Genomic DNA, 56994 nt, shown 5'->3' with positions numbered 1-56994 from the left:
CGCCGCAGGCTGGCCAGGTGGGCACCACAGCCCAGCGCCTCGCCGATGTCTTCGCCCAGGGTCCGGATGTAGGTGCCCTTGCTGGCCTTGGCCGCGATGCGGATCAGCTTCGAAGCCTCGAAATCCGGCTCGAAACTGAGGTGCAGTTCGTGAATGACGACATCGCGTGGTGCACGCTCGACCTCGACGCCTTCACGGGCGTATTCGTAGAGCGCCTTGCCGTCCTTCTTGAGCGCGCTGTGCATCGGTGGCACCTGGCGGATCGGGCCGGTGAACTGCGCTGCCACACGGGCCAGGTCGGCCTCGCTGACTTGCACGGGACGCTCGGCGATCACTTCGCCTTCGGCGTCGGCCGTGCTGGTGCGCACGCCCAGCCGCGCCGTCGCGACATAGGTCTTGTCGGCATCCAGATGCAGCTGGCTGAACTTGGTGGCCGCGCCAAAGCACAGCGGCAGCACGCCTGTGGCCAGCGGATCGAGGGTGCCGGTATGGCCCGCCTTTTCGGCGCGCAGCAACCACTTGGCCTTCTGCAAGGCCTGGTTGCTCGAGAGGCCGAGCGGTTTGTCGAGCAGCAACACCCCATGCACAGGGCGCCGCTGCACCCTGGTGCGTGGCGCGTTCATGCCTACTCGTCTTTCGAGCGGGAAGCGACGGCCTGGGCGATCAGCGCGTTCATGTCGGCAGCGCGCTCGGTCGTCCGGTCGAAGTGGAAATGGAGCGTCGGCACCGTGTGGATGTGCAGACGCTTGAAGAGGCCGTTGCGCAGGAAGCCCGCCGCCTGGTTCAGCGCCTCGGTGGTTTCCACCGGGTCGCCGACCAGCAGGCTGAAATAGACCTGCGCATGCGCGTAGTCGGGCGTGACCTCGACGGCCTGGATGGTCACCATGCCCACGCGCGGGTCCTTCAACTCGCGCGCGATCAGCTCCGTCAGATCGCGCTGGATCTGATCGGCCACCTTGAACGCGCGGTTGGGGGTTGCGGCTTTTCTCTTAGGCATGGATCGCTCGGGCGACGCCTTACAGCGTACGCGCGATCTCCTTGATCTCGAAGAACTCCAGCTGATCACCTTCCTTGATGTCGTTGTAGTTCTTGAGCTTGATACCGCACTCGAAGCCTTCGCGCACTTCGCGGACATCGTCCTTCAGGCGCTTGAGCGATTCGACCTCGCCGGTGTAGACCACCACGTTGTCGCGCAGCAGGCGGAAATGCGAGCTGCGGTTGACATGGCCCGACGTGATGTAGGAGCCCGCCACCGTGCCGATCTTCGAAGCCACGAACACCGTGCGGATCTCGGCCGAGCCGATGATTTCCTCGCGGCGCTCCGGCGCCAGCATGCCCGACATGGCGACTTTCACTTCGTCCACCGCGTCGTAAATGATGCTGTAGTAGTTCAGCTGCACGCCGTTGCTGTCGGCCAGCTTGCGCGCACCGGCGTCGGCGCGCACGTTGAAGCCGATCACCACCGCCTTCGACGCGATCGCCAAGTTGATGTCGCTTTCGCTGATGCCACCGACACCCGCATAGACGATCTGCACCTTGACCTCTTCGGTCGCCAGCTTGAGCAGCGACTGGGCCAGCGCTTCCTGCGAACCCTGCACGTCGGCCTTGATGATGATGCGCAAGATCTGCACTTCACCCGCACTGAGGTCGCTGAACATGTTCTGCAGGTTCGCGGCCTGGGCCTTCGCCAGCTTGGTGTTGCGGAACTTGCCGGCACGGTAGGTGGCGATTTCGCGCGCACGGCGCTCGTCGCCCAGCACGATGAACTCATCGCCGGCCTGCGGCACTTCGGTCAGGCCCTGGATTTCCACCGGGATCGACGGACCCGCCGTCTTGATGGCCTTGCCGTCTTCGTCCAGCATGGCGCGCACACGGCCATAGGTCGAGCCGGCCAGCACCACGTCGCCGGTCTTGAGCGTGCCGGACTGCACCAGCACGGTCGCGACCGGGCCGCGGCCCTTGTCCAGCTGGGCTTCCACCACCAGGCCCTTGGCCGGGGCGTCCACCGGGGCCTTGAGCTCCAGCACTTCGGCCTGCAGCAGCACCTGCTCGAGGAGGTCGTCGACGCCCTGGCCGGTCTTGGCCGACACGGGCACGAAAGGCACGTCGCCGCCGTACTCTTCAGGCACCACGTCCTCGGTCACCAGCTCCTGCTTGACGCGGTCGGTGTTGGCGTCGGGCTTGTCGATCTTGTTGATCGCCACCACGATCGGCACGTTGGCCGCCTTGGCGTGCTTGATGGCTTCCTTGGTCTGGGGCATGACGCCGTCGTCGGCCGCCACCACCAGGATCACGATGTCGGTGGCCTGCGCACCACGGGCACGCATGGCCGTGAAGGCCTCGTGGCCCGGGGTGTCCAGGAAGGACACCATGCCGCGCTCGGTCTGCACATGGTAGGCACCGATGTGCTGCGTGATGCCGCCGGCTTCGCCCGCCGCCACCTTGGCGCGGCGGATGTAGTCCAGAAGCGAGGTCTTGCCGTGGTCGACGTGGCCCATCACGGTCACGACCGGCGCACGCGGCAGGGCTTCGACGCTCGTACCGCCGACGTCCTCGGTGATGAAGGCTTCCGGATCGTCCAGCGCCGCCACCACCGCGCTGTGGCCCATTTCTTCCACGATGATCATCGCGGTGTCCTGGTCCAGCGACTGGTTGATGGTGGCCATCTGGCCCAGCTTCATCAGTTGCTTGATCACTTCGCCGGCCTTGACCGACATCTTGTGGGCCAGCTCGGACACCGTGATGGTTTCGGGCACGTGCACTTCCAGCACGCGCGCTTCCACCGGCGCTGCCTGCACGTGATCTTCCTGGCCGCCACGGTCGCCGCCGCGGCGCCCGCGCGGGCCGCCGCGCCAGTTGCCACGGCCGACACCACCGCTGGCGTCACCGCGCGTCTTGATTTCCTTCTTCTTGGCCGGATCGCCAGCCCAGCTCGACGAGAGCTTGGAAGACTTGACGTCCTTGCTGCCGGGCGCGGCGGTACCCGGGGCGGCCGGCGCCGCGGCGCCAGCGCGCGCGGCAGGAGCCGCCGGTTTGTGCAACGTGCCCTTGACGGCCGGCTTGGGCACTTCCTTTTCGGGCGCCTTGTGCGGCACCAGCACGCGGGCCGGCGCGGCCAGCATGGCGCGGATCGCCTCAGCTTCGGCCAGCGCCTTGCGGCGGCGCTCGTCCAGATCGCGGGCGCGCGCAGCCTCTTCGTCGGCGCGAGCCTTCGATTCGGCTGCGGCCTTGGCCTTGGCATCTTCCTTGGCCTGCACGGCCGCGGCCTCGGCGACCGCCTTGTCGGCGGCAACCTTGTCGGCAGCAGCGCTTTCCGCCGCGGCCTTGTCGGCGGCGGCCTTGGACGGCGCAGGTGCGGGTGCAGCGGCCGGCGCTTCAGCGGTCTTCTTGCGGGCGGCTTCGGCAGCTTCCGCGGCCCGGGCCGCCTGCTCTGCCTTGGCAGCCTGTTCGGCTTGCTCGGCGCGCTCGGCCTGCTCGCGTTCGCGCGCTTCGGCTTCTTCGCGCACACGGCGCTTCTCGACCAGCTCTTCTTCCTGGCGGCGAATCAGCTCGGCCTGGCGGCGTGCTTCTTCTTCGCGGCGAGCCAGCTCGGCCTCGTCGATCCGCGGAGCGGCGGGCGCCGGCGCCTCGGCGGGCGCGGGTGCCTCGGCCACGGGGGCCGCATGGGGCTCGTCGCGCTGGATGAAGGTGCGCTTCTTGCGCACTTCCACCTGGATGGTGCGGGCTCGGCCGGTGGCGTCGGCCTGCTTGATCTCGCTGGTCGATTTCTTGACCAGGGTGATCTTCTTGCGCTCGGGCTCGGCCGTGCCGTGGCTGGCCTTCAGGTGGCCGAGCAGGCGCTGCTTGTCGGCCTCGGTGATCGCATCGGTCGGCGATGCCTTGGGCACGCCTGCGCTCCTGAACTGATCAAGCAGGAAATCGGGAGTCTTCTTGAGTTCGCTGGCGAACTCGGCAACGGTGGTGCTGGACATATGTGTTTCGGTGCTCCATCACGTCACTCTTGGCCGGCGAACCAATGTTCGCGGGCTTTCAAGATCAGGGCTTTGGCGTCATCGGCGCTTTGGCCGGTGATCTCGGTTAGTTCGTCGACGGCCAGGTCGGCCAGGTCATCGCGCGAATGCACGCCGGCATCGGCGAGCTTCGCAATCAGGTCGGCATCCAGGCCAGGCAGGTCGCGCAGGTCCTGGGAGACACTCTCGACGCCTTCTTCCTTGGCGATCTCCATGGTGAGCAGCGCATCCTTGGCGCGCGTGCGCAGCTCATTGACGGTGTCTTCGTCAAAGGCTTCGATGTCCAGCATTTCGGAGATTGGCACGTAGGCCACTTCTTCCAGGCTGGTGAAGCCCTCGGAGATCAGGATGTCGGCGATTTCCTCGTCCACATCCAGCTTTTCCATGAACAGCTTGCGGCTGACGTCGGTTTCGAGCGCCTGCTTCTGGGCCGATTCATTGGCATCCATGATGTTGATCTTCCAGCCGGTCAGCTCGGAAGCCAGGCGCACGTTCTGGCCGCCGCGGCCGATGGCGATGGCGAGGTTTTCCTCGTCGACCACCACGTCCATGGCGTGCTTTTCCTCGTCCACCACGATCGAGCTCACGTTGGCCGGAGCCAGTGCGCCGATCACGAACTGCGCCGGGTCTTCGCTCCACAGCACGATGTCGACGCGCTCGCCGGCCAGCTCGTTGGTGACCGCGTTGACGCGGGTGCCGCGCACACCGACACAGGTGCCGATCGGGTCGACCCGCTTGTCGTGGCTGAGCACGGCGATCTTGGCGCGCGAACCGGGATCGCGGGCGCAGCTCTTGATCTCCAGCAGGCCCTGCTCGATCTCGGGCACTTCCTGGCGGAACAGCTCGATCATGAATTCGGGGGCCGAGCGCGACAGGATGATCGGGGCGCCGCGCAGCGTGAGGTCGACTTCCATGATCATGGCGCGCACGCGGTCGCCATTGCGCAGGTTTTCCTTGGCGATCATCTCGCTGCGGCGCAGGCGCCCTTCGACGCGGCCGGCCTCGACGATGATGTCGCCCTTGTCCAGGCGCTTGACGGTGCCGGTGAAGATCTTCTCGCCGCGCGACATGAAGTCGTTGAGCAGCATCTCGCGCTCGGCGTCACGGATCTTCTGCAGGATGACCTGCTTGGCGGCCATGGCGCCGATGCGGCCGATCGGCACCGAATCCACCGATTCCTCGATGTACTCGTCGACCTGGATGTCGGGCATTTCTTCCTTGGCTTCGAATAGCAGGATTTCCTGGTCGGGCAGCTGCAGGCCGGCCTCGTCGGGAACGACGTGCCAACGGCGGAAGGTCTCGTATTCACCGCTGTCGCGATCGACCGCCACACGGATGTCCACTTCTCCCTGGTAGAGCTTCTTGGTGGCCTGCGCCAGCGCAGACTCGACCGCGCCGAAGACCACGTCGCGTTCGACGTTCTTCTCGCGCGAGATCGCATCCACCAACATCAACATTTCGCGATTCATGCCCCACTCTCCTCGGTCAAGCCGGCGTATCGCCACCGGCAACATCAAATGAACCCTCACGGGTTTTGGCCTTGCGGCCCTTGAAATCCACGATTGGCGCAAGCCGCGCCTCGCGCAGCTCGTCCAACGCAAAGCCCAGCGCCTGCAACGGCACGGGCGCGCGCTTCTTGCTCACCTTTTGTCCGGGCTTCGGCTTCGGCGCATCGCTCCAGACGATTTGCCAGCCACCACCGTCGGCACGCTCCAGCGTGCCGCGAAACTTCTTGCGATTGGCCGCCACCGGCGTGCCGGCGTCCTTGCCGATGGCGCCGATCGGCGCCTTGAGCGTGATGTCGATGACTTCACCGGCAAAACGCTCGAAATCCTTCTCGCCTCGCAGGGGCCGGTCGATGCCCGGCGACGACACCTCGAGCCGCTTGTAGTCGGCACCGTCGACCTCCAGGGCGAACTGCAACTGGCGCGTGACCTTCTCGCAGTCTTCGACCGTCAGGTAGGGCTCGGGCACACCCGGCGCCTTATCGGCCTTGCCAGAATTGGGGCCGGCCCAGGGCAAATCAATCGTGACGCGCAGCAAGCCTCCGGCCGAGCGTTCGATCTCGACCAGGTCGTAGCCGAGGCCGGCCACGGTTTGTTCCACTGTCTGCTGCAATGCCACGTGTTTAGTAAATTCCTGATGAAGTACGTTCGTACGTTCCGGGTGGCGCCTGCGCGTGACACCACACGAAAAATGAAGCACAAACGAAAAACGGGCGGTAAGTACCCGCCCGTTTTGGTCGTGAGCCTGCAATTATATGCCAATTGCGCAAATTTCGTGCTAATTGGCCAAGCGCCAAAGCCCTCTCTCGCATCGCCTACCGCTTCTAGCCGCGCAGGCGCCCCTTCTTTTGCCACCAGACCCCGGTAAAAAGCAGCGCGCCGGCCGCCAGCACCCCCGCAGCGGCCAGCAATGGCACCGAAAACGAACCGGTGCGCTGCGCCAGCGGCGCGGCAAACAGGGGCCCCAGGATCTGGCCGATTCCATAGGACGCCGTCGCCAGGCCGATCAACCCGGCTGCGGCATTTCCGCGCAAGCGCCGGGCGTCGCGTACCGCGAACAAGGTGATGGCGGTGAAAGGCAGGCCCAGCAGCAGGCTGCCCAAGGCAAAGCCCGGCACGCTGGGCCAGGCCACCGACAGCAGCACGCCCAGCGCCTGCATTGCATAGCAGCCCGCCAGCAGCAGCCGGTTGTCCCAGTGCAACGGCAGCCGCGCACCCAAGATGGCGCCTGGAATCACGGCGAGGCCGAACAGCGGCCAGAACAAATCCGGCCAGGGCGAGCCCGGCAGCGCCTGGCGCGCGATCACCGGCAGAAAGGTCGCGGTGATGATGTAGCCGAAGCCGGCCAGGCCGTACAAGCCGACCAGCCAGCGCGCATCGCTGCCCGCAGCGGGGCCGGCCGAGGCCTCGGGTGCCGGCGCCGGTGCGGCGGTGCCGCCGGCGTGGTGCTGCCCGTCCTCGAACACGCGCCAGATCAGGGCGCTCAGCAGGAGCGCGGCCAGGCCGTAACCGATCCAGGCTGCGTCCGAGCCCCAGCGGCCGATCTGGCTGCCCAGCACGCCGGCCAGCAGGATGCCGATGCCCGGCCCGGCGTAGATCACGCCGGCCAGCTTCGGCGCGCCGGTTTCCGCCAGCCGCCGCAGGCACCAGCCGGAGGCGAAGACAAAGGTCCAGGCGCTCATCACGCCGGCGGCGGTGCGCAGCACGCCCCAGGCGCTGAAACCGTGGATGAGCCCCATGCCGAGCAGCAGCGCCGTGGTCGCCGCCAGGCCGCCGCGCACCATGGCCGCCGGCCGCAGGTGAATGGCGGCGCAGGACAGCGCGCCGACAAAATAGCCCAGGTAGTTGAGCGAGGCCAGCAGCCCGCCGCCCTGCAGGTCCAGCTTGCCTTCGTGCAGCATCAGCGGCAGCGCCGGCGTGAAGGCGAAGCGCCCGAGCCCCATGGCCACCGCCAGCGTGACCATGCCTGCCAGTGCGGCCCGCCAGGCACCGCGAGGGTCATACCCCATCTCAGGCTCAGACATCCAGCGCCGCCGCCACCAATTTGCGGGTGTAAGGGTCTTGCGGCGCGTCGAGCACGCGGTCGGTCTCGCCGGCTTCCAGCACGGCGCCGTCCTTCATGACCATCACCCGGTGCGCCATGGCGCGGATCACTTCCACGTCGTGGGTGATGAGCAGGTAGCTCAGGCCGCGCTCGCGCTGCAGGCGCTGCAGCAGGGCCAGCACCTGTTTCTGAATGGTGACGTCCAGCGCGCTGGTGGGCTCGTCCAGCACCAGCAGCTGCGGCTGCACGATCAGCGCCCGGGCAATGGCGATGCGCTGGCGCTGGCCGCCGGAAAACTCGTGGGGATAGCGCCCCAGGAGGCCCGGGAACTGGCTTTCCTGCAGGCCCACCTCGGCCAGCGCCTGGATCGCCCGCTCGCGCCGCTGTGCCACGTCCAGCCCGCCGTCGTGCACCGTCAGGCCCTCGCCGACGATCTCCTCAACGGTCATGCGTGGCGACAGCGAGGAAAACGGATCCTGGAACACCACCTGCACGATGCGTCGCAGGGCCCGGTTGGCGGCGCCGCCGGACCACGGCCGGCCCGCCACCTGCAAGGTACCGCCATGCGGCAGCAGGCCCAGCGCGGCCAAGGCCAGGGTGGATTTGCCCGAGCCCGATTCGCCCACGATGCCCAGCGTCTCGCCGGGGCGCACCAGCAGGTCGGCGCGCTGCACCGCCACGAATTCGCCCCTGCCGAACCAGCCGCGGATGCCGGGCCGCGAGACCGGATAGGCCACTCGCAACGCCTGCGCCTGCAGCACCGGCGGCTCGTCGGCGCGCACCGCCACGCCTTGGATGTCGCGCGTCGGCCGGCTGTCGATCAGCTTGCGGGTGTAGGCATGGCGCGGTGCGGCGAACACCTCGGCCACCCGCCCCTGTTCGACGATGCGGCCGTCTTCCATCACTGCCACCCGGTCGGCAAAGCGCTTCACCAGGTTCAGGTCGTGCGTGATCAGCAACACCGCCATGCCGTGCTTCGTGGCCAGGGCATCGAGCAGCTCCAGGATCTGCACCCGCAGGGTCACGTCCAGCGCCGTGGTGGGCTCGTCGGCCAGCAGCAGGCGCGGCTTGCAGGCCAGGGCCATGGCGATCATGGCGCGCTGGCGCTGGCCGCCCGAGAGCTGGTGCGGGAAGGCATTGGCACGCCGCTCCGGGTCCGGGATGCCGGTCTCGGCCAACAGCTGAACGGCTGCGTCGCGCGCCGCCGGCGCCGACAGCGCCTCATGCAGCTGCAGCACCTCGGCGATCTGGTCGCCCACTGGAAAGAGCGGATTGAGCGCCGTCATCGGCTCCTGGAAGATCATGGCGATCTCCTTGCCGCGGATGCCGCGCAACTGGCGCTCGGTCAGCGCCAGCAGATCGCGTGCGGCGCCGCCCTGCCCCGTGCCCGGCGCAAAGAAGGCCTGCCCCGATACGTCGGCATCCGGCAGCAGGCGCAGCAGCGACAGCGCGGTCACCGTCTTGCCGGAGCCGGATTCGCCGACCAGCGCCAGCTTCTCGCCCGCGGCCAGCTGGAAATCCACGCCGTGCACCACCTGCTTGCCGCCAAAGGCAACGCGCAGGCCCTGGGTTCGCAGCAGGTCGGTGCCCGAGCCGCCGCCGGGCCGCCCCAAGGCGGCGAGCGCCCCCTCGGGGGGCAGCGAGGACACGCCAGTGCCGAGCGTGGGGGCCATCATCGGTCCATCTTTCTCGGGTCTAGCGCATCGCGCAGCGCATCGCCCATGAAGGTCAAGAGCATCAAGGTCAGCACCAGCACGCCGAAGGTGGACAGCGAGATCCACCAGGCGTCCAGGTTGGCCTTGCCCTGGTTCAGCAGTTCGCCCAGCGACGGCGTGCCGGGCGGCACGCCCAGCCCCAGGAAGTCGAGCGAGGTGAGCGCCAGGATGGCGGCGCTCATGCGAAAGGGCAAAAAGGTGACCACCGGCGTCATGCTGTTGGGCAGGATGTGGCGCCGCATGATCTGCAGGTTGCCCACGCCCAGGGCGCGCGCGGCCCGCACGTAGTCCATCTGCCGGTTGCGCAGGAACTCGGCGCGCACGTAGTCCGACAGGCCCATCCAGCCGAACAGGCTGAGCAGGATCAGCAGCAGCGCAATGCTGGGCGCGAACACCGCGCTGAAGATGATCAGCAGGTACAGCTCGGGCATGGAGCCCCAGATCTCGATGAAGCGCTGAAAGGCCAGGTCGGTCCGGCCGCCAAAGTAGCCCTGCACCGCGCCGGTGAGGATGCCCAGCACCACGCCGATGGCGGTCAGCGCCAGCGCAAACAGCACGCTCACCCGAAAACCGTAGATGAGCTGCGCCAGCAGGTCGCGCCCGCGGTCGTCCGTGCCGAAGATGTTCTCGCGCGAGGGCGCCGCCGGGTTGGGCAGCTTGGCGAAGTAGTTGAGCGTGCGCGGCCCGTAGGAGTTGGGCGCGTAGATCGCCCAGTTGCCCCCCTGGGTGATGCGCTCGCGGATGAAAGGGTCCAGGTAATCGGCAGGCGTCTCGAAGTCGCCGCCGAAGGTTTTCTCGGAGTAGTCGCGCAGCACCGGAAAGTAGGTCTGGCCTTCGTAGCGCACGACCAGTGGCTTCTCGGTGGAGATCAGCTCGGCAAAGAGCGAGAGCACGACCAAGGCGGTGAACAGCACCAGGCTCCAGAAGCCCAGCCGGTTGCGCCTGAAACGCCGCCAGGCACGACGGCCGGGGCTCAAGGAGACGGGCGGACTAGTCAAACTTCACCCTCGGGTCAACGAGCACATAACAGAGGTCGGAAATCAGCTTGGTCACCAGGCCGATCAGCGTAAACAGGAAGAGCGTGCCCAGCACCACCGGGTAGTCGCGCCGGATCACGCTCTCGTAGCTCAGAAGGCCCAGGCCGTCGAGCGAGAACAGCGTCTCGATCAGCAGCGAGCCGGTGAAGAAGGCGCCGATGAAGGCCGAGGGAAAGCCGGTGATGATGGGAATGAGCGCATTGCGCATCACGTGTTTCCACAGCACCTTGCCCTCGTCCAGGCCCTTGGCGCGGGCCGTCAGCACGTACTGCTTGCGAATCTCCTCCAGGAAGGAGTTCTTGGTCAGCATGGTGGTCACGGCAAAGCTGCCCAGCACCATGGCGATCAGCGGCAGGGTGATGTGCCACAGGTAGTCGGCAATGCGCGCACCCCAGCCGAGGCTTTCCCAGTTGGCCGAGGTCAGGCCGCGCAAGGGGAACCACTGCAGCTGTCCGCCGAACACCACCAGCAAGGCCACGCCCAGCACGAAGCCCGGAATGGCATAGCCGATGAGCACGATCAGGGTGGAGACGAAATCGAATCGCGTGCCCGCACGCACCGCCTTGGACACGCCCAGCGGCACTGCAATCAGGTAGCTGATGAAAAAGGTCCACAGGCCCAGGCTGATGGACACCGGCAGCTTTTCCTTGATGAGCTGCCACACGTCCTTGCGCTGATAGAAGCTGGTGCCCAGGTCGAAACGGGCAAAGGACTTGAGCATGTCCCAGAAGCGCTGCGGCGCCGGCTTGTCGAAGCCGTAGAGCTTCTTGATCTCCTCGACGCGCTGCGCGTCCAGCCCTTGCCGGCCACGGTAGCCGGCACCCGCCGCCGCGGCGCCCTCGCCGCCCGCATCGCGCCCCTGCAGCTGCGCCACCATCTGCTCGACCGGCCCGCCCGGCACGAACTGGATCACGATGAAGGTGATCAGCAGCACGCCGAACAGCGTGGGCAGCATCAGGAGAAGGCGCTTGAAGATGTAGCTGGCCATGCTTTTCGTTTTGCCTACTTGTTCGAGGGCGAGGCCCACCAGGTCGACACCGCCCAGTTGCCGGCGTCGTAGTAGGGCGGCACGGTCTTGGGCAGCACGAAGCGGCCGGGCCGGTAGCCGACCAGGAAGGCGTTGCTGGTCCACTGCGGGATCGAGTAGTAGCCATTGGTGAGCACGCGGTCGAGCGCGCGCATGGCCGCGGATAGCTCGGGCCGGGTGGTGGCCGTCACCACCTTCTGCAACAGCACGTCCACCGCCGGATCCTTGATGCCCCAGATGTTGGCCGAGCCCGGCGTGTCGGCCGCCTTGGCGCCGAAGTAGTCGAACAGCTCGCCACCTGGCGCCGCGGTGCCGGGCTTGCGCAGGCTGGTCATCTCGAACTCGAAGTTGTCCAGCCGCGAGACATAGAGCGAACCGTCCACATTGCGCAGGCGCAAGTCGATGCCCAGCTTTCGCAGGTGGGCCTGCATCGGCAGGATCAGCCGGTTGCCCGAGGGCTGGTTGGTGAGGTACTCGAAGACGAAGGGCTCGCCCTGCGCATTGCGCAGCGCGCCGTCGCGGTAGGTCCAGCCGGCTTGCGCCAGCAGATCGCGCGCCTTGCGCAAGTTCTCGCGCAGGCTGGAAGGCGGATTGGTGCTGGGCGCCAGCGGCACCGGGCCGAACACCTCGGGCCGCAGCTTCTTGCGCAAGGGCTCCAGCAGCGCCAGCTCGTCCGGTCCCGGTGGGCCTTCGGCATGGAAGTCGCTGTTGGGGAAATAGCCTTCAGCCCGCTTGTACAGGCCATAGAACATCTGCCGGTTGAGCCATTCGAAGTCCATCGCCAGGCCGATTGCCTGGCGCACCCGGATGTCCTGGAACTTCGGGTTGCGCAGATTGAAGATGTAGCCCTGAAAGTCGCCCGGATTGCGGTTTTCGAAGGACTGCTTCTTCAATTCGCCGGTCTCGAAGGCCTTGCCGTAGTACTGGCGCGCCCAGTTGCGCGAAATGAATTCGCGCATGAAATCGAACTCGCCGGCCTTCAGGCCCTCGAAACGCGCCGTGTCGTCCAGGTAGAGCTTGAAGGTCACGCGCTCGAAATTGAACTGCCCCTTGCGCACTGCCAGATGAGCACCCCAGTAGTCGGGCCGGCGAACATAAGTAATGTCGCGCCCCAGCCTGCTGCTGGCCGGCATGTAAGGGCCGGAGGCGATCGGCAGCTCGGTGTTGATCTGGTCGAAGGGCTTGCCGCCGCCCCAGGCCCGGCTGAACACCGCCATGCCGCCCACCACCAGCGGCAGCTCGCGGTTGTCGCTGGCGAAATCGAAGCGCACGGTGCGCTCGCCCAGTTCCCGGGCGCCCTTCACCTCGGCGTAGATGGTGCGAAATTGCGGCGCCGCCAGCTTGCTGGTGAGGGTCTGGAAGGAATGGACGACATCCGCCGCCAGCACCGGCGAGCCGTCGTTGAAGCGGGCCTCCGGCCGGATGCGGAAGGTGGCCGAGCGCTTGTCGCCCGCAACTTCCACATCCTCGGCCAGCAGGCCGTAGGCGGTGGTGGGCTCCTCGTCGTTGCCGGTCAGGAGACTTTCGAACATCAACGCGCCCAGGCCGGCCGGCGCCGTGCCCTTCAAGGTGAAGGGATTGAACTTGTCGAAGTTGGTGATGGCCAGGGGCGGCACCATGCGGATCTCGCCGCCCTTGGGCGCATCCGGGTTGACATAGTCGAAGTGGGTAAAGCCCGGCGGGTACTTCACATCGCCGAATTGCGCGTAGGCATGCGCGGCCCACGAGGGGGCCGCCAGCAGTGCCAATACCAATAGTGCCCAAGCTCGCATGCGAGAATTCTCGCCCAAGATTTTCAAGAGACCTTCTCAAGAGGCATTCATATGGGCTTTCTCGCCGGCAAGAAACTACTCATCACGGGCGTACTCAGCAATCGATCGATTGCCTACGGCATCGCCAAGGCCTGCCATCAGCAGGGCGCGGAACTCGCTTTCAGCTACGTGGGCGAGCGCTTCAAGGACCGCATCACCGAGTTCGCCGCCGACTTCGGCTCCAAGCTGGTGTTCGACTGCGACGTGGGTGACGACGCGCAGATCGACAAGCTCTTTGCCGACCTGGCGCAGACCTGGCCCAAGTTCGACGGCTTCGTGCACAGCATCGGCTTTGCCCCGCGGGAGGCGATCGCAGGCGACTTCCTCGAAGGCCTGTCGCGCGACGCCTTCAAGGTGGCGCACGACATCAGCGCCTACAGCTTTCCGGCCATGGCCAAGTCGGCCCTGCCCTACCTCAACGACAAGTCGGCCCTCTTGACGCTGACCTACCTGGGCGCCGTGCGCGCGCTGCCCAACTACAACACCATGGGCCTGGCCAAGGCCAGCCTGGAGGCTTCGGTGCGCTACCTGGCCGAGTCGATCGGCCCCAAGGGCATGCGCGCCAACGGCATCAGCGCCGGCCCGATCAAGACCCTGGCGGCCAGCGGCATCAAGGGCTTCGGCAAGATCCTGTCGGCGGTGGCCGAGGTCGCGCCGATCCGCCGCAACGTGACCATCGAGGAAGTGGGCAACGTGGCCGCCTTCATGCTGTCCGACCTGGCCAGCGGCGTCACCGGCGAGATCACCTACGTGGACGGCGGCTTCAGCCAGGTGGTGGGCGGTCTGTCGGAAGGCTGATCGACCCTTGCCGGGCGCTTGCCAGCGCTTCGGCAAATCTGCGCAATTCGTCGCGTTTGGCGCAGCCGCTGGCGAGCCCTGAACGGCTCGCCCGTCTGCCATCGCCGGACAATTCATGCCGGCGGCCTGCCGCAGGCCGCAGCGCCGCGCCAGATTCCCTGCCTGGCGCCCCTTCAGTTCCCTGCTTTTCCTCTCATGTCGTCCCTGAATCGCCGTTCGCTCCTGCTTGCCACCCTCCTGGGCGTGCTCGCGCCGGTGGCGAAGGCACTGGAGGCCGCCCCGCCGGCCCTGATGCTGGCCGAGGTCTACCGCCCCGGCATGCCGCTGGCGGACTACTGGGTCAGCGAGAAGTTCGATGGCGTGCGCGGCTACTGGGACGGCAAGCAACTGCGCCTGCGCGGCGGCCAGACGGTCTCGGCGCCGACCTGGTTCACTGCCAACTGGCCAGCCACCGCGATGGATGGCGAGTTGTGGAGCGGCCGCGGCAAGTTCGAGCGGACGGTATCGACGGTGCGCAGCGAAGTGCCCCACGACGCGGCATGGCGCGAAATCCGTTTCATGGTGTTCGACCTGCCCGCCCAGGCCGGGACCTTCAGCGAACGGCTGCAGGCATTGCGCCGCCTGCTGCCCATCGCCGCGGCGCCCTGGCTGATTCCGGTGTCCCAGCAGCGTGCCACCACCCATGAAGACCTCGAAGCCTTGCTCGAGCGCACCGTGCGCGGCGGCGGCGAGGGCCTGATGCTGCACCGCGGCGCCTCGCTCTACCGCGCCGAGCGCAACCAGGACCTGCTCAAGGTCAAGCCCTTCGACGACGCCGATGCCAAGGTGGTGGCCCACTTGCCCGGCAAGGGTCGCAATGCCGGCCGGCTGGGTGCCTTGCTGGTGGAAACGCGCGACGGGCGCCGCTTGAAGCTGGGCAGCGGCCTGACGGACGCGCAGCGCAAGACGCCGCCACCCATCGGCAGTTGGGTCAGCTTTCGCTACAACGGCAGCACCGACAACGGCGTACCGCGCTTTGCGCGCTTCCTGCGCGAGCGGCCCGACCTGGGGGGTTGAGCCGAAGTCAGCTGTGCGGCGCGCCGCGCCAGGCCTGGGTGCGGGTGTCCAGCCACTTGCCAAGCGCCAGGTAAGCCAAGGTCACGACGATCGACACCGCCGCAATCAGCACGGCCATGGCGGCAGCCGCGCCGGTCTCGCCCGCTTCGTCCAGGTTGAGGATGGCCACCGCCGCCACCTTGGTGTCGGGCGAATAGAGAAAGACCACCGCCGAGATCGTCGTCATCGCGTTGATGAAGAAGTAGCGCGAGACGTCGAGCAGGGTCGGCAGGCAGATCGGCAGGGTGACGCGCCAGAAGGTCTTGTAGAACGGCACCTTGAGTGAGGCCGAGACGGCCTCGAACTCCGGATCAATGGCCTTGAGCGCCGTCACCATGGTCAGGTGGCCGGTGGTGTAGAAGTGGACCACCGTGCAAATCACCAGAAGGCTCATGGTCTGGTACAGGCCATTGAGCGGGTTGGCCGGGTCGTTGAAAAAGAAGATGTAGCCCAGGCCCAGCACCAGGCCCGGCACCGCCATCGGCAACATGGCCATCAGCCGCACCAGGGGGCGCACGCCGGGCAGGCCACGCGTCTTCTCCAGCAGGTAGGCGCCGACAAAGACGATCACCGTGCCGAACACGGCGGTGCCGGCCGCCATCTTGAGGCTGTTGACAAGGGCCTCGCCCAGGCCGGCATCGATCAGGCCGGCCACGTAGTGATCGAGGCTGGGGGTCAGGTTGTAGGGCCACAGCTTGGCAAACGAGCCGAATACCGCCATGCCGAACACGGCCAGCATCAGCGCGCCGATCAGCATGCAGTAGAGCAGCATCGCCGCATCGAAGCGCGCCGAGCGCCGCGGCGCCAGCGCCACCGCGCGGGCCGACAGCGCGGCGTTCTGCTTTCGCTGCACGAAGTAGTCGACGGCAAAGGTGAGCACCGCCGGCGTCAGCAACAGGAGCGCCACCACGGCGCCGCGCTGGAAGTCCTGCTGTCCGATCACCAGCTTGAACACGTCGGTGGCCAGCACGTTGAAATTGCCGCCCACCACCTTGGGAATGCCGAAGTCGGTGATGACCAGGGTGAAACACACCAGCGCCGCCGAAATGAGCCCGTACTTGGCACCCGGCAGCGTGATGGTGAAGAATTTGCGAACCGTGCTGGTACCCAGTGCATCCGCCGCTTCATACAGGCGCGCATCCGCCAGCCGCAGCGCGGTGACGAGGATCATCAGCACGTGCGGAAAGGTGGCAAAGCACTCTGCCAGCACGATGCCCGAAGCGCCATAGATGCCGGGAAAACCCAGCGACAGCCAGAACGCCTTGGCCACGCCCTGGTTGCCGAACCAGTAGATGATCGAAATGGCCGACAGCAGCGAGGGCGCCAGCAGCGGCAGCAGGCTGATGGTGCGAAACAGCCCCTTGGCGGGCATGCAGCTGCGCGTGAGTGCGTAGGCGAAGCCGAAGGCCAGCGGCAGCACGATCAAGGTGACCAGCACCGACACCCAGACACTGTTCCACAGGCTCGCGAGCAGCGCCGGCGAGGCGAGGTACGCAGCAAAGGACCCCAGGCCGAGGCCACCGCCCTCCCCCTGGAGGGCCTGCTGCAGGATCTGGAACAGCGGCGCCACCAGCCCCACCCCCAACAGCAGCGCAACGCCCAGCAGGCCCAGTTGCGCCAGCCGCTCGCTCCAGTGCACGCGCTGCTTCACGGGCGACGGCGCAAATTGCCGTTGCCGCTGCGCCTCGACGCGAGCCGCCTCGCCCATCGACACCACACCGCTCATTGGATAGCCTCCGCCCTGCGGGCTGCGGTATTCGTCTTGGGAGCGGCCCGGCGACTCATGCCGCCACCGGAAACACGCGCAGCCGATCGGTGCGCAGCGCGAAATGCACCGTGCCGCCTTCGCGCACGTTGAACTCGTCCATCTGGTTGAGCGAGAACTGCAGGTGCATCGGCTGGCCTGGAATGCCGTCGACGGCAATCTCGGCCAGGCAGTTGCCGCCCAGGAACTCCACGTGCCGCACCGTGCCGGCACAGCGCAGCGGATCGTCATCGCGCAGGCCGTCGACCACGCGGTCTTCGGGCCGCAGGTAGAGCGCCACTTCGCGGCCGACACCGCAGCCGGCGTCCGCTTCCGGACGGCATTGCAGGCGCTTGTCGCCCACGCGGTACCAGTGGTCGCCCTCCGCCACCGCACGCAAGCGGTTGACCTTGCCGACGAAGTCGGCGACGAAGGCGCTGGCCGGTTCGCGGTAAACCTCCAGCGGCGTGCCCACCTGCTCGATCACGCCGTGGTTCATCACCACGATGCGGTCGGCCACGGATAGGGCTTCTTCCTGATCGTGCGTCACCATGATGGTCGTCACGCCCAGCTGACGCTGCAGGTTGCGGATCTCATTGCGCAGGTGAACCCGCACGATGGCATCCAATGCCGACAGCGGCTCGTCCAGCAGCAGCAAGCCAGGCGACGTGGCCAGCGCACGCGCCAGCGCGACCCGTTGCTGCTGGCCGCCGGACATCTGCGCCGGATACTTGGCGCCGCTTCCCGGCAAGCCCACCAGCGCCAACAGTTCCTCCACGCGCGCCGTGATGCGCGAGCGCGGCATCTTGCGGTTGACCAGACCATAGGCCACGTTGTCCGAAACGCTCAGGTTGGGAAAGAGCGCGTAGGACTGGAACATGATCCCGTAGTCGCGCCCAGCCGGCGGCAGGGTCGAAATGTCGTGATCGTTCTGCACGATGCTGCCGGCGCTCTGCGACTCCAGCCCGGCAATGATGCGCAGCAAGGTCGTCTTGCCGCAGCCCGATGGGCCGAGGAAGCAGACAAACTCGCCGCGCCGGATCGTCAGGTCGATGTTGTCCAGCGCGGTGAAAGCGCCGAAGCGCTTGCTGATCCCGCGCAGTTGGAGGTAGGCCGCATCACGCATGGCAGTTTTACTTCTTGGCTTCGCTCTTGGCGTCGTAGCGACGCGTCCATTCGGCCAGGGTGCGCTCGCGGGCGGTGGCGGCCTGGTCGAAGTTCACCTTGATCAGGCGCGCCTCGTAGTCGGCCGGGATGTTGGGCAGCTTGGGCGCCACGCCAGGCTGGGCGGTGAGCGCAAAGTTCTTGCCGTAGAGCTTCATGGCGTCCTTGGACGAGGCCCAGTCGGCCAGCTTCCTTGCCGCATCCAGCTTCTTGGTGCCCTTATAGATGCCGAAGGCTTCCAGGTCCCAGCCCAGGCCTTCGACGGGGAACACCAGCTCGATCGGTGCGCCCTTGGCCTTGTTGGTGTGGCCACGGTATTCGAAGGAGATGCCGGCCACGTACTCGCCGGCCGCCGCCATGTTGCAGGGCTTGGAGCCCGAATGGGTGTACTGGGCGATGTTCTGGTGCAGCGCGTCCATGTACTTCCAGCCGCCGCCCTTGCCAGCCTCGTCGCCCCACAGCTGCAGCCAGGCCACCACGTCGAAATAGCCGGTGCCCGAGGAAGCCGGGTTGGGCATCACCACCTGGCCCTTGAACTCGGGCTTGGTCAGGTCCTTCCAGCTGGTCGGGATCGGGATGTTCTTCTTCTTGGCCTCCACCGTGTTGACGCAGACCACCGCGCCGAACACGTCCATGCCCCACCAGGCCGGCGGCGACTTCTTGTCACGGTACTGCGGCATGATCGCGTCGAGGTTCAGCGGCGCGTAGGGCTCGAGCATGCCGTTCTTGTCGAACAGCGCCATGCTGGAGGCGGCCACGCCCCAGACCGCGTCGGCCTGCGGATTCGCCTTCTCGGCCAGGAGCTTGGCGGTGACGACGCCGGTGGAGTCGCGCACCCACTTGATCTCAATGTTCGGTTCCACCTTGTTAAAGGCTTCCTGGTAGGCCTTGAGCTGGTCCGTCTCCAGTGCGGTGTAGACGGTGAGCTGGGTCTTCTGCGCCAGCGCGGCGCCCGACAGGGCCAGGCCGAGTACGGCGGCCACGATGGTTTTCGTGCAGGTCATTGTGCGGACTCCTTGTGTTCGAAAGACAGGAAATGTGGCTTCGCCAGAAGTCATCTTCATGACTTATCTGCAAAGCAAAATCGGGGCCCACGTCAAGGCTTTGTAGATCGTAGACAATCTGCAAGCGACAACCTACGATCTGCGACATGGCCACAACGACCTCCAGCCACCCCGCCATCGCCCAGCTTCAGCGCAATTCGCTCACGAATCTGGTGCAGGCGGAAATCGAACGCATGATCCTGGAGGGCGAACTCCAGTCCGGTGCCAAGCTGACTGAATCGACCCTGGCCGACCGGCTCGGCGTGTCGCGCGGCCCGGTGCGCGAAGCCTTCCGCATGCTGGAGGAATCCGGCCTGGTGCGCACCATCAAGAACCGCGGTGTGTTCGTGCGCGACGTGCCCCTGGAAGAGGCGCTCGATATCTTCGAGGTGCGGGCGGTGATGGACCTGTACGTGGGCCGCAAGCTGGCCCAGGGCATCAGCAGTGCCCAGGTCAAGGAGCTGCGCCAGCTGGTCGATGCCATGGACCAGGCCGTCAAGGGCAGCAACGCGCCCGACTACCACCGCTTCAACCTCAAGTTTCACGACCGGCTGCTGGAGCTGGCGGACAACGCCAAGCTCACCGCCACCTACCGCAAGCTGGTCAACGAGCTATCGCTGTTTCGCCGGCAGAACCTGACGCCCGAGTCGATGGCGGTGTTCACGCGCGAGCACAAGCAGATCGTCAAGGCCATTGCCGCCGGCGACCCGGAAGCCGCCGGCCAGGCGATGTTCCAGCACGTGATGAATAGCCGCGAGCGCACGCTCGAGTACTACCGCAAGAAGAACGCGCCCGTGCAGCAGGCCAAGGGCGGCCCCGCCACCCGGCGCGTGGCGGCGTGAGCGTCCCGGTCCTGCTGGCCGTGCTGTGCGGTGCCTTCCTGCACGCCGGCTGGAACGCCTTCATCAAGGCCGGGCAGGACAAGGCGCTGGACACCGCCCTGGTCCACAGCCTGGGATTCTTCGTCGCCATTCCGCTGCTCCTGGTCGCAGGCCTGCCCGAGCCTGCGGCCTGGCCCTATATGGCCGCCTCGCTGACCATCCACCTGGGCTACTACATCGCGCTGGCAGGCGCCTACAAGTACGGCGACCTGGGCCTGACCTACCCGCTGATGCGCGGCAGCGCGCCGCTGCTGGTGGCGCTGGGCAGCCTGGCCTTCATCGGCGAGGCGCTGTCGAGCCGGGCATGGATCGGCGTGGCGGTGCTGTGCGTCGGCGTGGTGACCCTGGGCCTGTCGCACTCGGCGATGCACGTCGAAGGCGATGCGCACCGCGGGAAGGCATTGGGCTTTGCGCTGGCGAACGCTGCCATCATCGCCATCTACACCGTGATCGACGGCATCGGCGTGCGCCTTTCAGGGAACGCCACCGCCTACGTGGCGGGCCTGTTCCTGTTCGACGGCATTCCCTTCCTGCTGCTGGTGCTGTGGCGCCGCCCCGGGCGGCGCCTGGCCGCGCTGGCCTACATGAAGGGACGCTGGCCGGTGGCCCTGATGGGCACCGTGGCCTCGCTGGGCAGCTATGGCATCGCGCTGTGGGCCATGACGCGCGCGCCAGTCGCGGTGGTGGCGGCCCTGCGCGAAACCTCGGTGCTGTTCGCGGCGCTGATTGGGACCTTGTTCCTGCGCGAGTCCTTCGGCTGGCAGCGCGCAGCCGGCACCTTGGTCATCCTCGCCGGCGTGATGGCGCTGCGCCTGGGCTGACTCAGCCCGCCCGGACGCAATCCGCGTAGTAACGCTTCTTCCCCGTCCCATCCACCTTGGCCACGAGCCCGTGGATGTCCGTCTCGAAGCCCGGGCACTCCTGGTTGAACTGCCGCGCGAACTTGAGGTAATCGACGATCTTCTTGTTGAAGACCTCGCCCGGGATCAGGAGCGGAATGCCGGGCGGGTACGGCGTGATCAGGCTGGTGGTGATGCGGCCTTCCAGCTCGTCGATCTCCACCCGCTCGGTCTTGCGGTGGGCGATGTGGGCGTAGGCGTCGCTGGGCTTCATGGCCGGCGTCAGGTCGCTCAGGTACATCTCGGTGGTCAGGCGCGCCACATCGAACTTGGCGTACAGCTCATGCACGTGCTGGCACAGGTCACGCAGGCCCAGGCGCTCGTAACCCGGATGCGCCTGGCAGAACTCCGGAAGGATCCGCCACATCGGCTGGTTGCGCGCGTAGTCGTCCTTGAACTGCTGCAGCGCCGTCAAGAGTGTGTTCCAGCGGCCCTTGGTGATGCCGATGGTGAACATGATGAAGAAGCTGTACAGGCCCGTCTTCTCCACGATCACGCCATGCTCCGCCAGGAACTTGGTGACGATGCTGGCCGGGATGCCGGTCTTGGCGAACTTGCCGTTCAGGTCCAGGCCGGGCGTGACGATGGTCGACTTGATCGGGTCGAGCATGTTGAAGCCGTCGGCCAGGTTGCCGAAGCCGTGCCACTTGGCCGTGCGCGCCTCGCCCTTGATGATCCAGTCGTCTGCGCGGCCAATGCCTTCCTCGACAAGGCGCTCGGGGCCCCAGACCTTGAACCACCATTCGTCCTTGCCGAACTCGTCTTCCACCTTGCGCATGGCGCGGCGGAAGTCCAGCGCTTCGAGAATGCTTTCTTCCACCAGTGCAGTGCCGCCGGGCGGCTCCATCATGGCTGCCGCCACGTCGCAGCTTGCGATGATCGCGTACTGCGGGCTGGTGGACGAGTGCATCAGGTAGGCCTCATTGAAGAGGTCGCGGTCCAGTTCGCGATTCACCGAATCCTGCACCAGCACGTGGCTGGCCTGGCTGATGCCGGCCAGCAGCTTGTGCGTGGACTGGGTGGCGAATACCAGTGAGTCCTTGGTGCGCTCGCGCCGCTTGCCCATGGCGTGGTAGGTGCCATAGAAGGGATGGAAGGCCGCGTGCGGCAGCCAGGCCTCGTCGAAGTGCAAGGTGTCGACGTACCCGTCGAGCATGGTCTTGATGGTCTCGGTGTTGTAGAGCACGCCGTCGTAGGTGGACTGGGTGATCGTCATCACCCGCGGCTTGACCTTGTCGGCATCCACGTGCGCGAGCAGCGGATTGGCGCGGATCTTTTCCTTGATGGCGCTCTGCTCGAACTCGCTCTTGGGGATCGGGCCGATGATGCCGAAGTGGTTGCGCGTGGGCTTCATGAACACCGGAATCGCGCCGGTCATGATGATCGCGTGCAGGATCGACTTGTGGCAGTTGCGGTCCACCACCACCACGTCGTCCGGCGCCACCGTGTGGTGCCACACCATCTTGTTGCTGGTGCTGGTGCCATTGGTCACGAAGAAGCAGTGGTCGGCGTTGAAGATGCGCGCCGCGTTGCGCTCGCTGGCCGCCACCGGGCCGGTGTGGTCCAGCAACTGGCCGAGCTCTTCCACCGCATTGCAGACGTCGGCACGCAGCATGTTCTCGCCGAAGAACTGATGGAACATCTGGCCCACCGGGCTCTTCAGGAAAGCCACGCCGCCGGAGTGGCCCGGGCAATGCCAGGAATAGGAGCCGTCTTCCGCGTAGTCGATCAACGCCTTGAAGAACGGCGGCTGCACGCCTTCCAGGTAGCTCTTGGCCTCGCGGATGATGTGGCGCGCCACGAACTCCGGCGTGTCCTCGAACATGTGGATGAAGCCGTGCAGCTCGCGCAGGATGTCGTTGGGCAGGTGGCGGCTGGTCTTGGTCTCGCCGTAGATGTAGATCGGCACGTCCGTGTTCTTGCGGCGCACTTCCTCGATGAAGGTGCGCAGGCTCAGCACCGCCGGATCCAGGTCGGGGCCGACCGTGAATTCCTCGTCGTCGATCGACAGGATGAAAGCGCTGGCGCGGCTTTGCTGCTGGGCGAACTGGCTCAGGTCGCCGTAGCTGGTGGCGCCCAGCACCTCGAAGCCCTCGGCCACGATGGCCTGGGCCAGGGCACGGATGCCCAGCCCCGAAGTGTTTTCGGAGCGGTAGTCCTCGTCGATGATGACGATCGGGAAGCGGAATTTCATGGCGGGCGTGCTCCGAACTGGAAACTGAGCAAATGGGGAGGCGGAAGTGTACGGAATTCAGATGACCGGACTGCTGGCGCTTTTGACGCAAAATCGCGCCGTTCGTTTCCAACAGGACATTCAAATGGCCAATTCCACCGTCTGGTGGCTGATCGCCGGCGGCGCCATCGTGCTCGAACTGCTGTCGGGCACCATCTACCTGCTCCTGCTCAGCGCCGGTTTTGCCGCGGCGGCCCTCGCCGCCCACACCGGGGCCGGGCTGTCGACCCAGCTGGTGGTGGCGGCGCTGGTCGGCGTGGGCGCGGTGCTCAGCTGGTACCTGGTTCGGCGCAAGCGGCCGGCGCCGCCGCCCGCCGGGGCCAACCGCGACCTGAACCTGGACATCGGCGAGCAGGTGCACATCGAGGCCTGGAACGCCGACGGCACCGCCAGCGTGCGGCTGCGCGGCGCGCAGTGGACGGCGGTGAGCCGGCCCGGCGTCACGCCCAGCACCGGACCGCACCGGGTTGCCGAAGTGGTCGGCAACCGGCTGGTGGTCGACAAGATTTGAACAACATCAAGAAAGAAGCAGCATGGAAGCCGCAGCCGTCATCCTGGTCATCGCCGTCATCTTCATCAGCCAGTCGGTCAAGTTCGTGCCGCAGCAGAACGCCTGGGTGCGCGAGCGCCTGGGCAAGTACCACGGCACGATGTCGCCCGGGGCCAATTTCCTCATTCCCTTCATCGACAAGGTGGCCTACAAGCACAGCCTGAAGGAGATTCCGCTCGATGTGCCCAGCCAGGTCTGCATCACGCGCGACAACACGCAGCTGCAGGTGGACGGCATCCTGTACTTCCAGGTGACCGATCCGATGCGCGCCAGCTACGGCTCGTCCAACTACATCATTGCCGTGACCCAGCTGGCCCAGACCTCGCTGCGCAGCGTGATCGGCAAGCTGGAGCTGGACAAGACCTTCGAGGAGCGCGATGTGATCAACGCCCAGGTGGTCGCGGCCATCGACGAGGCGGCGCTCAACTGGGGCGTGAAGGTGCTGCGCTACGAGATCAAAGACCTGACGCCGCCCAAGGAAATCCTGCACGCCATGCAGCGCCAGATCACCGCCGAGCGCGAGAAGCGCGCGCTGATCGCGGCCTCCGAAGGCCGCCGGCAGGAGCAGATCAACATCGCCACCGGCGAGCGCGAAGCCTTCATCGCCCGCTCGGAGGGCGAGAAGCAGGCCCAGATCAACAACGCCCAGGGCGAGGCTGCGGCCATCTCGGCGGTGGCGGAAGCGACGGCCGGCGCCATCGAGCGCATTGCCGCCGCCATCCGCCAGCCCGGCGGCGAGCAGGCGGTGCAGCTCAAGGTGGCCGAGCGCGCGGTCGACGCCTACAGCAAGGTGGCGGCGGATGCGACCTCCACCCTGATCGTGCCGAGCAACATGACCGAGACGGCCTCGCTGATCGCCTCGGCCATGCGCATGGTGCAGGCCGGCAAGCCGGCCAGCGCGGCCTGACGCGCCCTCAAGCGCGCCCTCAAGCGCGCTGGGGCGCCAAGGTCTTGGTGTAGAGCGCGGCGCCTTCCAGATCCTTCAGCGTCACGGTCATGGCGCGCGTCCTGGCGTCGATGTCCACCTGGCCGAAGAACTGGAAGCCGGCGGTGGGCGGCGTGTTGGCCGCCGGTGGCGCCTTCTGGTAGACCACCTGCAGGCCGAAGCTGTTGTCCGGCGCGTTGGGGCCGAAGCTGCCGGCGTTGAGCGGGCCCGAAACGAATTCCCAGAAGGGCGAGAAATCGCTGAAGCTGGCCTTTGCGGGGTCGTAGAAGTGGGCCGCCGTGTAGTGCACATCGGCCGTCAGCCACACCACGTTGCGGATGCCGGCACGCTTGATCTCGCGCAGCAGGTAGGCGATCTCCAGTTCGCGCCCCGCCGGCCTGCCGTCGTCGCCGTTGGCCACTGCTTCCCAACGGGGCTTGCCGTCGCCATCCTTGCCATCGGGCACCTGCAGGCCCAGCGGCATGTCGGCCGCGATCACCTTCCACACCGACTTGGAGCGCTTCAGCCCGTCGAGCAGCCACGCGATCTGCGGGCGCCCCAGGAAGGCAGTCTCGGGGCTCTCGCCGGCCTGCATGTTGTGGGTGTTCGGTCCGCGGTAGCTGCGCATGTCGATCACGAACATGTCCAGGAGCGGCCCTTGCGGCAGCTGGCGGTAAACGCGCTCGCGTTCCTGATCGCTGCCCTGGCGCAGCGGCGCATATTCCAGGAAGGCGCGGGTGGCGCGCGCCGTGAGCAAGGGCGCGTTCTTCTCGGTGTAGCGCTTGTCGCCCGACAGGTCCTTGGAATCGGACCAGTTGTTGGTGACTTCGTGGTCGTCCCACTGCCAGATCTGCGGCACCTCGGCTGCCATGCGGCGCACATTGGCGTCCATCAGGTTGTAGCGGTAGCGGCCGCGGAACTCGCCGAGCGTCTCGGCAACCTTGCTGACTTCCTCGGTGACCACATTGGTCCACAAGGTGTCGTCGCCCAGCTTCACCTCCTTGGCGATCGGGCCGTCGGCATAGATGGTGTCGCCGCTGTGCAGGAAGAAGTCCGGGTTCTGCCGGCGCATCTGCTCGTAGATCTTCATGCCGCCCCAGCCCTCGTTGATGCCGAAGCCCTGGCCCGCGGTGTCGCCGCTCCAGACGAATCGGATGTTGCGCGGCTGGCGCACGGACGGCAGCCGCAGGTGGCCCGCCATCGGCTCGGAGAACATGCGCTCGTTGCGCAGGTCCTGCAGCAGCACGCGATAGAACACTTCCTGGCCGTCCGGCAGCTGGGCCAGGTCGAGCCGACCGGTGAAATCCGTGTCTTCCAGCAGATAGGGGCCACGCACGCGGGCGGCGTTGCTGAAGCTGGCGGTGGTGGACCATTCCACCCACATGCGCGCGGGGCGGTCGCTGCGCGTCCACACCAGGGCCTGCTGCGCCGTCGGATCGCCGCTTTGCACGCCGTGCGAAAACTGCGGCCGCGCACCGTCGCGCGTGATGACGGCCGGCGCGGCCTGCGCCATCGCCCTTTGAACCGCCGCCAGCGAGGCGCCGGCCAGCAGAAGACTTCTTCGTTGCATCGCGGGGATCTCCGATCGAGATGGGTCAGTTGCAAGAGGACGAATTGGAGACATGCTGTGTGGCGCAGCGATGACCACCTGATCCGTTCCCGCCCCATTGCGCAATGCTAGAATCGAAGGCTTCGGAGCGGTGGATGAGTGGTTTAAGTCGCACGCCTGGAAAGCGTGTGTGGGTTAATAGCCCACCGCGGGTTCGAATCCCGCCTGCTCCGCCAAATAAAGGCAACCCAAGTTAACAACGGGTCACCACAGCCTGTTGACCCCTCTCGGGTTCTTGGTTGCCGGCAAAGCCGGCACAGGCGCTGCACAGGCGCTGCATTGGCACCGCGCTCGTTCATGAGCGGTTCATCCACGGTGCCTAAATTTCCAGTCTCGTCCCATGGAAATGCTGCCCGTGAACAGTCCTGCCTGCCTGCAAACCTTCGTCATCAATCTCGATCGCTCTCCGGATCGCCTTCAAGTCATGCAAGCGCGCCTGGCTGGCGCCGGCCTGGCATGGGAACGCATCAGTGCAGTCGAAGGCGCCAAGCTCGATCCGTTCGCTTGCCCGGACGTGTGCGTGCCCAGCTATCGCAAGGCGCACGGCAAGGAGCTGAACGCGGCGGAACTGGGCTGCTACCTGTCCCATATCAAGGCGCTGCACGCCTTCCTGGCAGGCCCCGGGGACTTTGCGCTGGTGCTGGAGGATGACGCGGACTTCCCGCCCGACTTCAAGCCCCTGCTGCAGCGGCTCATGGACACCGGCGAGCAATGGGACATCGTGAAGCTCTCCAGCTTCCACTCCGGCACGCCGGTACGCATCGGCAAGCTCTTCGGCGCCTATGAACTCGCCGTGCCGCTGTCGCGCCTAATGAATTCCAACAGCATCCTCTTCAGCCGTCGCGCTGCCCAGGTGCTGGTCGACAAGCTGCTGCCCATGCAACTGCCCTACGACCATGCCCTGGAGCGGGCCAGCATGATGGGCCTGCGCCTGCGCATGGTGACGCCGCTGCCCTGCCCTTCGGACACCGGTCTTTCCAGCACCATCGGCGACCGCCAGCGCCTGCGCCAGTTCAAGCTGCGCTGGTATCGCCGCGCACCGGCCATGCTGTTTCGGACCCGCACGGAACTGCTGCGCGTCTACCATGGCCTGACGCACGTGCTGCGGGCCTACACCCAGCAGTCGCCCAGCCGCCAAACGCACTGATCGCGCTGATCGGGCGCCTGCCTCCTCCGCGCCCCTGCCCCGACCAAGCCCCGCCTGCCGGGGCTTTGTTCTTTGTTGTATGTTCGGTGCTCCCCAACCTCTTCGGAGCCCCATGCGCCTTCGCCATTCGACGACGACGACCGCCGCCTTTTGCTGTCTTCTTGCGGCCTGCACCGTCAGCACCCCTGGCAGCCAGGCCACGCCCCAAGGACAGAACGACTGCGCCGCCGCGGCCGCGCGCCGCTTCAAGCAGCCCGCCGACACCTTCCGTGTTGACGGCTCCGCCATCACCACTTCGGCCGATCTGTACGAGGTGCGCCTGACCAACACCAGCACCGGTCGCCGGTTGAAATGCACCGTGGACCAGAACGGCATCGTCACAGACCTGATCGAGCTTCGCTAGGGCCTGTGAACAGGCCCTAGGCTATGCTTTGGCGGCGAGGACCGACGTGATGAGCAACCTGACACCCAATCCTTCCGATTTCAACGACAGCGACCTGGCGCAACTGGCGCACCACTGGCGCGCGCGGGCGCTGCGGGGCGAGCGCGAGGCCTTCGGCGTGGCGCAGACCTTCGAGGTCGAGCAGCGGCGCCGCTTGCGCGACAGCGCCTACCTCGATCTGGCGCCGGTCACGACCGAGTACCAGCCCGGCCGCCCCTGGTGGAAGTTCTGGTAGGCCGGCTCAGCCAGGCACTCACAAAAGAAAAAAGGGCCCGAAGGCCCTTTCTTTTTTGGAGGAGCCGCGCGGCCCCTCGTCCATCAACTGATGCTCAGCGCACCACGGCGATCTGCGTACGCTGGCCACCCTTGTAGGTGTAGAGCGTCAGGGCGCCGTTCTTGATGTCGCCCTTCTCGTCGAAGGTGATCGGGCCGGTGATGCCCTTGTACTGAACCTTGCTCACTTCGGGCAGGTACTTCTCGGGTTCGGCCGAACCGGCCTTGACCATGGCTTCAGCCAACACCATCACGGCGTCGTAGACGTAGGGTGCATAGATCTGCACGTCCACGCCGTTCTTGGCCTTGAACTTGGTCTTGAAGTCTTCCATCGGCTGCTTGAAGTCACCTTCAACGCCGCCGGCTTCGGCGCACACGACCATCTCTTCGCCCACGGCATCGCCGGCCAGCTTGGCCAGCTCGCCCGTGCACAGGCCGTCGCCGCCCATGAACTTGACGTTCATGCCCAGCTGCTTGACCTGCTTGAGCATCGGGCCGCCGACGGCGTCCATGCCGCCGAAGAACAGCACGTCGGGCTTCTCGCCCTTGAGCTTGGTCAGGATGGCGTTGAAGTCGGTCGACTTGTCGGTGGTGAACTCGTGGCCGACGATGTTGGCGCCGGCGGCCTTGGCGGCCTTCTCGAATTCTTCGGCGACGCCCTGGCCATAGGCGGTGCGGTCATCGATCACGGCGATGTTCTTGCCCTTGAGCGTTTCGACGGCGTACTTGCCGAGCGTGCCGCCCAGTTGGGTGTCGTCAGCCACCACGCGGAAGGTGGTCTTGAAGCCCTGGCGGGTGTACTTGGGGTTGGTCGCCGAAGGCGAAACCTGCGGGATGCCGGCGTCGCTGTACAGCTTGGAAGCCGGGATGGTGGTGCCCGAATTCAGGTGACCGACCACACCGTTGACCTTGCTGTCGACCAGCTTCTGCGCGACGGCCGTGCCCTGCTTGGGGTCGGCGGCATCGTCTTCAGCCAGCAGTTCGAACTTGGCAACCTTGTCGCCGATCTTCACGCCCTTGGCATTCAGGTCTTCGATCGCCATCTTGGCGCCCAGCTCGTTGTCCTTGCCCAGGTGGGCAATGGCACCGCTGGTGGGGCCGACGTGGCCGATCTTCACGACGAGGGTTGCAGCGGGAGGCGCAGCCGCAGGCGCTGCCGCAGTGGGCGCTGGCGCAGAGGCCGGCGCAGCGGCTTCTTCCTTCTTGCCGCAAGCCACGAGCGTCAATGCTGCCAGAGCTACTGCTGTCCATTTCAATTGCATGGGAAACCTCCAGGGTGGATATAGAAAGAATTAGAGAGACCAAAAACAACCGGTCGTGAGACCGGGCGCATTGACGGAGCAATTTCCGCGCCGCGCCAATTCGTTAGCGCCCTCGCGCCAAAGAATGCGGCGCAGTTTAGCCCAAGGAAGGGGGTCCAAAAGGCGGCGTAGACCCTGGGGTTTCCGATAGTTCCTGGGCCAGCGCTTCGACCACGAGCGCGCGCAAAACAGCCTCGATTTCGCTGCGCAACTTCGGCAGCATGGCATCGAGCTGGCGCTGCACTGCCGCCGAGACGGTGTCGGTCAGGCGCTCTTCCAGCGAGAAGTCGACGCGCTGCAGGACGCGGTGCAGCAGTTGCTCTTCGAGCCTGAAGGCGTCTTCTTCCGACACCTTCATCGCGGCCGCTGCACGCGGGGCCGGCGCCGGGGCGGCGCGGACGATGGCGCCGAAGTTGAAGTCCTCGAACAAGTTGCCGCCGCTGGCCGGCTCGGCCGGCGATGCGAGCGGCGTCTGTGTCGGCGTCTCTGCCGGCGGCTCGACCGGCAGTTCGGGCGGAATCTCGACCACCGTGGTCAAGGTGGGAACGAAACGCGGCGGCGTACGGTTGGAACTGGCCATCAGGCATTGCCTCCCGCCGGGCTCGCGAAGGGGTCCTGATGGCGAATGCCATAGCCCCGGTCCTTGTAGTGGCGCCAGCGCGCCCGGCCGGCGCCGCGCGAGGCCTCGTCGCCGCCCACCAGTTCGATCAGCCGCTCGAAGCGCTCGAAGCCGGACGGAATCTCGTGCCCCAGGTTCACCAGCACCGAGCGATGCGGCAAGGCGCCATCGGCCGCCGTCGCCAGCACCACCGGCGAGCGCTGCAGCACCTGCGCCGGCGCATCCGCGCGGCAGTGCGCCAGGAAATCGGTCGGCGTTGCCTGCCAGAGCGCGGCATCGACGGCCTCCAGCGCGGCCGGCTCGCCGGTGACGACCAGCTTTGCACCGCCTTGCAGCACGCCCTTGCGCAGCAGGCGGCAGGCGTAGTCCAGCCGGTCGGGCAGGTTGAAGCGAAACTCGATCTCGGTCACGCTGCCGACCGCGCCTTGCGGCCCGTCTTCTTGCCCGCCGGCTGCTTGGCCCTTCCACTTGCAGCGCCTGCAGTGCCGGCAGCGCGCTCCAGCAGGTAGGACAGCAGCAGGCCCACCGGCCGGCCGGTCGAGCCCTTGGCCGCACCGCTCTTCCAGGCGGTGCCCGCAATGTCCAGATGCGCCCACGGGTAGTCGAGCGCGAACTTCTGCAGGAACTTCGCCGCAGTCACCGCACCGCCGGCGCGGCCGGCCACGTTGGCCATGTCGGCAAAGTTGCTCTTCAAGCCTTCGCTGTATTCATCGTCCAGCGGCATGCGCCAGCAGCGGTCCAGCGATGCCTCGCCGGCCTTCTCGAGCGCACTGGCCAGCGCATCGTCGGCCGAGAACAGGCCGCTGCGCACCCCGCCCAGCGCGATCACGCAGGCGCCGGTCAGGGTGGCGATGTCGATCACCGCGGCCGGCGAGAAGCGCTTGGCATAGGTGAGCGCGTCGGACAGGATCAGGCGGCCTTCGGCATCGGTGTTGAGCACCTCGATGGTCTGGCCGCTCATGCTCTTGAGCACGTCGCCCGGCTTGATCGCCTTGCCGTCGTTCATGTTCTCGCACGCCGGAATCAGGCCGACCACGTTGAGCGCCGGCTGCAGTTCGCCCAGCGCACGGAACACGCCCAGCACGCTGGCGGCGCCGCACATGTCGAACTTCATCTCGTCCATCTCGGCCGCCGGCTTGAGCGAGACGCCGCCGGTGTCGAAGGTGATGCCCTTGCCCACCAGCACCACCGGCGCTTCGCCCTTGGGGCCGCCGTTGTAGTTCAGCACAATGAAGCGCAGCGGCTCGCTGGCGCCCTGGGCCACGCCGGCGAAGGCGCCCATGCCCAGCTTGACGATGTCCTTGTGGTCCAGCACCTCGCACTTGATCTTCGGCAGCTTGCCCAGGCCGCGCGCGGCGTCGGCCAGGACGGTGGGCGTGCAATGGTTGGCGGGACGGTTGCCCCACTCCTTGGCGAACTCGATGCCGGTCGCGGTGGCCACGGCCTCGTCGAAGGCGGCCTTCAGCGCCGGCGCGTCGGCCACGCCCACCAGCACGTCGCGCACGCTGTTGGGCTCGGCCTTGGAGGTGGTGGTGAGGTAGACGTAGCAGGCCTCGGACGCCGCCAGCACCGCCGCGCGCAGGCCGGCGGCATCGGGTGCCTGGGCGAACACGATGGCCAGGCGCTTGGGCTTGCCGGCCTTCGCGGCGCCGACGGCGGCCAGCACGGCGCTGCGCACCGAGGCCGGCTTGCCGTCGCCCAACGAAGCCAGCACCACGCTGCGCGATGCGCCTGCCAGCGGCTTGTAAAGGGCGAGGGTCTTGCCGGCCTTGTCGGGCAGGTCGCCCGCCTTGCGGGCCTCGCTGGCCAGGCGGGCCAGCGGGTCCTGCCCGGCAATGGCGCCGTCGGCAAAAAGGACGATCAATGCGTCGGCCTTTTCGGCCACAGCCCGAGAAAGAGTGAGGGTCTTAAGTTGAAAGTCCATAATCTTTTTCTTTTCTCTGTGTCGATGTTATTCCAATCCTCCCTGCGCAAGGAACTGTCACGCAGCTTCGGCGCGACCTTCGTCGTGCTCTTCACCATCGTGGTGACGATGATGCTGATCCGCACGCTGCGCCTTGCCGCCAAGGGCAGCGTGAATCCGTCCGAGGTGTTCCTGGTCCTGTCCTATACCTCGCTGGGCTACCTGCCCACCATCCTCAGCCTGTGCCTGTTCATCGCGATCGTGTCCACGCTGTCGCGCATGTACCGCGACAGCGAGATGGTGATCTGGTTCTCCAGCGGCCAGGGGCTGGGCAACTTTATCCGACCGCTGTTCCAGTTCTCCTGGCCGATCCTGATCCTGATCGCGGTGCTGGCCCTGGTGGGCTGGCCCTGGGCCAACTCGCAGACCCAGGGCATGCGCGACCGCTACCAGAGCCGCGGCGACCTCGACCGCGTGGCGCCGGGCGAGTTCCAGGAATCGCCGGGCCGCAACCGCGTGTTCTTCATCGACAAGGACACGGCTGACGGCACCACGGCCTCCAACATCTTCGTGTCCGAAGTGGAGCGCGACACGCAGATCGTCACCTCTGCCCAGACCGGCAAGATCGAGACCATCGACCAGACCCGCTACCTGATGCTGCGCAATGGCCAGCGGCTGGAGCGTCCGCTCGACAAGTCGGAACTGCAGATCAGCGAATTCGATGTCTATGGCGCCAAGGTCGGCGGCAGCTCCAAGGGCAGCGTGCCGCGCTCCGAGCGCCCGCGCGTGCGTCCCACGCTGGATCTGCTGCGCAATCCAACGCCGCCCCACCTGGGGCAGTTCAGCTGGCGCATCGGCATGCTGCTGGCAGCCATCAACTTCGTCTTGCTGGCGCTTGCCGTGACCAGCGTCAATCCCCGCGTGGGGCGCAGCGGCAGCATGCTGTTCGCGCTCTTTGCCTTCGTCATCTACTACAACCTTCTCAACCTGGGCGAGAGCTGGGTCGGCTCGGGGCAGTTCGGGCTGGCGGCCTACCTGGTGCTGCTGCATGGCGGCGTGCTGGTGGGCACGCTGCTGTGGCTGGCCAAGCGCCACTACAACTGGAGCCTGGCGTTGCCGCGGCCGCGCCTGGCGCCCGTCATCGCCAAGGCGCAATCGTGAAAACCATCCGTCGACTGATCTACAGCGAGGTGCTCAAGTCCGTGGGCTTCGTCACCCTGGGCTTTCTGTGCCTGTTCTTCTTCTTCGACTTCGTCGACGAACTGCAGTCCCTCGGCAAGGACGACGCACTGGGCTATGGCGTGCCGCAGGCGCTGCTGCTCGTGGCCTTGCTGATTCCCAACCACCTGTACGAGTTGCTGCCCATTGCCGTCTTGATCGGCACCATCTTCGTGATGGCGCGGCTCGCCCAAAGCTCCGAATACACCATCCTTCGCACCAGCGGCCTGGGGCCCTGGCGGGCGCTGCGCACCCTGCTGGTACTGGGGATCGGCTTCGTGTTCCTCACCTTCGCCATCGGCGACTACTTGACGCCGGCCGCCGACCGCGTGTCGCAGCTCGTGCAGACACGCTACAAGGGCATCTATTCCAGCTCCGGCTCCACCGGCGCCTGGCTCAAGGAAAAAGAGGGCGACAAGTCCTATGCGGTGAACGTGGCGTCGATTTCGCGCGACGGCAGCCTGGCGAACCCGCGCATCTTCGAGTTCGACGATCGCGGCTTTCTCAGCGGCTTGACCAGCGCGCAGTCGGCGCGCATTACCAAGGACGGCGAGTGGCATCTCTCGCAGGTGGAGCGCCAGAGCTACAAGACGCGAGGGCCGGCAGACGGCGCGCGCATCGAGATCGTGAGCATGCCCAGCTTCACCTGGCCCAGCTCGCTGACCACCGAGATGGTCTCGGTGGCGCTGCTCAAGCCGGACCGCATGAGCACGGCCGCCCTGTTCGAATATGTGCGCCACCTCGACGCCAACGGCCAGACCGCGCAGCGCTACGAGATCGAGTTCTGGCGCAAGGTGTTCTACCCCTTGTCCTGCCTGGTGATGGTGGTGCTGGCGCTGCCTTTCGCCTACCTGCACTTCAGACAGAGCGGCATCACGACCTACGTGTTCGGCGGCGTGATGATCGGCATCAGCTTCTTCCTGCTGAACAACGTGTTCGGCTACATCGGCAACCTGGGCAACTGGCCGCCGATGCTGACCTCGGCCGCGCCGGGGCTGATCTATTCGCTGATGTCGCTGGCAGCCTTCGGCTGGCTGGTGATACGCCGATAGGCGCGCGCCCATGAAGACGTTCCGCGGCATCGTGCTGTTTGCACACGGCTCGCGCGATGCGCGCTGGCGCGCACCGGTGGAGGCGGTGGCGGCGCGCATCGGCGCGCTGGCACCGGATGTCGCCGTGCGCTGCGCCTACCTGGAGGCCGCCACGCCGGACCTGTCCACGGCGGTCGATGAACTGGCCGGCGCCGGCGTGCAGGCCGTCGACGTGCTGCCTATCTTTCTGGGCGTGGGCAAGCACCTGCGGGAAGACCTTCCGCGCCTCATCGACGCGATGCGCGAGGCGCGTCCAGAGCTGGCCCTGCGCCTGCGTCCGGCCGTGGGCGAGACGCCCGAACTGATCGAGGCGCTGGCCCGGATCGCGCTCGAAAATTGAGACCTCGCGGCTCATTCGATAGATTCCGAAGGCATAATGATTGCCAAAGAAAGACGGAATCGTTATGAATTTGCACCAGTTCAAATTTGTTCAGGAAGCCGTGCGCCGCAACCTGAACCTGACCGAAGCGGCCAAGGCGCTGCACACCTCCCAGCCGGGCGTGTCCAAGGCCATCATCGAACTGGAAGAAGAGCTGGGCGTGGAAATCTTCGCCCGCCACGGCAAGCGTCTCAAGCGTGTGACAGAGCCGGGCCAGCACGTGATCGCCAGCATCGAGCTGATCATGCGCGAGGTGGGCAACCTGCGCCGCATCGGCGAGCAGTTCAGCGCACAGGACAGCGGCACCCTGTCGATTGCCACCACGCACACCCAGGCACGCTACGTGCTGCCGGTGCCGGTGGCCAAGCTGCGCGAGGCTTATCCCAAGGTCAACGTCAGCCTGCACCAGGGCTCGCCCGACCAGGTGGCGCGCATGGTGCTCGACGAGGTGGCCGAGATCGGCATCGCCACCGAATCGCTGGGCGACTACCCGGATCTGGTCACCCTGCCCTGCTACGAATGGCAGCACGTGCTGGTGCTGCCCAAGGACCACCCACTGGCCGAGCGCGAACGCATCTCGCTCGAAGACCTGGCGGCCGAGCCGATCATCACCTACCACCCGTCGTTCACCGGCCGCACACGCATCGACCATGCCTTTGCGCAGAAGAAGCTGACGCCGCGCATCGCGCTGGAGGCCATCGACTCCGACGTCATCAAGACCTATGTGCGCCTGGGCCTGGGCGTGGGCATCGTGGCCGAGATGGCGGTGCGCGACGATTCCAACGCCGACCTGGTGGTGCGCCCCATGGGCCACGTGTTCGGCCAGAACATCGCGCGCGTGGCCTTCAAGAAGAGCGCCTACCTGCGCAACTTCGTGTTCCGCTTTGCCGAGCTGCTGTCCGACCGGCTCGACCGACACCTGATCGCCAAGGCCCTTTCCGGCCACCATCAAGACTACGACCTGTAAGCACCGTGATGAGCAACGTGAGCGCCCGTACCCCCGCCATCGACACCAAGCTGCCCGCCGTGGGCACCACCATCTTCACCGTGATGTCGCAGCTGGCGGCCGAGAAGAACGCGGTCAACCTGGGCCAGGGCTTCCCGGATTTCGGCTGCGACCCGAAGCTTCTGGAAGACGTCACGGCCGCCATGGCTGCTGGCCACAACCAGTACCCGCCGATGCCGGGCATCCCGGCCTTGCGCGAAGCCATATCGGCCAAGATCGAGGCGCTGTACGGCCACCGCTACCGCGCGGCCGACGAGATCACCGTCACCGCCGGCGCCACCCAGGCCATCATCACCGCCATCCTGGCGATCGTGCGCCCGGGCGACGAGGTGATCGTGCTGGAGCCCTGCTACGACAGCTACGTGCCCAACATCGACCTGGCCGGCGGCAAGGTGGTGCGGGTGCCGCTGACGCCAGGCACCTTCCGGCCGGACTTCGGCAAGATCGCCGCGGCGCTCACATCGCGCACGCGGGCGATCATCATCAACACGCCGCACAACCCCAGTGCCACCGTCTGGACCGCGGCCGAGATGCGCCAGCTCGAGGAACTGCTGGCGCCGACGGACGTGTTCGTCATCAGCGACGAGGTCTACGAGCACATGGTCTACGGCGAAGGCGGTCATCAAAGCGCCGCCGCCTTCCCCGGCCTGGCGGCGCGCAGCTTCATCGTCAGCAGCTTCGGCAAGACCTATCACGTGACCGGCTGGAAGGTGGGCTACGTGGCGGCGCCGGCGCCGCTCACGGCCGAATTCCGGAAAGTGCACCAGTTCAACGTGTTCACCGTCAACACGCCGATGCAGCACGCGCTGGCGGCCTTCATGGCCGACCGCAAGCCCTACATGGAGCTGCCCGCCTTCTACCAGCGCAAGCGCGACCTGTTCGCCGCAGGCCTGGCCAAGACGCGCCTGAAGCTGCTGCCGGCCCAGGGAACCTACTTCCAGTGCGTGGACATCTCCGAAGTCAGCGACAAGAGCGAAGCCGACTTCTGCCTGTGGCTCACCAGCGAGATCGGCGTGGCCGCCATTCCGCTGTCGGCCTTCTACGGCGACGGCTTCGATCAGCGCGTGGTGCGCTTCTGCTTCGCCAAGAAGGACGAGACGCTCCACACCGCGCTGGAGCGGCTGGCCAAGCTCTAAAGCGGCTTGGCTGACACCATTGGTAGGACTCGCCTGACCGACGAAGGGCGCGGCATGCCCTAGCTGCCGGGCAGGCTCGCCGCCACCATGGGGCATCCATCAACAACGGAGAAGCCTCATGTCCTTGTCGTTGATCCTGCTGATCGTGCTGATCCTGCTGTTGATCGGCGCACTGCCCAGCTGGGGCTACAGCCGTGGCTGGGGCTACATGCCCAGTGGCGGCGTCGGCCTGGTGCTGCTGATCGTGCTCATCCTGGCGCTGCTTGGACACATCTAGCGAAACTGGCACTTGGGGCACGCCGCGCGTCCCTCAGTGCCCCAGCTGTGCCCACGCCTTGTCCAGCCGCTTGATGCTGACGGGCTGGGGCGTGCGCAGTTCCTGCGCAAAGAAGCTCACGCGCAGCTCCTCGAGCAGCCAGCGGAATTCGCTCATGCGCTCGTCCACCACGCCCTTGCGCTCGGCCACCAGACGCCAGTAGCGCTGCTCCTGGGGCCGCAGCTCCGCCAGCTTGGCGGCATCGCGCGCCGGGTCGGCACGCAGCTTGTCCAGGCGCAGGGTGATGGCCTTCAGGTAGCGCGCGAAGTGCTGCAGCGCGCTCCAGGGCGTGTCGACCACGAAGCGCTTGCCCACCAGGCGCTGCAGTTGCTGCGCCGCGTCCTGCGTGGCTTCGGGCTGGATCTTGGTGTCCTTGATCTTGCGCGCGGCCGTGGCGTAGTCGGCCAGCACCACGCCGGCCAGGCGTGCCACCTCGTTGGCGATCAAGGTCAGCCGACCGCGCCCTTCGTCCAGGCGGCGCTTGAACTCGAACTCGTCGGTGGGCAGCGGCGACTGCAGAAAGGCCCGGTCCAGCGCCACGTCGATGATCTGGGCGCGCAGCTCTTCCAATGTGCCCAGCGGCATGAAGGCCACCGCCATCTTCTGCAGGTCCGGGATGTTCTTTTCCAGGTACTTGAGCGCGTCCTTCAACTGCAGCGCAAAGAGACGCCGCAGGCCGGCGCGATGCTTGGCCGCGGCCACGTCGGGCTCGTCGAAGACCTCGATGGTGACGGCGTCGCCCGCATCCACCAGTGCCGGGAAGCCGACCAGCGACTGCGCGCCGCGCCGCACTTCCATCAGTTCGGGCAGTTCGCCAAAGCGCCAGGCGGTGTAGCGCTGGCCGGCCGGCAGGCCCGGCGTTGATGACTCGGGCTTGACAGCCGTCTCGCCCACATCGCCGCGCGGCGCCGATGCCACCGCCGCAGGCGTCTGCGGCGACTTCTTCACCTGGATGCCGGCCAGCGCCTGGAAGGCGCCGCGCGCCTGCGCACCCAGTTCGGCCTTCAGCGCGCCGAGGTTGCGCCCGCTACCCAGCTGCCGGCCGTGCTCGTCCACCACTCGCAGGTTCATGAAAAGGTGCGGCGGCAGCATGTCGAGCTTGAAGTCGGTGCGCGGAACTTGAAGGCTGGTGGCATCGCGCACCAGCTTCAGCACGGCATCGGTGAGCGAGCCAAGTCCAAAGGCCTCGGGCGCCGACAGCTGCTCGGCGTAGCGCGCCGCGGTTTCCGGCAAGGGCACCAGGCGCGAGCGCGGGCGCTGCGGCAGGCTCTTGAGCAGGGCCTGGATCTTGTCCTTGAGCATGCCGGTCACCAGCCACTCGCAGCGCTCCTCGCTCACCTGGTTGAGAACGAACAGCGGAACGGTGACGGTGAGCCCGTCCTTCGGGTCGCCCGGCTCGTGCAGATAGGTGGCAGCGCAATCCACCCCGCCCAGGCGCAGCGTCGGCGGAAAGGCCTGGGTCGTGATGCCGGCCGCCTGATGCCGCATCAGTTCGTCGCGCGTCAGGAACAAGAGGCGTGGCTTCTCGTGCGAGGCTTCGCGCCACCAGCGCTCCATGCTCGCACCGTTGGCCACGTCGGCCGGAATCTGCGCATCGTAGAAGGCGTAGATCAGCTCGTCGTCCACCAGCACGTCCTGGCGGCGCGCCTTGTGTTCCAGCGCTTCCACCTCGTGCACGAGCTTGCGGTTGGCGGCCAGGAAAGGCAGCTTGCTCTCCCACTGGCCGGCCACCAGCCCTTCGCGGATGAAGATCTCGCGCGCCGCGACCGGATCGATCTTGCCGAAATCCACCCGGCGGCCGCTGTAGACCACCAGGCCGTAGAGCGTGGCGCGCTCCAGCGCCGTCACCTGGGCGCCCTTCTTCTCCCAGTGCGGGTCGAGCATCTGCTTCTTCAGCAGATGGCCGGCCACCTGTTCCAGCCACTGCGGCTCGATGTTGGCGATGCCGCGGCCGAACAGGCGCGTGGTTTCCACCAACTCCGCCACCACGATCCAGCGGCCCGGCTTCTTCTTCAGGTGCGCGCCCGGATGGCGGTAGAACTTGATGCCGCGCGCGCCCAGGTAAGCCTCGTCGTCCTCCAGCTTCCAGCCGATGTTGCCGAGCAGGCCCGACAGCATCGACAAGTGCAGCTGCTCGTAGCTCGCGGGCTGCGAGTTGAGGCGCCACTTGTGCTCGGTCACCACCGTCAGCAGCTGCGAATGGATGTCGCGCCATTCGCGCACCCGGCGCACGTTGATGAAGTTCTGGCGCAAGAGCTGCTCGTACTGGCGGTTGCTGAGCTTGTGTGTCTCTCCGTGGCCGCCGCGGGCTTCCGCGATCCACTTCCACAGGCGCAGGTAGCCGCTGAATTCGCTTTTCTCGTCGTCGAACTTGGCATGCTGCTGGTCGGCCTGGGTCTGCGCGTCCATGGGCCGGTCGCGCACGTCCTGCACCGACAGGGCCGAGGCGATCACCAGCACCTCTTCCAGCGCGCTGCGCGACCTGGCTTCCAGAATCATGCGGCCCACGCGCGGGTCCAGGGGCAGGCGCGCCAGCTCGGCGCCCATGGGCGTGAGCACATTGGCGTCGTCGACGGCGCCCAGTTCGTTGAGCAACTGGTAGCCGTCGGCAATGGCACGGCGCGAAGGCGCTTCCAGAAAGGGGAACTGCTCCACGTCACCCAGGTGCAGCGACTTCATGCGCAAGATGACGCCGGCCAGCGAGCTGCGCAGGATTTCGGGATCGGTGAAGCGCGGCCGGCCGTTGAAATCCTTCTCGTCGTACAGGCGAATGCAGATGCCGTTGGCCACCCGGCCGCAGCGGCCGGCGCGCTGGTTGGCCGCCGCCTGGCTGATCGGCTCCACCAGGAGCTGCTCCACCTTGCTGCGAAAGCTGTAGCGCTTGACGCGCGCCGTGCCGGCGTCGATCACGTAGCGGATGCCCGGCACGGTGAGCGAGGTTTCGGCCACGTTGGTGGCCAGCACAATGCGCCGGCCCGTGTGGCTGTCGAAGATGCGGTCTTGCTCGGCCTGCGAGAGGCGGGCAAAGAGCGGCAGCACCTCGGCGTTGCGCAGCACCGGCTGGTGCGACAGATGGCGCCGCAGGTGGTCGGCCGCCTCGCGGATCTCGCGCTCGCCGGGCAGGAAGACCAGGATGTCGCCCGCGTTGTGCGGGTCGCGCCACAGCTCGTCCACGCCGTCGGCGATGGCGTCGCTCAGGTCGTAGTCGCGCGACTCTTCAAAGGGTCGGTAGCGCTGCTCCACGGGGAAAGTGCGTCCCGACACCATCAAGACCGGCGCAGGACCCTTGCTCGAGGCGAAATGCTGGGCAAAGCGATCGGCGTCGATGGTGGCCGACGTCACGATCACCTTCAGGTCCGGCCGGCGCGGCAGGATCTCGCGCAGGTAGCCCAGCAGGAAGTCGATGTTGAGCGAGCGCTCGTGCGCCTCGTCGATGATCAGCGTGTCGTAGGCCTTGAGCAGCGGATCGGTCTGGGTCTCGGCCAGCAGGATGCCGTCGGTCATCAGCTTGACCGAGGCGTCGCGGCTCAAGCGGTCCTGGAAGCGCACCTTGAAGCCGACCACTTCGCCCAGCGGCGTCTTCAGCTCCTCGGCGATGCGCTTGGCCACCGAGCTGGCGGCAATGCGGCGCGGTTGCGTGTGGCCGATCAGCCGGCCCTTGCCGGGCGGGGCATGGAGCTTGCCGCGCCCCAGTGCCAGGGCGATCTTGGGCAGCTGCGTGGTCTTGCCCGAGCCGGTTTCGCCGCAGACGATCACCACCTGGTGCGCCTGGATCGCAGCGGCGATCTCCTCGCGCCGCGCGGATACCGGCAGCGATTCGGGAAATTCGATCTTCAGGGTGGGGGTGGGAGCGAGGTCAGACAAGGGAAAAGGTTGAGCGCGCAGCCCAGGGGAAAAGCTTCGGAGACAATCGCGGGATTATCCCCGTCCACGCGGCGGGCCCTGCGACTCCCCTTCTCCCCGGCGCATGTCCACTGTCTTCAATTTCACCTTCGTCCCGTGGTTCCGGTCGGTGGCGCCCTACATCCACATGCACCGGGGCAAGACCTTCGTGGTGGCCATGGCGGGCGAGGCCATCGCAGCCGGCAAGCTGCCGAACATCGCCCAGGACCTGGCACTGATCCAGAGCATGGGCGTCAAGGTGGTGCTGGTGCACGGCTTTCGCCCCCAGGTGAACGAGCAGCTGCGCGCCAAAGGCCATGAGGCCCGCTATTCGCACGGCATGCGCATCACCGACGCGGTGGCGCTGGACAGCGCCCAGGAAGCCGCCGGCCAGCTGCGCTACGAGATCGAGGCCGCCTTCAGCCAGGGCCTGCCGAACACGCCGATGGCCGGCTCCACCGTGCGGGTGATCTCCGGCAACTTCGTCACTGCCCGCCCGGTGGGCGTGGTGGACGGGGTGGACTTCATGCATTCGGGCCTGGTGCGCAAGGTCGACGTGGCCGGCATCCGCCGTGCGCTGGACTTCGGCGCCATGGTGCTCTTGTCGCCCTTCGGTTTCTCGCCCACCGGCGAGGCCTTCAACCTGACGATGGAAGAGGTGGCCACCAACGTCGCCATCTCGATCCAGGCCGACAAGCTGATCTTCTTGACCGAGATCCCCGGCATTGCGCTGGACGCCAGCCGCCCGGTGAGCGAAGACAACCCCATCGACACCGAGCTGCCCCTGGCGGCGGCCCAGAAGCTCCTGACCACCCTGGCAGCGCCGCAAAGCCCGAGCGACACCGCCTTCTATCTGCAGCATTGCGTGAAGGCCTGCGCGGGCGGCGTGGAGCGCAACCACATCCTGCCTTTCTCGGTGGACGGCTCGCTGCTCTTGGAGGTGTACGTGCACGACGGCATCGGCACCATGGTGGTGGACGAGAAGCTCGAGAGCCTGCGCGAAGCCACGGTGGACGACATCGGCGGCATCCTGCAGCTGATCGAGCCCTTCGAGCGCGACGGCACGCTGGTCAAGCGCGACCGCACCGAGATCGAGCGCGACGTCGACCACTACACCGTGATCGAGCACGATGGCGTGATCTTCGGCTGCGCGGCGCTCTACCCCTACCCCGAAGCGCGCACCGCCGAGATGGCGGCCCTGACCGTTTCGCCCAACGTGCAGTCGCAGGGCGACGGCGAGCGCATCCTGAAGCGCGTGGAGCAGCGCGCCAGGGCCATGGGCCTGGACAGCATCTTCGTGCTCACCACCCGCACCATGCACTGGTTCATCAAGCGCGGCTTCCAGCAGGTCGATCCCGACTGGCTGCCCGAAGCACGCAAGCGCAAGTACAACTGGGACCGCAAGAGCCAGGTGCTGGTCAAGAAGCTGGGCTGATCGAACGCCGCCGCCCCGAGGCCTACGACAGGCTGCTGGCGGCCGCGCCGCCCTCAGCGACGGCGCGCGCTCAACGGCGGATTTCCAGCAGGTCCAGCGCCAGCTGATGCGTGTTGCTGTCCGGGTGTGCCAGCTCGTGCAGCACGTCCATGTGGTTGCAGCCTGGCACGATCTCCGATGCCACCACCTTGCCGCCCCAGCGTTCGCGGATCAGGGCCGCCTGGCGCAGGAATTCCTCGCTCTCCTCGCCGCCCACCGCCACCGCCAGCCGGCCTGAAGGCGCCGGCATGAAGGCCGGGCTCAGGCGCAGCGCCGACGCCACCGTCAGGCCCAGGTCGGCCTCCAGGAAAGGCGCGTGCCGCAGCGGCTCAAGGTCGTAGATGCCGGAGATCGAGAGGGCCGCCTTCACCAGGTCGGGCGGCAGCGCCGGATGCACCTCGGGCCAGCGGCAGGCCAGCAGCATCGTCGCCAGGTGGCCGCCCGCCGAATGGCCGGCCACCACGATGCGCGCGGGGTCGCCGCCGTATTCCCTGGCATGGCGATGCACCCACACCAGCGCCCGCATCGCCTGCAGCACGATGTGCTCCACCGTGACCTCGGGGCACAGCGAATAGTCCGCCAGCGCCACCATGGCGCCTGCATCGACGAAGGGCGGCGCAATGAAGCTCTGGTCGCGCTTGCCGAGCGCGCGCCAGTAGCCGCCGTGCAGGTACACCAGCACCGGCGAGCTAGCCGCCGCCGCCGGAAAGATGTCCAGCTTTTCACGCGGCGCCGGGCCGTAGGACGCTTCCACCAGCGGATGCCGCGCCAGCGCCGCTGCCGAGGCATCGGCCCAGTGCTGGAGGATCGCCGGGTGATCCGGGATGCGCGCACGGTTGTTGTACTGCTCGTCGTACCAATTGGACGCGTGAATGGACATGGCGGATCCTCCTTGCTTCAGCGTTCGGCCAGGACGCCGGCACGGCCATTGCGGACCCGGGTCGCCGGCTTGGCCGCAACCGGCTGGCTCGCCCCTGCATCGCGTAGCGCCGCGTCGATCAGGGCATCGGCCATCCACAGGGCGATGCGTTCCACCTCCCGGTCCGGCAGACCCCAGATGTCCTTCAGGATCACGTAGGGCTCGATGCCGTAGACCACCGACAGGGCATGGTGCAGCCGGTCGCGCACCGCCGGCGTCAGGGCCGGCGCCAGCGGCGCGATGGCGTGCTGCAGGATGCGCACTCGATGGCCGCGGCGGTAGGGCTCCTCCTCCAGCAGGCCGGCACGCTCCAGCGCCCATTGCTCCAGCGACAGCTGCGCCGCCGCGCGCAGCTGCGCCTCGAATTCCTTGAAGCGCGGGAAGGTCTGGCGGAACAGTTCGTGCACCCGCTCGCGCCCGCTCGGGTTGTCCGAGGCCAGGGTGCGCACCGGCCCCAGCGAGCTGTCGATGACGGCCGTGACCAGCGCGCTGCGGCTGGCGAAATAGCGGTAGGCGGTGGCGCGCGACACGTTGGAGCGCACCGCCACCTCGGCGATCGAGGGGATGTGGCCGTCCTGGCGAATGATGTCCATCGCCGTGTCCAGCAACAGGCGGAAAGTCGCCGCCTTGACGCCGCGCTCCGGCGCAGCGGGCGGCTCCGAGAGCTTGTGTTTCAAGCGAGCCATGGGGTTTGTCCGTATTCGTTCGAGGCTTGGCCTTGCTTGTGGAGCTCGGGAGGCGAGCCGTATGATGCACGCATCCCAATTTGAGACGCAAGTCTCAAAAGTGCAACACGAGACGAAAAATCTCGCGTGTGTTCCCTGATCGCGCGGCGCGGGTACCAATCCCGACACGACCGCGCGGCATGACGGAGACAAGCGATGCGCATGGCCAGCTGGCAATGGGGCGGACGTGACCACGTGGGCACCATCTCGGCCGACGGGCGTGAAGCCACGCCCCTGGCCGTGGCAGATGCCTCGCGCGGCGTGCTGCCGCTGATCCAGGCCCTGGCGCAAGGCGAGCCCCTGCCGCCACCCTCCGGCGCCCGGCTGCCGGTTGGCGTCATCGAGTTGCGTGCGCCGCTGCCGCGACCGCTGCGCGGGCTGTTCTGCATCGGCCGCAACTACCACGCGCACGCCGCCGAGCTGGCCGGCACGGTGTTCGGCGGGACCATGCCCAAGGAAGACCCCTGGCCCATCGTCTTTTCCAAGCTGGCCGAATGCGTGGTGGGGCCGTACGAGCGGGTACGCCTGCCCTCGCCTTCGGTCTCGGTGCAGATCGACTACGAGTCCGAGCTGGCGGTGGTGATCGGCCGCGGCGGCATCGACATCCCGAAGAACCGCGCGATGGACCACGTGTTCGGCTACACCATCATCAACGACGTGACGGCGCGCGACGTGCAGATGCGCCACCAGCAGTGGGACCTGGGCAAGAGCTTCGACACCTTCTGCCCCATGGGCCCATGGATCGTCACCGGCGACGAACTGGACGGCAACGCGACGCGCGTGCGCGGCTGGGTCAATGGCGCGCTGCGGCAGGACGGCCTGACGCGCGACATGATCCACGACATCCCGACCTTGATCGAGACCTGCTCGCGTGGCATCACGCTGTATCCGGGCGACGTCATCGCCACCGGCACCCCGGCCGGCGTCGGCATGGGCCTGGATCCGCCGCAATGGCTGGGCGCGGGCGACCGGGTGCGCATCGAGATCGATGGCATCGGCGCCATCGAGAACAGCTTCGGCTGAAGCACCATGACATTCCATCTGATCGACCGCGTGGCGGTGGAAGAGGAAGGCGAAGGCCCGGCCGTCGTCTGCGTGCACGGACTGGGCGGCAGCGGGAACAGCTGGACGCCGCTGATGCCGGCGCTGGCGCGGCACCGCGTGATCCGCGTCGACCTGCCGGGCAGCGGGCGCTCGCAGGCGGCCGAGGGTGAGCTGTCCATCGGACGCTACGTGCAGGTCCTGCTGTCGGTCTGCACCCGGCTGGGGGTCGAGCGCGCGCACTGGCTGGGGCACTCGATGGGCACCATCGTCTGCCAGCACATCGCGGCCTCGCAGCCGAAGATGGTGGCCAGCGTGGCCCTGTTCGGCCCGCTGATCGCGCCGCCCGACGCCGCCAGAACGGCGATGCGGCAGCGCGCCGAGAAGGCCCGCTCCGGCGCCGCCGGCATGCAGGAGATCACCCAGGCGCTGATCGGCACCGCGATCTCGGCCGACACGCGCGAGCGCCTGCCGGTGGCCGTGGCCTTCGTGCGCGAAAGCCTCATGCGCCAGAACGGCGAGGCCTATGCCCGCAGTTGCGAGGCGCTGGCCGGTGCGCAGCCGGCTGCGGTCGAAAGCATCAAGGCGCCGGTGCTGCTGGTCACCGGCGACGAGGACGGCGTGGCGCCCCCGCAGTCGGTGCGCGCCATGGCCGACCGGCTGCACAACGCCCCAGCCAAGCGCGTGGTGGTGCTGCCGCGCTGCGGCCACTGGACCCCGGTGGAGCGACCGGAAGAATGCCGGCGCGAGCTGCGCGACTTCCTCGCACAAAACGCAAGGAGCTGAAGCCATGGCCGACGTGCTCTTCACCAACGTGCGCATCTTCGATGGCGGTGGTGACGCGCCTTTCAACGGCGACGTGCTGGTGCAGGGCAAGCGCATCTCGCGCGTCGTCAAGACCGGTTATGGCGCCCGCTCGCAGCCGGTGGCCGGCGCCCAGGTGATCGACGGCGCCGGCGCCTTCCTGATGCCGGGCATGGTGGAGGCCCACACCCATTTCTCCTGGAACGACCAGCCCAGCCTGGACGCGATCCAGCGCATGCCACCGGAGGAACACATCCTGTGGTGCGCGCAGATCGCCGAGCGCTACCTGGACATGGGCTGGACCAGCTGCGTCGGTGCCGCCTGCGCGAAGCCGCGGCTCGACGTCGTGATCCGCAACGCCATCAACGACGGCACCATCGTCGGCCCGCGCTACCTGGCCGCCAGCCAGGAGATCACGGTGCCCGGCGGCCTGGGCGACACCACGCAACCGCATCTGCCCCAGCCCGAGTTCGCCTTCGGCGCGGTGGTGAGCGGCGCCGAGGAGATGCGACGCTGCGTGCGCATGTTCGCCAAGTGGGGGGTCGACTCGCTCAAGATCAACCTCTCCGGTGAATCCATCACCGGCATGCCCAGCGAGATGAGCCAGTTCACCGAGGAAGAAGTCCGCGTCTGTGTGGAGGAAGCCAAGGCCTGGGGCAAGCGGGTGGCGGCGCACGCGCGATCCACCTGGTCGATCAAGCAATGCGTGAAGCAGGGCATCGAAGTGATCTACCACGCGAGCTTCACCGACAACGAGGCACTGGACATGCTGGAGGCGCACAAGACCGAGCACTTCATCGCGCCCGGCCTCGCCTGGCTCATCAACACCTGCCACCACGCCAGCCAATGGGGCCTGACGCCGGAGGTGACGCGCAAGATGGGCTACCACCGCGAGCTGGAAGCGGCGGTGGAGAGCATGCGCGCCATGCGCAAGCGCGGCATCCGCATCCTGCCCGGCGGCGACTACGGCTTTGCCTGGACGCCGCACGGCACCAACGCGAAGGATCTGGAGTACTTCGTCAAGCACGTGGGCATGAGCACCATGGAAGCCCTACTCTCGGCCACTGCCTGGGGCGGCCCGATGATGCGCATGGGCAAGGTGCTGGGCTACATCCGCGAGGGCTACCTGGCCGACATCCTGCTGGTGGACGGCGACCCGTTGGCCGACATCACGGTGCTGCAGGACAAGTCGCACATCCTGGCCGTCATGAAGGACGGCGCGTTTCATCGGGCGCCGCCGGTGCGTGCGGCGCATGGCATGACACGGTGGGCGGCATGAACTTGCCCACGCGTTGCAAAGCGTTTGAGGCCTGCGCGCCGACGCGCACCGAAACCGGCGCAACGTGTCCAGGCGAAGGCGCCCGCGGATGCGCTGCGGCGCGCCTGTGTGGCGCCGAGAAGCGCAGTGGACCCGGCCCGCACGCGTGCCGAAGGACACGCGTGCTTCAACATCTGACTTGCGGCGGCTGTCTGAACGGAGCGAGCAAAGCTCGCGCAGTGAGTTCTGCCGCAGGGCCGGGTTCGCGAGCATCGCAGGGAAGTCGGCGCGCAGCGCCGACCGCCACACCGAAGCGCCGCAGCGCATCCGCGGGCGCCTTTGCCCTGGCGCGACTCATCAAAACACCAGGAGAACACCATGCCTGACGTCGTGTTCACCAATGTCCGGATCCTCGACGGAACGGGGCAGAACAACCCCTACACAGGCAGCGTCCTGGTGCGCGACAACCGCATCCGCCAGGTCGGCCGCAGCACCGCGCCGATCGCGCCCGGCAACGCGACAGTGATCGACGGCGCCGGCGCCACCCTGATGCCGGGCATGTGCGAGGCGCACACCCATTTCTCCTGGAACGACGCTGCCACGCTATCGGCTATCCAGACCATGCCACTGGAAGAACACGTGCTGTGGTGCGCCAAGGTGGCCAAGCGCTACTTGCAGGCCGGCTTCACCTCCTGCGTCGGCGCGGCCTGTGCCAAGCCGCGGCTGGACGTGGTGATCCGCAACGCCATCAACGCCGGCCAGATCCCGGGCCCGCGCTACCTGGCGGCCAGCCAGGAGATCACCGTGCTCGGCGCGCTCGGCGACGAGACCCTGCCGCACCTGCCCTTCCCCGAGTTCAGCTTCGGCGTCAACATCTCGGGCGCCGATGAGATGCGCAAGGCGGTTCGCCTGTTCCTGAAATACGGCGTCGACTCGATCAAGCTCAACCTCTCGGGCGACAACTTCACGCCGCAGTCGCCGGCCGAGACCACCTGGATGCTCGAAGAAGAGGTCGCCGCCGCCATGCGCGAGGTCAAGATCCGCGGCAAGCGCGGCGTGGCCCATGCGCGCTCGTCCGAAAGCGTCAAGCAGGCGCTGCGCCATGGCATCGAGCTGATCTACCACGCCAGCTTCGTCGACGAAGAAGCGCTGGACATGCTGGAAGCGCAAAAAGACCGCATCTTCGTTGCCCCCGGCATCGCCATTCTCTACGCCATGCTGCACGAGGCCGAGCCCTGGGGCATCACCCACGCCATGGCCTGCGACATGGGCTACCAGATCGAGTGGGACGCGGCGCTCGTGTCCCTCTCCAAGATGCACAAGCGCGGCATCCGCGTGCTGCCCGGCGGCGACTACGGCTTTGCCTTCACGCCGCACACGCAGAACGCGCGCGACCTGGAGTTCTTCGTCAAGTACCTTGGCTTCACGCCGATGGAAGCCATCCGCTCCACCACGCTGTACGGCGGCCAGGTGATGATGCGGCCCGACGAGCTGGGCCTGGTCAAGGAAGGCTACCTGGCCGACCTGCTGCTGGTCGACGGCGACCCGCTGGCCAACCTCTCGATCCTGCGCGACCCCAAGCGCATCCTGGCCGTGATGAAAGACGGCGTGTTCGCCAAGCAGCCCGAGATCGCGACGCGGCGCCAATGGGAGCGTGCCGCGTGATCAGCCGGCGCGCCCGCAACACGCTCGCCTTGTGGCTGCTGGTCGGCGGCCCCCTTGCCGCGTTCTCGATCTGGGCGCTGGTGGACAACCCGCGCCTGTATGTCGTGACACTGCTCAACGGCCTGACACTGGCCTCCCTGTACTTCATCGTGGCCAGCGGCTTCACGCTGGTGTTCGGGCTGATGCGCAACGTGAATCTGGCGCACGGCTCGCTCTATCTGCTGGGCGGCTACATCGGCTATGAGGTGGCGGGGCGCACCGGCTGGTGGCCGCTGGCACTGGCAGCCGGATTCCTGGCTGCGGGCATCGCGGGGTTGGCGATCCAGTGGCTGATCCTGCGCCACATGCAGGGGCAGGAACTGCGCCAGACCATGGTGACCATCGGCCTGTCGATCGTCATCGCCGACATCCTCCTGTGGATCTTCACCGGCCAGGTGCACCAGATGGAGGCGCCGGCCTTCCTGCAGGGGCCGATCCGCGACATCCCGCTGATCCGCGCCTACTCGGCCTATCGCCTCAGCTTGCTGTTCATGGGCATCGTGATCGGCGTGCTCTTGTGGCTGCTGCTCAATCGCACCCGCATCGGCATGATGATCCGCGCGGGGGTGGACGACCGCGGCATGCTGGGTGCCGCCGGCGTCAACGTGAACCTGCTCTTTGCCTTCACCTTCGCGCTGGGTGCGGGCCTGGCGGGCCTGGGCGGCGTGATCGGCGCGGTGGAGCTGTCGATGGTGCCGGGCGAAGACACGCGATTGCTGCTCGCGTCGCTGATCGTGGTCATCGTCGGCGGCATGGGCAGCGTGGTGGGGGCCGCCTTGGGCGCAGCCATCCTGGGCCTGGCCGAAACCTTCGGCCTGGCCTACGCGCCCACCTACAGCGTGGTGCTGACTTTCCTCATCCTGGTGGGCGTTCTGGCCTTCAGGCCGCGGGGCATTCTCGGAAAGGCGGCCTAGGAAGATGGCAGCTGCACAGTGGCGCAAGGCCATGAACTCCGCAGCGGCTGCCAGCGCGGCACGCGGGCGCCCCGTGCTTGCGCCGGCGCCTGCAAGCTTGCCAATGCCGGAAGCGCCGACAGCCGACGCATGGAAAACAGCCTGGCGCCGCCTGGACCCGGGCCAGTTGCTGGTGCTGGTGGCGCTGCTCGTCTTTCCCTTCGTGGCCTCGCCCTTCGTCACCTTCCAGGTCGGCGCGCAGTCGCTGGTGCTGGGCATGATCGCGCTGTCGCTGAGCTTCCTGGCGGGCTACGGCGGCATGATCTCGCTGGCGCAGATGACGGTGGCCGGCGTGGCCGGCTACTCGCTGGCGGTGCTCGGAAACAGCAGCAGCGCCGAGATCAGCCTGGGCTGGCCCTGGTGGCTGGCTGTGCCGGTCGCCATCTTCATCGCGGTGCTGGCCTCCACCCTGATCGGCTGGCTCTCGGTGCGCACCGAGGGCATCTACACCATCATGATCACACTGGCGATCGGCGTCGCCTTTTACTACCTGGTGCTGCAGAACTACAGCGTATTCAACGGCTTCCAGGGCCTGCGCGAGCTGCACCCGCCCAAGCTGCTGGGCCTCGACTGGCGCTCGTCGATTCCTTTCTACGGCCTGTCGCTGGCGTGTGCGCTGGCGGCCTACGGGCTGGTCTGCCACGTGGTGCGCACGCCCTTCGGAATCGCGCTGCAGGGCATTCGCGACAACCCGCGGCGCATGAGTGCGCTGGGCTACTCGGTGGTGTCGCACCGGGTCGCGGCCTATGCGCTGTCCGGCCTGATCGCGGCGGTCGGCGGCGTGCTGCTGGCCTGGTACAACGCCCTGATATCGCCGGGCTCGGTGGGCACCAGCTGGCTCATCAACATCCTGGTCATCGCCGTGCTCGGCGGCGTCAGGCACCCGGTCGGCGCCTTCTTGGGCGCCCTGGTCTTCGTCCTGCTGCAGACCTTCGCGATCGACCTGATCGACCGCGAACGCTTCAACCTCGTCATCGGCGGGGTGTTCCTCGCCATCGTCCTGTTTTCCCCCGACGGCCTGCTCGGGCTGTGGGCGCGCCTTGCGGCGCGCCTGCGTCCCGCGCGGGCCATGCGTACTTCCAACCAAAGGAGACAACCGTGAAAGTGACGACGACGAAGCGAATCTGGGTTCGATCCATCGTGGGCGCAGCGGCGGCCACGGCACTCCTGGGCACAAGCGCCTTTGCGCAGCAGGGACAGCCAGTGAAGATCGGCCTGCTGGCCACGCTCGAAGGGCCGTTCGCGGCCGGCGGGGCCGACGGCATGCGCGGCGCGGAGCTTGCGGTGAAGCAGCGCGGCGGCGTGGTGGCGGGGCGCAAGATCGAGGTCATCAAGGCCTCCTCGGACGCCAAGCCCGATGTGGCGGTGAATGCCACCCGCAAGCTGGTGGAGCAGGACAAGGTCGACATCATGGTGGGCCCCTTGTCCGGCGGCGAGGGCATCGCGGTGAAGGACTATTCGAAGACGCAGCCGCAGGTCACCTTCATCAACGGCGCCTCCGGCGCACAGGCCACCACGCTGACCAATCCCAGCCCCAACTTCTTCCGCTTCAACACCGACGGCGGCCAGTGGATGACGGGCCTGGGCAAGGCGGCGCTGGCCAAGGGCTACAAGCGGGTGATGGTGATTGCCGAGGACTACGCCTTTCCCTATTCGCAGGTGCAGGGCTTCATGGCCGAGTACTGCAAGCTGGGCGGCAAGGTGCCGGTGAAGGCCTGGGTGCCGCTGGGCGGCAAGGACTACTCCTCCGTCATCGCCACCATCCCGAAGGACGTGGACGCGCTGCTGGTGGTGCTGGGCGGCGCCGACGCGGTGAACTTCCTCACGCAGTACGAGAACGCCGCGGGCGACAAGCCGATCCTGGGCGGCTCCATCACCGTGAGCCAGGACATCCTCAACTACAAGGGCAAGCGGCGCGACTCGCTGGTGGGCACCCTGTCGGCGGGCCCGCTGGCCGACGCCTACGACGGCGCCGACTGGAAGGCCTTCGTTGCCGACTACCAGAAGACCTATCCGGTGTCGTCCGGCGGCTATCCCAGCCCGAGCCTCTTCGCCTTCGTCTACTACGTGAACATGAAGGCGGCACTGGACGGCCTGGCTACGGTCAGCGGCGACCTGTCGGGCAACCAGGCCAAGTACCGCGAGGCACTCGCGAAGATGACGCTCAAGACCCCCAATGGCGACGTCAAGCTCGACGCCAACCGCCAGGCCATTGGCACCACCTTCGTCACCGAGGTGGTGAAGGACTCCAAGGGCAATCTCTTCAACAAGGTGCACAGCAAGGTGGACAACGTGGACCAGTTGCTGGGGATGAAGGCCGACGAGTTCAAGATCGGCTCACGCGACGTGCCTGCCTGCCCTTGATGGCCTGATCGAGCAGCGCCATGGCGACCACCTCCAGGCTCCAGAGTACCGCCGCCCCGCCCAGGGCGGGCGCGCCCACCATGCTGGCTTCCAACGACGCGTTGGTGCTCAGCGGCGTGACGCGCGCCTTCGGTGCCCTGCGGGCGGTCGATGAGGTGTCGCTGTCGGTGGCGGCGGGCCAGAAGTACGCCATCCTGGGCTCCAACGGGGCCGGCAAGACGACGCTGTTCAATACCATCACCGGTGACTTCCCGCCCACCGCCGGGCGCATCCACTTCTTCGGCGAGGACATCACCGAGCTGCCGCCGCACGAGCGCATTCGCAAGGGCCTGCGGCGCACCTACCAGTCCTCGCTGCTGTTTCGCGACCTGAGCGTGCGCGACAACCTGTTCCTGGCGGTGCGCGGCGTGGCCAACGGCCGCTTCAGCTTCCTGCGCGCCGGATCGGGCCATGCCTCCACGCGCGCCACGCAGGACCTGCTGGATCGCGCGCGGCTCACCCACATCGCCGGCGAGCGCGTCGCCAACTTGGCGCACGGGCAGCAAAGGCAACTGGAGATCGGCATGGCATTGGCCGGGGCGCCGCGCCTGATCCTGTTCGACGAGCCGGCCGCCGGCCTGTCGCCGGCGGAGCGGCGCGAACTGGTCGCCCTGTTGCGCTCGCTGCCCGCGCACATGGGCTTCGTGCTGATCGAGCATGACCTGGACATTGCGCTGCGCGTGGTCGACAAGGTGACGGTGATGCACAACGGGCGTGAGCTGCGCACTGGCACGCCGCAGGAGATCGAGACCGACGCGCAGGTGCAGGCCATCTACATGGGGAGCAAGCACTGATGGCCTGGTTCGCCGCCGACCGCAGCCCAAGCACAGCCGCCGCACCTGTCAGCGCCCCGGTGCTGGCCGTCGAAGGGCTGGACGTCTTCTACGGCCACGCCCATGCGCTGCAGGGGGTGAACCTGACGCTGGAGCGCGGCGTGCTGGGCATCGTCGGGCGCAACGGCATGGGCAAGACCACGTTGTGCAACGCCATCACCGGGCTGGTGGCGGCGCGAGGCAGCGTGCGGCTGGCGGGCGAAGAGATCCTCGGCCTGGCGCCGCACGAGATCACGCGGCGCGGCATCGCCTACGTGCCGCAGGGCCGCCGCGTGTGGCCTTCGCTCTCGGTGGACGAGACCTTGCGCCTGGTGGCGCGCAAGCGGCGCGATGTGGACCGGGCCTACACCATGTTCCCCCGCCTGGCGGAGCGGCGCGGCCACGGCGGCGCGCAGCTTTCAGGCGGCGAGCAGCAGATGCTGGCCATCGGACGCGCCTTGCTGCTGGACCCCCGCCTGCTGGTGATGGACGAGCCCACCGAAGGCCTGGCGCCGGTGATCGTCGAGCAGTTGGCGCAGGCGCTGCGCGAGCTGGCGGCCGAGGGCCGCATCGCCGTGCTGCTGATCGAGCAGAACCTGGGCGTGGCCATGTCGGTGGCCGACCGCATCGGCGTCATGGTGAACGGCCGCATCGCGCAGCAGATGCCCGCCGAACGCCTGGCCGCCGACCGCGAGCTCCAGGAACGCCTGCTGGGCTTGCGCTCCAATGGCCATGATGAAGAGGCCGGCGCCGGCGCCGGGGCATCGGCCGCCGAGCCGCCCGCACCGGCTCAGGTGTTGACCGTGCGCCGCGCCCATGCGCAGGGCCCGCCGTCGCTGGGTAAGCTGGCACCGGCGGCGGTACGCGGCTTCACCCGCTGGAATGCCAGTGGCACGGCGGCGCCGCTGGCTGACATTGCGCGAGCCACACCCGCGCCCACGGTGGCGCCGGCGGTCGGCGCGGCACCCGCGGCCGCCGCCGCCGCGCCGCGCGTCTACGACTTCCCGGTGGCCGCCAGCAGCCTGCGCTCGGCCTATGTGGCCGGCACCTTCGACACCAAGGGCCGCGAACTCTCCTTCCTGCGCCAATGCCTGGAAAAGCTGGGCTTGCGCGTGGTCACCGTCGACTTGTCAACCTCCGGCAAGCCGTCATCGGCCAGCGTGCATCCGCGCGAAGTGGCGAGGCACCATCCGCAAGGCGAGGCGGCGGTGTTCAGCGACGACCGCGGCAGCGCGATGACTGCGATGGCGCAAGCCTTCGAGGCCTTCCTGCTCACGCGGCGCGATCTGGGCGGCCTGCTCTCGGCCGGCGGCTCCGGCGGCACCTCGCTGGCGACGCAGGGCATGCGCGCGTTGCCGGTCGGCGTGCCCAAGGTGATGGTGTCGACCATGGCCAGCGGCGACACCCGGCCCTACGTGGGGCCGAGCGACATCTGCATGATGTATTCGGTCACCGACGTGCAGGGCATCCACCGCATCAGCGAACTGGTGCTGGCCAATGCGGCCCACGCGCTGGCCGGCATGATCGCGCACCCGCCCATGGTCTCCGCCACCAGCCGCCCTGCCATCGGCCTGACCATGTTCGGGGTGACCACGCCGTGCGTGCAGGCCGTCACCAAGCGGCTGGAGGCCGAGTACGACTGCCTGGTGTTTCACGCCACCGGGGTCGGTGGGCAGTCGATGGAAAAGCTGGCCGAATCGCAGCTGTTGGCCGGCGTGGTCGACGTTTCCACCACCGAAGTGGCGGACGAGATCGTGGGCGGCGTGCTTTCGGCCGGCCCCGGCCGGCTGGACGTGTTCGCGCGCCATGCCCTGCCCTACGTCGGCTCCTGTGGCGCGCTCGACATGGTGAACTTCGGCGCCTGGAACACGGTGCCCGAACGCTTCAAGAATCGCACCCTGTACCGCCACAACCCGACGGTGACGCTGATGCGGACCACGCCGGACGAGTGCCGGCAGATCGGCGAATTCATCGCCGCCAAGCTCAACGCCATGCGCGGGCCGGTGCGTTTCCTGATTCCCGAAGGCGGCTTGTCGGCCATCGACCGGCCAGGCCAGCCTTTCCACGACCCGGAAGCCGACCGCGTGCTGTTCAACGCCATCGAGCGCCTTTTCCGCCCAGGCCCGCAGCGCAAGCTGGAGCGCCTGCCGCTGCACATCAACGACGAGGCCTTTGCCGAGGCGCTGGTCGCCGCGTGGCGCGAGATCGCCGCGCCCCTGGCCGGCACGCGGCGCGCCTGAACAACGACGAGACCAGGAGGAGGAACCCGCCATGCCACGCATCGCCCGAAGCTCCGTCCTCGCGAAGCTGCGCGCCAAGATCGCCGCCGGCCAGCCGATCATCGGCGGCGGCGCCGGCACCGGCCTGTCGGCCAAGTGCGAGGAAGCGGGTGGCATCGACCTGATCGTGATCTACAACTCGGGGCGCTACCGCATGGCCGGGCGCGGCTCGCTGGCCGGCCTCCTGGCCTACGGCAATGCCAACGAGATCGTCTGCGAGATGGCGCGCGAAGTGCTGCCGGTGGTGAAGAGCACGCCGGTGCTGGCCGGGGTGAACGGGACCGATCCCTTCATGATCCGCGACGAGTTCCTGGACCGCCTGATCGCACTCGGTTTTTCCGGCATCCAGAACTTCCCCACCGTCGGCCTGATCGACGGCGTGTTTCGCGCCAACCTGGAAGAGACCGGCATGGGCTACGGCCTGGAGGTCGAGCTGATCGAGCGGGCCCGCGCGCTCGACCTCCTGACCACGCCCTATGTGTTCAGCGAGGCCGATGCGCGCGCCATGGCCGGAGCCGGCGCCGACATCGTGGTCTGCCACCTGGGCTTGACGACGGGCGGCTCGATCGGCGCCGGCACCGCCCTCACGCTGGCCGACTGCATCCCGCGCATCAACGCCTGGGCGCAGGCGGCGCAAGCGGTGAACCCGGAGGCGATCGTGCTGTGCCACGGCGGGCCGATCGCCACGCCCGAAGACGCCCACCACGTGCTGGCGCACTGCCCCGGCTGCGCCGGCTTCTACGGCGCCAGCTCGATGGAGCGGCTGCCGGCAGAAACGGCGCTCACCGAGACCACCCGCCGCTTCGTGCAGATCACGCGATAGACCGATACACAAGAGGAGACGACATCCATGTCAGGCGCTCAATTCGGAAACTTCATCCTCGCCCTGATCGTCGTGGCGATCGTGGTGGCCATCGCCGTGTGGCTGCTGCATTGGCTGTACCTGCGCAGTTCCAAGGAGCGCGCCTTCGTGCGCACCGGCCTGGGCGGGCAGAAGGTGGTGCTGGGCGGTGGCGCCTTCGTGCTGCCGATCGTGCACGACGTCATCCCGGTCAACATGAACACGCTGCGGCTGGAGGTGAGCCGCGGCCGCGACAAGGCGCTCATCACCAAGGACCGCATGCGGGTCGACGTGATCGCCGAGTTCTACGTGCGCGTCGCGACCAACCCCGAGGCCGTGGCCAATGCCGCGCAGACCCTGGGCCTGCGCACCATGGAGCCGGAACAGCTCAAGGAGCTGGTGGAAGGCAAGTTCGTCGACGCGCTGCGCACCGCGGCCGCCGAGATGACGATGGAAGAGCTGCACGAGCGGCGCGGCGCCTATGTGAAGCGGGTGCGCGACGCGGTGGCCGAAGACCTGACCAAGAACGGGCTGGAACTGGAATCCGCCTCGCTCACCCAGCTCGACCAGACCGGCATGGAGTACTTCAACCCCAGCAACGCCTTCGACGCCGAGGGTCTGACCCGCCTGACCGAGCAGATCGAGCACCGCAAGAAGCAGCGCAACGACGTCGAGCAGGACACGCTGGTCGCCATCCGCAACAAGAACCTGGAAGCCGAGAAGCTGTCGCTGGAAATCGACCGCGAGGCCGAGTACGCCCGCCTGACGCAGCAGCGCGAGGTGGAAATCGCCCGAGCTCGCCAGCGCGCCGAGGTGGCGGCCGAGCGCGCCCAGCGCGAGCAGGATGCCGAGGGTGCGCAGATCAGCGCCAAGCAGGCCATCGACGCCGCCCGCATCCGCTCCGACCAGCAGCTGGAGCAGGAGCGCATCGCCAAGGAACGTGCCGTGCAGGGCGCCGAGATCGAGCGTCGCCTGGCG

49 protein-coding genes, 1 tRNA gene and 1 pseudogene (2 of these 51 only partly in view) are annotated in these 56994 nt (G+C 67.2%); 29 read left to right on the top strand and 22 right to left on the bottom strand.

What is annotated here, in order from left to right; all coding sequences use genetic code 11:
• The 10 genes from truB to ACIPRI_RS15470 all read right to left on the bottom strand — a co-directional run.
• Window positions 1–623, bottom strand: the 5' portion of a protein-coding gene (truB, locus tag ACIPRI_RS15515; RefSeq protein ID WP_446622344.1) for a tRNA pseudouridine(55) synthase TruB. The gene continues 355 nt to the left of window position 1, outside the view; only the first 623 of its 978 coding nucleotides appear in the window; the start codon lies at window positions 621–623; the stop codon falls past the left edge of the window.
• A gap of 2 nt (window positions 624–625) precedes the next feature.
• Window positions 626–997 carry a 30S ribosome-binding factor RbfA gene (gene rbfA, locus ACIPRI_RS15510; protein WP_446622343.1) on the bottom strand — a complete coding sequence of 124 codons (372 nt, stop codon included), beginning with the start codon at window positions 995–997 and terminating at the stop codon, window positions 626–628.
• Between the two features lie 19 nt (window positions 998–1016).
• Window positions 1017–3971: a translation initiation factor IF-2 gene (gene infB, locus ACIPRI_RS15505; protein WP_446622342.1), complete on the bottom strand. Its 2955-nt coding sequence runs from the start codon at window positions 3969–3971 to the stop codon at window positions 1017–1019.
• Window positions 3972–3994: 23 nt separating this feature from the next.
• Entirely contained in the window at window positions 3995–5479 is a 1485-nt protein-coding gene (gene nusA, locus ACIPRI_RS15500) for a transcription termination factor NusA (protein WP_446622341.1), read from the bottom strand.
• A 16-nt stretch (window positions 5480–5495) separates the two neighbouring features.
• Window positions 5496–6134, bottom strand: coding sequence for a ribosome maturation factor RimP (rimP, locus tag ACIPRI_RS15495; protein ID WP_446622460.1), 639 nt, complete (start codon window positions 6132–6134; stop codon window positions 5496–5498).
• A 205-nt stretch (window positions 6135–6339) separates the two neighbouring features.
• On the bottom strand, window positions 6340–7539 hold the full coding sequence (locus ACIPRI_RS15490; protein WP_446622340.1) for a YbfB/YjiJ family MFS transporter: 1200 nt from the start codon (window positions 7537–7539) through the stop codon (window positions 6340–6342).
• Window positions 7532–9232: an ABC transporter ATP-binding protein gene (locus tag ACIPRI_RS15485; protein ID WP_446622459.1), complete on the bottom strand. Its 1701-nt coding sequence runs from the start codon at window positions 9230–9232 to the stop codon at window positions 7532–7534. The genes ACIPRI_RS15490 and ACIPRI_RS15485 overlap by 8 nt, the downstream gene beginning before the upstream one ends.
• Window positions 9232–10251, bottom strand: coding sequence for an ABC transporter permease (locus ACIPRI_RS15480; RefSeq protein ID WP_446622339.1), 1020 nt, complete (start codon window positions 10249–10251; stop codon window positions 9232–9234). Before ACIPRI_RS15480 ends, ACIPRI_RS15485 begins: the two co-directional genes overlap by 1 nt.
• A gap of 13 nt (window positions 10252–10264) precedes the next feature.
• The gene (locus ACIPRI_RS15475) at window positions 10265–11299 is read right to left on the bottom strand and encodes a microcin C ABC transporter permease YejB (RefSeq protein ID WP_446622338.1); all 1035 of its coding nucleotides are present in this window, start codon (window positions 11297–11299) and stop codon (window positions 10265–10267) included.
• A gap of 14 nt (window positions 11300–11313) precedes the next feature.
• A complete protein-coding gene (locus tag ACIPRI_RS15470; protein ID WP_446622337.1) occupies window positions 11314–13110 on the bottom strand; it encodes an extracellular solute-binding protein in 1797 nt (598 codons plus the stop codon).
• A gap of 51 nt (window positions 13111–13161) precedes the next feature.
• Between ACIPRI_RS15470 and fabI the strand changes: the two genes are divergently transcribed.
• The gene (fabI, locus tag ACIPRI_RS15465) at window positions 13162–13947 is read left to right on the top strand and encodes an enoyl-ACP reductase FabI (protein ID WP_446622336.1); all 786 of its coding nucleotides are present in this window, start codon (window positions 13162–13164) and stop codon (window positions 13945–13947) included.
• Between the two features lie 195 nt (window positions 13948–14142).
• Window positions 14143–15003 (top strand): DNA ligase, encoded by an 861-nt coding sequence (locus ACIPRI_RS15460; RefSeq protein WP_446622335.1) that lies wholly within the window; start codon window positions 14143–14145, stop codon window positions 15001–15003.
• A 7-nt stretch (window positions 15004–15010) separates the two neighbouring features.
• On the opposite strand, the gene ACIPRI_RS15455 is transcribed toward ACIPRI_RS15460, so the two are convergent.
• The 3 genes from ACIPRI_RS15455 to ACIPRI_RS15445 all read right to left on the bottom strand — a co-directional run bounded on the left by ACIPRI_RS15455 (window position 15011) and on the right by ACIPRI_RS15445 (window position 18954).
• A complete protein-coding gene (locus ACIPRI_RS15455; protein WP_446622458.1) occupies window positions 15011–16750 on the bottom strand; it encodes a putative 2-aminoethylphosphonate ABC transporter permease subunit in 1740 nt (579 codons plus the stop codon).
• A 73-nt stretch (window positions 16751–16823) separates the two neighbouring features.
• Entirely contained in the window at window positions 16824–17912 is a 1089-nt protein-coding gene (locus tag ACIPRI_RS15450) for a putative 2-aminoethylphosphonate ABC transporter ATP-binding protein (protein ID WP_446622334.1), read from the bottom strand.
• 7 nt (window positions 17913–17919) lie between these two features.
• The gene (locus ACIPRI_RS15445; RefSeq protein WP_446622333.1) at window positions 17920–18954 is read right to left on the bottom strand and encodes a putative 2-aminoethylphosphonate ABC transporter substrate-binding protein; all 1035 of its coding nucleotides are present in this window, start codon (window positions 18952–18954) and stop codon (window positions 17920–17922) included.
• 146 nt (window positions 18955–19100) lie between these two features.
• Here ACIPRI_RS15445 and ACIPRI_RS15440 point away from each other — a divergent pair, with 146 nt between their 5' ends.
• Both ACIPRI_RS15440 and ACIPRI_RS15435 read left to right on the top strand, forming a co-directional pair.
• A complete protein-coding gene (locus ACIPRI_RS15440) occupies window positions 19101–19835 on the top strand; it encodes a phosphonate utilization associated transcriptional regulator (RefSeq protein ID WP_446622332.1) in 735 nt (244 codons plus the stop codon).
• The gene (locus ACIPRI_RS15435) at window positions 19832–20695 is read left to right on the top strand and encodes an EamA family transporter (RefSeq protein ID WP_446622331.1); all 864 of its coding nucleotides are present in this window, start codon (window positions 19832–19834) and stop codon (window positions 20693–20695) included. Before ACIPRI_RS15440 ends, ACIPRI_RS15435 begins: the two co-directional genes overlap by 4 nt.
• Before the next feature lies 1 nt (window position 20696).
• Here ACIPRI_RS15435 and ACIPRI_RS15430 read toward each other — a convergent pair whose 3' ends face one another.
• Entirely contained in the window at window positions 20697–22967 is a 2271-nt protein-coding gene (locus tag ACIPRI_RS15430; protein ID WP_446622330.1) for an Orn/Lys/Arg family decarboxylase, read from the bottom strand.
• A 124-nt stretch (window positions 22968–23091) separates the two neighbouring features.
• On the opposite strand from ACIPRI_RS15430, the gene ACIPRI_RS15425 reads away from it, so the two are divergent.
• On the top strand, window positions 23092–23517 hold the full coding sequence (locus tag ACIPRI_RS15425) for an NfeD family protein (protein WP_446622329.1): 426 nt from the start codon (window positions 23092–23094) through the stop codon (window positions 23515–23517).
• A gap of 22 nt (window positions 23518–23539) precedes the next feature.
• Window positions 23540–24463 carry an SPFH domain-containing protein gene (locus tag ACIPRI_RS15420; protein ID WP_446622328.1) on the top strand — a complete coding sequence of 308 codons (924 nt, stop codon included), beginning with the start codon at window positions 23540–23542 and terminating at the stop codon, window positions 24461–24463.
• Window positions 24464–24482: 19 nt separating this feature from the next.
• Here ACIPRI_RS15420 and ACIPRI_RS15415 read toward each other — a convergent pair whose 3' ends face one another.
• Window positions 24483–26051: an alkaline phosphatase D family protein gene (locus ACIPRI_RS15415; protein WP_446622327.1), complete on the bottom strand. Its 1569-nt coding sequence runs from the start codon at window positions 26049–26051 to the stop codon at window positions 24483–24485.
• Between the two features lie 124 nt (window positions 26052–26175).
• Between ACIPRI_RS15415 and ACIPRI_RS15410 the strand changes: the two genes are divergently transcribed.
• The 4 genes from ACIPRI_RS15410 to ACIPRI_RS15395 all read left to right on the top strand — a co-directional run bounded on the left by ACIPRI_RS15410 (window position 26176) and on the right by ACIPRI_RS15395 (window position 27914).
• Window positions 26176–26266, top strand: a tRNA-Ser gene (locus ACIPRI_RS15410).
• A 179-nt stretch (window positions 26267–26445) separates the two neighbouring features.
• Window positions 26446–27237 (top strand): glycosyltransferase family 25 protein, encoded by a 792-nt coding sequence (locus ACIPRI_RS15405; protein WP_446622326.1) that lies wholly within the window; start codon window positions 26446–26448, stop codon window positions 27235–27237.
• 112 nt (window positions 27238–27349) lie between these two features.
• Window positions 27350–27640, top strand: a complete 291-nt coding sequence (locus tag ACIPRI_RS15400) for a hypothetical protein (RefSeq protein ID WP_446622325.1) — start codon at window positions 27350–27352, stop codon at window positions 27638–27640.
• 49 nt (window positions 27641–27689) lie between these two features.
• A complete protein-coding gene (locus tag ACIPRI_RS15395) occupies window positions 27690–27914 on the top strand; it encodes a hypothetical protein (RefSeq protein ID WP_446622324.1) in 225 nt (74 codons plus the stop codon).
• A gap of 94 nt (window positions 27915–28008) precedes the next feature.
• Here ACIPRI_RS15395 and ACIPRI_RS15390 read toward each other — a convergent pair whose 3' ends face one another.
• From ACIPRI_RS15390 to ACIPRI_RS15375, 4 genes are all read right to left on the bottom strand, one after another.
• Window positions 28009–29214: a branched-chain amino acid ABC transporter substrate-binding protein gene (locus tag ACIPRI_RS15390; protein WP_446622323.1), complete on the bottom strand. Its 1206-nt coding sequence runs from the start codon at window positions 29212–29214 to the stop codon at window positions 28009–28011.
• A gap of 136 nt (window positions 29215–29350) precedes the next feature.
• Window positions 29351–29833 carry a hypothetical protein gene (locus ACIPRI_RS15385; protein WP_446622322.1) on the bottom strand — a complete coding sequence of 161 codons (483 nt, stop codon included), beginning with the start codon at window positions 29831–29833 and terminating at the stop codon, window positions 29351–29353.
• Entirely contained in the window at window positions 29833–30282 is a 450-nt protein-coding gene (locus tag ACIPRI_RS15380; RefSeq protein WP_446622321.1) for a DNA polymerase III subunit chi, read from the bottom strand. Before ACIPRI_RS15380 ends, ACIPRI_RS15385 begins: the two co-directional genes overlap by 1 nt.
• The gene (locus ACIPRI_RS15375; protein ID WP_446622320.1) at window positions 30279–31796 is read right to left on the bottom strand and encodes a leucyl aminopeptidase; all 1518 of its coding nucleotides are present in this window, start codon (window positions 31794–31796) and stop codon (window positions 30279–30281) included. The genes ACIPRI_RS15380 and ACIPRI_RS15375 overlap by 4 nt, the downstream gene beginning before the upstream one ends.
• 24 nt (window positions 31797–31820) lie before the next feature.
• Here ACIPRI_RS15375 and lptF point away from each other — a divergent pair, with 24 nt between their 5' ends.
• The 6 genes from lptF (at window position 31821) to ACIPRI_RS15345 (ending at window position 36882) form a co-directional block, all read left to right on the top strand.
• The gene (gene lptF, locus ACIPRI_RS15370; RefSeq protein WP_446622319.1) at window positions 31821–32936 is read left to right on the top strand and encodes an LPS export ABC transporter permease LptF; all 1116 of its coding nucleotides are present in this window, start codon (window positions 31821–31823) and stop codon (window positions 32934–32936) included.
• Entirely contained in the window at window positions 32933–34045 is a 1113-nt protein-coding gene (gene lptG, locus ACIPRI_RS15365; protein WP_446622318.1) for an LPS export ABC transporter permease LptG, read from the top strand. Before lptF ends, lptG begins: the two co-directional genes overlap by 4 nt.
• A gap of 10 nt (window positions 34046–34055) precedes the next feature.
• Complete coding sequence (locus ACIPRI_RS15360) at window positions 34056–34424, top strand: sirohydrochlorin chelatase (RefSeq protein WP_446622317.1); 369 nt, start codon at window positions 34056–34058, stop codon at window positions 34422–34424.
• 64 nt (window positions 34425–34488) lie between these two features.
• A complete protein-coding gene (locus ACIPRI_RS15355; RefSeq protein WP_446622316.1) occupies window positions 34489–35430 on the top strand; it encodes a CysB family HTH-type transcriptional regulator in 942 nt (313 codons plus the stop codon).
• An 8-nt stretch (window positions 35431–35438) separates the two neighbouring features.
• On the top strand, window positions 35439–36605 hold the full coding sequence (locus ACIPRI_RS15350) for a pyridoxal phosphate-dependent aminotransferase (RefSeq protein WP_446622315.1): 1167 nt from the start codon (window positions 35439–35441) through the stop codon (window positions 36603–36605).
• 118 nt (window positions 36606–36723) lie between these two features.
• Window positions 36724–36882: a DUF3309 family protein gene (locus ACIPRI_RS15345; RefSeq protein WP_446622314.1), complete on the top strand. Its 159-nt coding sequence runs from the start codon at window positions 36724–36726 to the stop codon at window positions 36880–36882.
• A 33-nt stretch (window positions 36883–36915) separates the two neighbouring features.
• On the opposite strand, the gene hrpA is transcribed toward ACIPRI_RS15345, so the two are convergent.
• On the bottom strand, window positions 36916–40758 hold the full coding sequence (gene hrpA / locus ACIPRI_RS15340; RefSeq protein WP_446622457.1) for an ATP-dependent RNA helicase HrpA: 3843 nt from the start codon (window positions 40756–40758) through the stop codon (window positions 36916–36918).
• Window positions 40759–40888: 130 nt separating this feature from the next.
• On the opposite strand from hrpA, the gene argA reads away from it, so the two are divergent.
• Window positions 40889–42238 (top strand): amino-acid N-acetyltransferase, encoded by a 1350-nt coding sequence (gene argA, locus ACIPRI_RS15335; protein WP_446622313.1) that lies wholly within the window; start codon window positions 40889–40891, stop codon window positions 42236–42238.
• A 70-nt stretch (window positions 42239–42308) separates the two neighbouring features.
• Here the strand turns inward: argA and ACIPRI_RS15330 are convergent, their stop codons facing one another.
• Both ACIPRI_RS15330 and ACIPRI_RS15325 read right to left on the bottom strand, forming a co-directional pair.
• A complete protein-coding gene (locus ACIPRI_RS15330) occupies window positions 42309–43157 on the bottom strand; it encodes an alpha/beta hydrolase (RefSeq protein ID WP_446622312.1) in 849 nt (282 codons plus the stop codon).
• A 17-nt stretch (window positions 43158–43174) separates the two neighbouring features.
• Window positions 43175–43882, bottom strand: coding sequence for a TetR/AcrR family transcriptional regulator (locus ACIPRI_RS15325; RefSeq protein ID WP_446622311.1), 708 nt, complete (start codon window positions 43880–43882; stop codon window positions 43175–43177).
• 195 nt (window positions 43883–44077) lie between these two features.
• Here ACIPRI_RS15325 and ACIPRI_RS15320 point away from each other — a divergent pair, with 195 nt between their 5' ends.
• The 12 genes and pseudogenes from ACIPRI_RS15320 to ACIPRI_RS15265 form a co-directional block, all read left to right on the top strand.
• The gene (locus ACIPRI_RS15320; RefSeq protein WP_446622310.1) at window positions 44078–44944 is read left to right on the top strand and encodes a fumarylacetoacetate hydrolase family protein; all 867 of its coding nucleotides are present in this window, start codon (window positions 44078–44080) and stop codon (window positions 44942–44944) included.
• Between the two features lie 6 nt (window positions 44945–44950).
• Window positions 44951–45748 carry an alpha/beta fold hydrolase gene (locus tag ACIPRI_RS15315; RefSeq protein ID WP_446622309.1) on the top strand — a complete coding sequence of 266 codons (798 nt, stop codon included), beginning with the start codon at window positions 44951–44953 and terminating at the stop codon, window positions 45746–45748.
• A 4-nt stretch (window positions 45749–45752) separates the two neighbouring features.
• A complete protein-coding gene (locus tag ACIPRI_RS15310; protein ID WP_446622308.1) occupies window positions 45753–47045 on the top strand; it encodes an amidohydrolase family protein in 1293 nt (430 codons plus the stop codon).
• 357 nt (window positions 47046–47402) lie between these two features.
• Window positions 47403–48689 carry an amidohydrolase family protein gene (locus tag ACIPRI_RS15305; RefSeq protein ID WP_446622307.1) on the top strand — a complete coding sequence of 429 codons (1287 nt, stop codon included), beginning with the start codon at window positions 47403–47405 and terminating at the stop codon, window positions 48687–48689.
• Window positions 48686–49642 carry a branched-chain amino acid ABC transporter permease gene (locus ACIPRI_RS15300; RefSeq protein ID WP_446622306.1) on the top strand — a complete coding sequence of 319 codons (957 nt, stop codon included), beginning with the start codon at window positions 48686–48688 and terminating at the stop codon, window positions 49640–49642. The genes ACIPRI_RS15305 and ACIPRI_RS15300 overlap by 4 nt, the downstream gene beginning before the upstream one ends.
• 4 nt (window positions 49643–49646) lie before the next feature.
• Entirely contained in the window at window positions 49647–50783 is a 1137-nt protein-coding gene (locus ACIPRI_RS15295; RefSeq protein WP_446622305.1) for a branched-chain amino acid ABC transporter permease, read from the top strand.
• Window positions 50780–52045, top strand: coding sequence for an ABC transporter substrate-binding protein (locus tag ACIPRI_RS15290; protein ID WP_446622304.1), 1266 nt, complete (start codon window positions 50780–50782; stop codon window positions 52043–52045). The genes ACIPRI_RS15295 and ACIPRI_RS15290 overlap by 4 nt, the downstream gene beginning before the upstream one ends.
• A 20-nt stretch (window positions 52046–52065) precedes the next feature.
• The gene (locus ACIPRI_RS15285; RefSeq protein WP_446622303.1) at window positions 52066–52878 is read left to right on the top strand and encodes an ABC transporter ATP-binding protein; all 813 of its coding nucleotides are present in this window, start codon (window positions 52066–52068) and stop codon (window positions 52876–52878) included.
• A pseudogene (locus tag ACIPRI_RS15280) lies at window positions 52878–53384 on the top strand (ABC transporter ATP-binding protein); the annotation flags it as partial. The gene ACIPRI_RS15285 and the pseudogene ACIPRI_RS15280, both read left to right, overlap by 1 nt.
• 519 nt (window positions 53385–53903) lie before the next feature.
• Complete coding sequence (locus ACIPRI_RS15275; RefSeq protein WP_446622456.1) at window positions 53904–55136, top strand: Tm-1-like ATP-binding domain-containing protein; 1233 nt, start codon at window positions 53904–53906, stop codon at window positions 55134–55136.
• Between the two features lie 31 nt (window positions 55137–55167).
• Window positions 55168–55998, top strand: coding sequence for a phosphoenolpyruvate hydrolase family protein (locus ACIPRI_RS15270; RefSeq protein WP_446622302.1), 831 nt, complete (start codon window positions 55168–55170; stop codon window positions 55996–55998).
• A gap of 27 nt (window positions 55999–56025) precedes the next feature.
• A protein-coding gene (locus tag ACIPRI_RS15265) for a flotillin family protein (RefSeq protein WP_446622301.1) crosses the window boundary here: on the top strand, window positions 56026–56994 show its 5' portion. Its footprint extends 741 nt past the window's final position; the window shows 969 of its 1710 coding nt (coding positions 1–969); it begins with the start codon at window positions 56026–56028; the stop codon falls past the right edge of the window.

The organism is Variovorax sp. LARHSF232 (genome assembly GCF_052871435.1).
The sequence above is the reverse complement of the archived record's forward strand: the minus strand, read 5'-3'. Positions and strand labels throughout refer to the sequence as shown.

Bases quoted from the DNA above. Each gene is read 5' to 3' on its own strand.
- argA (WP_446622313.1), top strand. From the start codon at position 40,889: ATGTCCACTGTCTTCAATTTCACCTTCGTCCCGTGGTTCCGGTCGGTG.
- ACIPRI_RS15350 (WP_446622315.1), top strand. From the start codon at position 35,439: ATGAGCAACGTGAGCGCCCGTACCCCCGCCATCGACACCAAGCTGCCC.
- ACIPRI_RS15400 (WP_446622325.1), top strand. From the start codon at position 27,350: ATGCGCCTTCGCCATTCGACGACGACGACCGCCGCCTTTTGCTGTCTT.
- ACIPRI_RS15450 (WP_446622334.1), bottom strand. From the start codon at position 17,912: ATGCGTGATGCGGCCTACCTCCAACTGCGCGGGATCAGCAAGCGCTTC.
- ACIPRI_RS15460 (WP_446622335.1), top strand. From the start codon at position 14,143: ATGTCGTCCCTGAATCGCCGTTCGCTCCTGCTTGCCACCCTCCTGGGC.
- ACIPRI_RS15485 (WP_446622459.1), bottom strand. From the start codon at position 9,232: ATGGCCCCCACGCTCGGCACTGGCGTGTCCTCGCTGCCCCCCGAGGGG.
- ACIPRI_RS15455 (WP_446622458.1), bottom strand. From the start codon at position 16,750: ATGGGCGAGGCGGCTCGCGTCGAGGCGCAGCGGCAACGGCAATTTGCG.
- ACIPRI_RS15470 (WP_446622337.1), bottom strand. From the start codon at position 13,110: ATGCGAGCTTGGGCACTATTGGTATTGGCACTGCTGGCGGCCCCCTCG.
- ACIPRI_RS15415 (WP_446622327.1), bottom strand. From the start codon at position 26,051: ATGCAACGAAGAAGTCTTCTGCTGGCCGGCGCCTCGCTGGCGGCGGTT.
- ACIPRI_RS15445 (WP_446622333.1), bottom strand. From the start codon at position 18,954: ATGACCTGCACGAAAACCATCGTGGCCGCCGTACTCGGCCTGGCCCTG.
- nusA (WP_446622341.1), bottom strand. From the start codon at position 5,479: ATGAATCGCGAAATGTTGATGTTGGTGGATGCGATCTCGCGCGAGAAG.
- ACIPRI_RS15430 (WP_446622330.1), bottom strand. From the start codon at position 22,967: ATGAAATTCCGCTTCCCGATCGTCATCATCGACGAGGACTACCGCTCC.
- ACIPRI_RS15385 (WP_446622322.1), bottom strand. From the start codon at position 29,833: ATGGCCAGTTCCAACCGTACGCCGCCGCGTTTCGTTCCCACCTTGACC.
- ACIPRI_RS15330 (WP_446622312.1), bottom strand. From the start codon at position 43,157: ATGTCCATTCACGCGTCCAATTGGTACGACGAGCAGTACAACAACCGT.
- ACIPRI_RS15425 (WP_446622329.1), top strand. From the start codon at position 23,092: ATGGCCAATTCCACCGTCTGGTGGCTGATCGCCGGCGGCGCCATCGTG.
- ACIPRI_RS15305 (WP_446622307.1), top strand. From the start codon at position 47,403: ATGCCTGACGTCGTGTTCACCAATGTCCGGATCCTCGACGGAACGGGG.
- ACIPRI_RS15285 (WP_446622303.1), top strand. From the start codon at position 52,066: ATGGCGACCACCTCCAGGCTCCAGAGTACCGCCGCCCCGCCCAGGGCG.
- ACIPRI_RS15440 (WP_446622332.1), top strand. From the start codon at position 19,101: ATGGCCACAACGACCTCCAGCCACCCCGCCATCGCCCAGCTTCAGCGC.
- ACIPRI_RS15490 (WP_446622340.1), bottom strand. From the start codon at position 7,539: ATGTCTGAGCCTGAGATGGGGTATGACCCTCGCGGTGCCTGGCGGGCC.
- rbfA (WP_446622343.1), bottom strand. From the start codon at position 997: ATGCCTAAGAGAAAAGCCGCAACCCCCAACCGCGCGTTCAAGGTGGCC.
- lptF (WP_446622319.1), top strand. From the start codon at position 31,821: ATGTTATTCCAATCCTCCCTGCGCAAGGAACTGTCACGCAGCTTCGGC.
- ACIPRI_RS15375 (WP_446622320.1), bottom strand. From the start codon at position 31,796: ATGGACTTTCAACTTAAGACCCTCACTCTTTCTCGGGCTGTGGCCGAA.
- ACIPRI_RS15315 (WP_446622309.1), top strand. From the start codon at position 44,951: ATGACATTCCATCTGATCGACCGCGTGGCGGTGGAAGAGGAAGGCGAA.
- ACIPRI_RS15475 (WP_446622338.1), bottom strand. From the start codon at position 11,299: ATGGCCAGCTACATCTTCAAGCGCCTTCTCCTGATGCTGCCCACGCTG.
- ACIPRI_RS15390 (WP_446622323.1), bottom strand. From the start codon at position 29,214: ATGCAATTGAAATGGACAGCAGTAGCTCTGGCAGCATTGACGCTCGTG.
- ACIPRI_RS15310 (WP_446622308.1), top strand. From the start codon at position 45,753: ATGGCCGACGTGCTCTTCACCAACGTGCGCATCTTCGATGGCGGTGGT.
- ACIPRI_RS15320 (WP_446622310.1), top strand. From the start codon at position 44,078: ATGCGCATGGCCAGCTGGCAATGGGGCGGACGTGACCACGTGGGCACC.
- infB (WP_446622342.1), bottom strand. From the start codon at position 3,971: ATGTCCAGCACCACCGTTGCCGAGTTCGCCAGCGAACTCAAGAAGACT.
- fabI (WP_446622336.1), top strand. From the start codon at position 13,162: ATGGGCTTTCTCGCCGGCAAGAAACTACTCATCACGGGCGTACTCAGC.
- ACIPRI_RS15355 (WP_446622316.1), top strand. From the start codon at position 34,489: ATGAATTTGCACCAGTTCAAATTTGTTCAGGAAGCCGTGCGCCGCAAC.
- ACIPRI_RS15420 (WP_446622328.1), top strand. From the start codon at position 23,540: ATGGAAGCCGCAGCCGTCATCCTGGTCATCGCCGTCATCTTCATCAGC.
- ACIPRI_RS15325 (WP_446622311.1), bottom strand. From the start codon at position 43,882: ATGGCTCGCTTGAAACACAAGCTCTCGGAGCCGCCCGCTGCGCCGGAG.
- ACIPRI_RS15345 (WP_446622314.1), top strand. From the start codon at position 36,724: ATGTCCTTGTCGTTGATCCTGCTGATCGTGCTGATCCTGCTGTTGATC.
- ACIPRI_RS15360 (WP_446622317.1), top strand. From the start codon at position 34,056: ATGAAGACGTTCCGCGGCATCGTGCTGTTTGCACACGGCTCGCGCGAT.
- ACIPRI_RS15395 (WP_446622324.1), top strand. From the start codon at position 27,690: ATGAGCAACCTGACACCCAATCCTTCCGATTTCAACGACAGCGACCTG.
- ACIPRI_RS15270 (WP_446622302.1), top strand. From the start codon at position 55,168: ATGCCACGCATCGCCCGAAGCTCCGTCCTCGCGAAGCTGCGCGCCAAG.
- ACIPRI_RS15295 (WP_446622305.1), top strand. From the start codon at position 49,647: ATGGCAGCTGCACAGTGGCGCAAGGCCATGAACTCCGCAGCGGCTGCC.